General features: G+C 68.9%; 48 protein-coding genes (2 of these 48 only partly in view). 24 read left to right on the plus strand and 24 right to left on the minus strand.

Features of this window, described 5'->3' with window-relative positions:
• A protein-coding gene (locus SZ55_RS00405; protein WP_044399576.1) for a GGDEF domain-containing protein crosses the window boundary here: on the plus strand, positions 1 to 219 show its final stretch. The gene continues 969 nt to the left of window position 1, outside the view; only the last 219 of its 1,188 coding nucleotides appear in the window; the start codon falls outside the window, past its left edge; the stop codon is at positions 217 to 219.
• 13 nt (positions 220 to 232) lie between these two features.
• Here the strand turns inward: SZ55_RS00405 and SZ55_RS00410 are convergent, their stop codons facing one another.
• Genes SZ55_RS00410 through SZ55_RS00430 form a run of 5 tightly spaced genes read right to left on the minus strand, consistent with a single transcriptional unit; the run spans position 233 to position 4,644 of the window.
• Positions 233 to 982, minus strand: coding sequence for an ABC transporter permease (locus SZ55_RS00410; RefSeq protein ID WP_044399579.1), 750 nt, complete (start codon positions 980 to 982; stop codon positions 233 to 235).
• Positions 979 to 2,178, minus strand: a complete 1,200-nt coding sequence (locus SZ55_RS00415) for an ABC transporter substrate-binding protein (protein WP_044399583.1) — start codon at positions 2,176 to 2,178, stop codon at positions 979 to 981. The genes SZ55_RS00410 and SZ55_RS00415 overlap by 4 nt, the downstream gene beginning before the upstream one ends.
• Entirely contained in the window at positions 2,144 to 2,980 is an 837-nt protein-coding gene (locus tag SZ55_RS00420) for an ABC transporter ATP-binding protein (protein WP_044399587.1), read from the minus strand. The genes SZ55_RS00415 and SZ55_RS00420 overlap by 35 nt, the downstream gene beginning before the upstream one ends.
• Positions 2,977 to 4,053 (minus strand): acyl-CoA dehydrogenase family protein, encoded by a 1,077-nt coding sequence (locus SZ55_RS00425; RefSeq protein ID WP_044399590.1) that lies wholly within the window; start codon positions 4,051 to 4,053, stop codon positions 2,977 to 2,979. Before SZ55_RS00425 ends, SZ55_RS00420 begins: the two co-directional genes overlap by 4 nt.
• 30 nt (positions 4,054 to 4,083) lie before the next feature.
• The gene (locus tag SZ55_RS00430; RefSeq protein WP_044399592.1) at positions 4,084 to 4,644 is read right to left on the minus strand and encodes a carboxymuconolactone decarboxylase family protein; all 561 of its coding nucleotides are present in this window, start codon (positions 4,642 to 4,644) and stop codon (positions 4,084 to 4,086) included.
• A gap of 106 nt (positions 4,645 to 4,750) precedes the next feature.
• Between SZ55_RS00430 and SZ55_RS00435 the strand changes: the two genes are divergently transcribed.
• Entirely contained in the window at positions 4,751 to 5,665 is a 915-nt protein-coding gene (locus SZ55_RS00435) for an AraC family transcriptional regulator (protein ID WP_044399595.1), read from the plus strand.
• 84 nt (positions 5,666 to 5,749) lie between these two features.
• Positions 5,750 to 6,133, plus strand: coding sequence for a hypothetical protein (locus tag SZ55_RS00440; RefSeq protein ID WP_044399598.1), 384 nt, complete (start codon positions 5,750 to 5,752; stop codon positions 6,131 to 6,133).
• Positions 6,134 to 6,145: 12 nt separating this feature from the next.
• Here SZ55_RS00440 and SZ55_RS00445 read toward each other — a convergent pair whose 3' ends face one another.
• Positions 6,146 to 8,611: a glycogen/starch/alpha-glucan phosphorylase gene (locus tag SZ55_RS00445; RefSeq protein ID WP_044399601.1), complete on the minus strand. Its 2,466-nt coding sequence runs from the start codon at positions 8,609 to 8,611 to the stop codon at positions 6,146 to 6,148.
• 15 nt (positions 8,612 to 8,626) lie between these two features.
• On the minus strand, positions 8,627 to 9,019 hold the full coding sequence (locus SZ55_RS27215) for a DUF2513 domain-containing protein (protein WP_082078088.1): 393 nt from the start codon (positions 9,017 to 9,019) through the stop codon (positions 8,627 to 8,629).
• A gap of 205 nt (positions 9,020 to 9,224) precedes the next feature.
• Here SZ55_RS27215 and SZ55_RS00455 point away from each other — a divergent pair, with 205 nt between their 5' ends.
• Positions 9,225 to 9,599, plus strand: a complete 375-nt coding sequence (locus SZ55_RS00455) for a Rho termination factor N-terminal domain-containing protein (protein ID WP_044399604.1) — start codon at positions 9,225 to 9,227, stop codon at positions 9,597 to 9,599.
• Complete coding sequence (locus SZ55_RS27015) at positions 9,589 to 10,089, plus strand: DUF3203 family protein (RefSeq protein ID WP_052807492.1); 501 nt, start codon at positions 9,589 to 9,591, stop codon at positions 10,087 to 10,089. The genes SZ55_RS00455 and SZ55_RS27015 overlap by 11 nt, the downstream gene beginning before the upstream one ends.
• A gap of 48 nt (positions 10,090 to 10,137) precedes the next feature.
• Here SZ55_RS27015 and glgB read toward each other — a convergent pair whose 3' ends face one another.
• The 3 genes from glgB to SZ55_RS00475 are packed head-to-tail and all read right to left on the minus strand — an operon-like array spanning position 10,138 to position 15,929.
• Complete coding sequence (glgB, locus tag SZ55_RS00465) at positions 10,138 to 12,324, minus strand: 1,4-alpha-glucan branching protein GlgB (RefSeq protein ID WP_044399607.1); 2,187 nt, start codon at positions 12,322 to 12,324, stop codon at positions 10,138 to 10,140.
• Complete coding sequence (locus SZ55_RS00470) at positions 12,317 to 13,918, minus strand: putative maltokinase (protein WP_052807493.1); 1,602 nt, start codon at positions 13,916 to 13,918, stop codon at positions 12,317 to 12,319. The genes glgB and SZ55_RS00470 overlap by 8 nt, the downstream gene beginning before the upstream one ends.
• Before the next feature lie 10 nt (positions 13,919 to 13,928).
• Complete coding sequence (locus SZ55_RS00475) at positions 13,929 to 15,929, minus strand: alpha-1,4-glucan--maltose-1-phosphate maltosyltransferase (protein WP_044399980.1); 2,001 nt, start codon at positions 15,927 to 15,929, stop codon at positions 13,929 to 13,931.
• Between the two features lie 198 nt (positions 15,930 to 16,127).
• On the opposite strand from SZ55_RS00475, the gene SZ55_RS00480 reads away from it, so the two are divergent.
• From SZ55_RS00480 to SZ55_RS00505, 6 genes are all read left to right on the plus strand, one after another.
• On the plus strand, positions 16,128 to 17,651 hold the full coding sequence (locus SZ55_RS00480; RefSeq protein ID WP_044399610.1) for a sigma-54-dependent transcriptional regulator: 1,524 nt from the start codon (positions 16,128 to 16,130) through the stop codon (positions 17,649 to 17,651).
• Between the two features lie 508 nt (positions 17,652 to 18,159).
• Positions 18,160 to 18,534 (plus strand): glycine cleavage system protein GcvH, encoded by a 375-nt coding sequence (gene gcvH / locus SZ55_RS00485; protein ID WP_044399613.1) that lies wholly within the window; start codon positions 18,160 to 18,162, stop codon positions 18,532 to 18,534.
• 12 nt (positions 18,535 to 18,546) lie between these two features.
• On the plus strand, positions 18,547 to 21,414 hold the full coding sequence (gene gcvP / locus SZ55_RS00490; protein ID WP_044399616.1) for an aminomethyl-transferring glycine dehydrogenase: 2,868 nt from the start codon (positions 18,547 to 18,549) through the stop codon (positions 21,412 to 21,414).
• A gap of 154 nt (positions 21,415 to 21,568) precedes the next feature.
• On the plus strand, positions 21,569 to 22,945 hold the full coding sequence (locus tag SZ55_RS00495; RefSeq protein ID WP_044399619.1) for an L-serine ammonia-lyase: 1,377 nt from the start codon (positions 21,569 to 21,571) through the stop codon (positions 22,943 to 22,945).
• Between the two features lie 73 nt (positions 22,946 to 23,018).
• The gene (gene gcvT / locus SZ55_RS00500) at positions 23,019 to 24,143 is read left to right on the plus strand and encodes a glycine cleavage system aminomethyltransferase GcvT (protein ID WP_044399623.1); all 1,125 of its coding nucleotides are present in this window, start codon (positions 23,019 to 23,021) and stop codon (positions 24,141 to 24,143) included.
• 196 nt (positions 24,144 to 24,339) lie between these two features.
• On the plus strand, positions 24,340 to 25,236 hold the full coding sequence (locus tag SZ55_RS00505) for a hypothetical protein (protein ID WP_044399626.1): 897 nt from the start codon (positions 24,340 to 24,342) through the stop codon (positions 25,234 to 25,236).
• Between the two features lie 15 nt (positions 25,237 to 25,251).
• Here SZ55_RS00505 and SZ55_RS00510 read toward each other — a convergent pair whose 3' ends face one another.
• The 7 genes from SZ55_RS00510 to SZ55_RS27030 all read right to left on the minus strand — a co-directional run bounded on the left by SZ55_RS00510 (position 25,252) and on the right by SZ55_RS27030 (position 34,561).
• Complete coding sequence (locus SZ55_RS00510) at positions 25,252 to 25,863, minus strand: LysE family translocator (protein WP_044399629.1); 612 nt, start codon at positions 25,861 to 25,863, stop codon at positions 25,252 to 25,254.
• Between the two features lie 70 nt (positions 25,864 to 25,933).
• Positions 25,934 to 26,686 (minus strand): substrate-binding periplasmic protein, encoded by a 753-nt coding sequence (locus SZ55_RS00515; RefSeq protein WP_044399632.1) that lies wholly within the window; start codon positions 26,684 to 26,686, stop codon positions 25,934 to 25,936.
• A 12-nt stretch (positions 26,687 to 26,698) separates the two neighbouring features.
• Positions 26,699 to 28,363 (minus strand): ATP-binding protein, encoded by a 1,665-nt coding sequence (locus SZ55_RS27020; RefSeq protein WP_052807494.1) that lies wholly within the window; start codon positions 28,361 to 28,363, stop codon positions 26,699 to 26,701.
• Positions 28,360 to 29,910 (minus strand): DUF3369 domain-containing protein, encoded by a 1,551-nt coding sequence (locus SZ55_RS00525; protein WP_044399635.1) that lies wholly within the window; start codon positions 29,908 to 29,910, stop codon positions 28,360 to 28,362. The genes SZ55_RS27020 and SZ55_RS00525 overlap by 4 nt, the downstream gene beginning before the upstream one ends.
• Before the next feature lie 136 nt (positions 29,911 to 30,046).
• Positions 30,047 to 31,855, minus strand: coding sequence for an ABC transporter ATP-binding protein/permease (locus SZ55_RS00530; protein ID WP_044399638.1), 1,809 nt, complete (start codon positions 31,853 to 31,855; stop codon positions 30,047 to 30,049).
• Between the two features lie 178 nt (positions 31,856 to 32,033).
• Complete coding sequence (locus tag SZ55_RS27025; RefSeq protein WP_052807495.1) at positions 32,034 to 33,242, minus strand: hypothetical protein; 1,209 nt, start codon at positions 33,240 to 33,242, stop codon at positions 32,034 to 32,036.
• 269 nt (positions 33,243 to 33,511) lie between these two features.
• Complete coding sequence (locus SZ55_RS27030) at positions 33,512 to 34,561, minus strand: hypothetical protein (RefSeq protein ID WP_152644407.1); 1,050 nt, start codon at positions 34,559 to 34,561, stop codon at positions 33,512 to 33,514.
• Positions 34,562 to 34,670: 109 nt separating this feature from the next.
• Between SZ55_RS27030 and SZ55_RS00545 the strand changes: the two genes are divergently transcribed.
• On the plus strand, positions 34,671 to 35,237 hold the full coding sequence (locus SZ55_RS00545; protein WP_044399640.1) for a hypothetical protein: 567 nt from the start codon (positions 34,671 to 34,673) through the stop codon (positions 35,235 to 35,237).
• 50 nt (positions 35,238 to 35,287) lie between these two features.
• Entirely contained in the window at positions 35,288 to 35,998 is a 711-nt protein-coding gene (locus tag SZ55_RS27035; protein ID WP_052807497.1) for a hypothetical protein, read from the plus strand.
• 13 nt (positions 35,999 to 36,011) lie between these two features.
• Here the strand turns inward: SZ55_RS27035 and SZ55_RS00555 are convergent, their stop codons facing one another.
• Entirely contained in the window at positions 36,012 to 36,830 is an 819-nt protein-coding gene (locus SZ55_RS00555; RefSeq protein ID WP_044399642.1) for a protein phosphatase 2C domain-containing protein, read from the minus strand.
• Positions 36,831 to 37,075: 245 nt separating this feature from the next.
• On the opposite strand from SZ55_RS00555, the gene SZ55_RS00560 reads away from it, so the two are divergent.
• Entirely contained in the window at positions 37,076 to 38,026 is a 951-nt protein-coding gene (locus SZ55_RS00560; protein WP_044399643.1) for a bifunctional helix-turn-helix transcriptional regulator/GNAT family N-acetyltransferase, read from the plus strand.
• A gap of 30 nt (positions 38,027 to 38,056) precedes the next feature.
• Here the strand turns inward: SZ55_RS00560 and qhpG are convergent, their stop codons facing one another.
• From qhpG to SZ55_RS00580, 4 genes are all read right to left on the minus strand, one after another.
• On the minus strand, positions 38,057 to 39,352 hold the full coding sequence (qhpG, locus tag SZ55_RS00565; protein ID WP_044399645.1) for a flavin-dependent monooxygenase QhpG: 1,296 nt from the start codon (positions 39,350 to 39,352) through the stop codon (positions 38,057 to 38,059).
• Positions 39,345 to 40,019 carry a subtilisin-like serine protease QhpE gene (qhpE, locus tag SZ55_RS00570; protein WP_044399647.1) on the minus strand — a complete coding sequence of 225 codons (675 nt, stop codon included), beginning with the start codon at positions 40,017 to 40,019 and terminating at the stop codon, positions 39,345 to 39,347. Before qhpE ends, qhpG begins: the two co-directional genes overlap by 8 nt.
• Positions 40,009 to 41,742: an ABC transporter ATP-binding protein gene (locus SZ55_RS00575; RefSeq protein ID WP_044399649.1), complete on the minus strand. Its 1,734-nt coding sequence runs from the start codon at positions 41,740 to 41,742 to the stop codon at positions 40,009 to 40,011. Before SZ55_RS00575 ends, qhpE begins: the two co-directional genes overlap by 11 nt.
• A 118-nt stretch (positions 41,743 to 41,860) precedes the next feature.
• Entirely contained in the window at positions 41,861 to 43,768 is a 1,908-nt protein-coding gene (locus tag SZ55_RS00580) for a sigma-54-dependent Fis family transcriptional regulator (RefSeq protein ID WP_044399650.1), read from the minus strand.
• A 218-nt stretch (positions 43,769 to 43,986) separates the two neighbouring features.
• On the opposite strand from SZ55_RS00580, the gene SZ55_RS00585 reads away from it, so the two are divergent.
• The 6 genes from SZ55_RS00585 (at position 43,987) to SZ55_RS00610 (ending at position 51,118) form a co-directional block, all read left to right on the plus strand.
• On the plus strand, positions 43,987 to 44,385 hold the full coding sequence (locus SZ55_RS00585) for a MerR family transcriptional regulator (protein ID WP_044399652.1): 399 nt from the start codon (positions 43,987 to 43,989) through the stop codon (positions 44,383 to 44,385).
• Positions 44,386 to 44,428: 43 nt separating this feature from the next.
• Complete coding sequence (locus SZ55_RS00590) at positions 44,429 to 45,592, plus strand: isovaleryl-CoA dehydrogenase (RefSeq protein WP_044399656.1); 1,164 nt, start codon at positions 44,429 to 44,431, stop codon at positions 45,590 to 45,592.
• 62 nt (positions 45,593 to 45,654) lie between these two features.
• A complete protein-coding gene (locus SZ55_RS00595; protein WP_044399659.1) occupies positions 45,655 to 47,262 on the plus strand; it encodes a carboxyl transferase domain-containing protein in 1,608 nt (535 codons plus the stop codon).
• Positions 47,263 to 47,280: 18 nt separating this feature from the next.
• Positions 47,281 to 48,075, plus strand: coding sequence for a gamma-carboxygeranoyl-CoA hydratase (locus SZ55_RS00600; protein ID WP_044399661.1), 795 nt, complete (start codon positions 47,281 to 47,283; stop codon positions 48,073 to 48,075).
• Complete coding sequence (locus SZ55_RS00605) at positions 48,072 to 50,021, plus strand: acetyl/propionyl/methylcrotonyl-CoA carboxylase subunit alpha (protein ID WP_152644408.1); 1,950 nt, start codon at positions 48,072 to 48,074, stop codon at positions 50,019 to 50,021. The genes SZ55_RS00600 and SZ55_RS00605 overlap by 4 nt, the downstream gene beginning before the upstream one ends.
• 191 nt (positions 50,022 to 50,212) lie before the next feature.
• Positions 50,213 to 51,118: a hydroxymethylglutaryl-CoA lyase gene (locus SZ55_RS00610; protein ID WP_044399663.1), complete on the plus strand. Its 906-nt coding sequence runs from the start codon at positions 50,213 to 50,215 to the stop codon at positions 51,116 to 51,118.
• A gap of 76 nt (positions 51,119 to 51,194) precedes the next feature.
• On the opposite strand, the gene SZ55_RS00615 is transcribed toward SZ55_RS00610, so the two are convergent.
• The gene (locus tag SZ55_RS00615) at positions 51,195 to 51,521 is read right to left on the minus strand and encodes a YegP family protein (protein ID WP_044399664.1); all 327 of its coding nucleotides are present in this window, start codon (positions 51,519 to 51,521) and stop codon (positions 51,195 to 51,197) included.
• A gap of 267 nt (positions 51,522 to 51,788) precedes the next feature.
• Here SZ55_RS00615 and SZ55_RS00620 point away from each other — a divergent pair, with 267 nt between their 5' ends.
• The 4 genes from SZ55_RS00620 to SZ55_RS00635 all read left to right on the plus strand — a co-directional run bounded on the left by SZ55_RS00620 (position 51,789) and on the right by SZ55_RS00635 (position 55,566).
• On the plus strand, positions 51,789 to 53,162 hold the full coding sequence (locus SZ55_RS00620) for a substrate-binding domain-containing protein (protein ID WP_044399665.1): 1,374 nt from the start codon (positions 51,789 to 51,791) through the stop codon (positions 53,160 to 53,162).
• 101 nt (positions 53,163 to 53,263) lie between these two features.
• The gene (locus SZ55_RS00625) at positions 53,264 to 54,268 is read left to right on the plus strand and encodes a TerC family protein (protein WP_044399667.1); all 1,005 of its coding nucleotides are present in this window, start codon (positions 53,264 to 53,266) and stop codon (positions 54,266 to 54,268) included.
• Positions 54,265 to 54,468: a hypothetical protein gene (locus SZ55_RS00630; protein WP_044399668.1), complete on the plus strand. Its 204-nt coding sequence runs from the start codon at positions 54,265 to 54,267 to the stop codon at positions 54,466 to 54,468. The genes SZ55_RS00625 and SZ55_RS00630 overlap by 4 nt, the downstream gene beginning before the upstream one ends.
• Positions 54,469 to 54,537: 69 nt before the next feature.
• Positions 54,538 to 55,566: a MerR family transcriptional regulator gene (locus tag SZ55_RS00635; RefSeq protein ID WP_044399669.1), complete on the plus strand. Its 1,029-nt coding sequence runs from the start codon at positions 54,538 to 54,540 to the stop codon at positions 55,564 to 55,566.
• A 72-nt stretch (positions 55,567 to 55,638) separates the two neighbouring features.
• Here SZ55_RS00635 and SZ55_RS00640 read toward each other — a convergent pair whose 3' ends face one another.
• On the minus strand, positions 55,639 to 56,772 hold the 3' portion of the coding sequence (locus SZ55_RS00640; protein WP_044399671.1) for an acyl-CoA dehydrogenase. The gene runs 96 nt beyond the window's last position; only the last 1,134 of its 1,230 coding nucleotides appear in the window; its start codon lies off the right edge, out of view; it ends in the stop codon at positions 55,639 to 55,641.

Raw genomic sequence — 56,772 nt, forward strand, 5'->3', positions numbered from 1 at the left:
GCCATCGCCGAGCGCCTGCGCCGCGAGGTGGCGGACCTGGGGATCGACCATGCCCACCGCCCGGACGGCCTGGACCACCTCACCATCAGCCTCGGCGGCGGCCTCTCCAGCGCGCCAGGGCTGGCCCATCCCCAGGACCTGCTGGCGCGCTGCGACCAGCTGCTCTACCAGGCCAAGCAGGCCGGTCGCAACCAGGCCCGCCTCGCCTCCCACGCCTGAAGCGCCCGGCGCCTCAGGTGTGCGACCAGCGCTGGTAGAGCCCCCGCGCGGCGGCATCCAGGGCAAAGCCCAGCACGCCGATCAGCAGCACCATGGCCATCAGCTCCGAATAGGCCAGGCGGTCGCGGGTGTCGAGGATGTAGTAGCCGAGCCCGGCACTGACCCCGAGCATTTCGCAGGGCACCAGCACGATCCAGAGGATGCCGATGGCCAGGCGCACGCCGGTCAGCACGTGGCCGAGCACGCCGGGCACGATCACCTTCAGCAGCATTTCCCGGCGGGTGGCGCTCAGGCTGCGGGCCAGCTGCAGCCAGCGCGGGTCCAACTGGCGCACCCCGGCCGCGGTGTTGAGCAGGATCGGCCAGACGGCGGCGAAGGCCAGCAGGAAGTAGATGGGCTGGTCGCCCACCCCCATCAGCATCACCGCGATGGGCATCCAGGACAGCGGCGAGATCATCCGCAGGAACTGGAAGGCCGGCGTGGTGGCGGCCTCCAGGTTGCGCGAGCTGCCCACCAGCAGCCCCAGGGGCACGCCCACCAGCAGCGCCAGGGACAGCCCGACGAGGATGCGCTTGAGGCTCACCCACACGTGCTCGTACAGCTCGCCACGGTGCAGCAGCTCCTGCAGGCTGGCCAGGGTCTGCTGGGGCGAGAAGCGCGCGGCCAGGCCGTCGTCCCCGCCCCCGGCCGCCACGCCGAGCCACCACAGCAGGCCCAGGGCGGCCAGGCCGCCGAGACCAAGGAACAGGCGGTTCAGGTTCAAACGGCGATCTCCTCGGTGCGCTCGAAGCCGCCGCCCAGGCCGAACGCCTCCAGCCCGCCGACGCCGGCCAGGGCCGCCCGCACGAAGCGGTCGTCCACCAGGTCGGCGGCGGTGGCCTTGGGGTCGAGCCCGGCGAGGAAGGACTTGTCGCCCTGGATCAGGGTGTCCTTCAGGCGGCTGACCAGCTCCTCGGTGTAGCTGGGGAAGGGATAGGGCTGGAAATCGATGCGCTGCTCGTCCCACGCGGCATGGCGGATGGCACCGCTCTTCACGTAGCCGTCGCGCTCGCCGGCCGCCGGGGCCAGCACCTTGCCCAGCACCTCGGGGGCGTGGGGGGTGTAGCGGTTGGCGCCGTCCTTGGACAGCAGCTTCGCCGCCTCGGCACGGTTCTCGCGGGTCCAGAGCTGCGCCTTGACGATGGCGTTGACCACCTTCTGCGACCACTCGGGGCGGTTGTTCAGGTCGTGCTCGTGCATGAACACCACGCAGCAGGCGTGGTTGCGCCAGACGTCCCCGGTGAAGCGCTGCACCCGGCCGACCTTGAGGTTCTCCGCCAGGGCGTTGAACGGCTCGGCGACGATGTAGCCGTCGATGCGCTTGCTGGCCAGGGCCGGCGGCATGTCCGAGGGCGGCAGCACCACCAGGTTGACTTCGTTGGCGGCCAGGGCCGCGCCCACCGGCTTGCTCACCGGCACCAGGCCACTGTCGCGCAGCAACTGCTGCACCACCACGTTGTGGATGGAGTACCAGAAGGGAATCGCCACGGTGCGCCCGCCCAGCTGGGCCACCTGCTCGATGCCCGGCGCCACGGTGAGGCCGGAGCCGCCGACGTGGTTCCAGGCCACCACCTTGGCCGGCACCTTGCTGCCGTAGCGGGCCCAGACGGTCATCGGCGACAGCAGGTGGATGACGTTCACCTGGCCGGAGATGAAGGCCTCGATCACCTGCGCCCAGCTGCGCAGCAGCACCGGGCGCTCGGCCTTGATGCCCTCGGCCTCGAACAGGCCGTTGGCGTGGGCCACCAGCAGCGGCGTGGCGTCTGTGATCGGCAGGTAGCCGATGCGCACCGGCGCGTCCGGCTCGGCGGCCGCGCGGGCCTGCAGGCTGGTGAGCAGCGGCAGCGCGCCGGCGGCGGTCAGCAGCGCGCCGAGCTTGAGGATGTCACGTCGGGAATGAGAGGGATCGTCCAGGCACATCGTGGGCCTCCGTATCAGGGGTTGGGGTTCCGTTTCCGCGGCTGGCCCGCCGTAGGGTCTTGAGGATGTCGACGCGCAAGGCCCCCAGTTCCTCCACCCGCTCCGCCCGTGGCTGGGGCAGGTCCGGGGTCCACTCGCCGAGGATCCGCGCCGGGGTGTCGCCCAGTAGCAGGATGCGGTCGGAGAGCAGCAGGGCCTCGTCGATGTCATGGGTGATCAGCACGGCGGCGGTGCGCTGCTCGTGGATCAGTCGCAGCAGCAGTTGCTGCATGTCGGCGCGGGTCACCTCGTCCAGCGCGCCGAAGGGTTCGTCCAGCAGCAGCACCTCGGGGCGCCGCGCCAGGCAGCGGGCCAGCGCGGTGCGCTGGGCCATGCCGCCGGAGAGCTGCGCTGGGAAGTGGCCACGGGCGTGGGCCAGGCCCACGGCGGCGATGGCCTGCTCCACCCGCGCCTTGCGTTCGGCGGCAGCCAGCTTGGGCTGGCGGGCGAAATCCAGGCCGAAGGCCACGTTCTTCTCCAGGTTCAGCCAGGGCAGCAGGCTCGGGTCCTGGAAGGCCACCGCCACGCGCGGGTGGGGGCCGTCCAGCGGCTCGCCGTGGAGCCGCACCTGCCCGCCGCAGGGCTGCTGCAGGCCCGCCAGCACCCGCAGCAGGCTGGATTTGCCGACGCCGCTGGGGCCGAGGATGGACACCACCTCCCCCGGCGCCAGCTGCAAGTCGAAGCGCGCCAGCACCTCCTGGCGCTGGTTGCCGCGCAGGTAGCCGAGGCGGATGCCCTCGGCCGTCAGCAACCCGTCGCTCACGCCACCACCTCGCGGGCCTGGCGGTTCAGTTCGGTACGCAGCTGCACCAGGCTGGGGGTGACGATGGGCACGAAGGCCGACTCCCGCCAGCGCCGCGCGAAGCCCGCACCGTGCTCGCTCAGGTAGGCCTTGCCACCGCTGGCCTGCAGCTCAAGCTGGATGGCGTCGGCGACGCTCTCCGCCAGGCCGATGCGCAGGCGGAACTGCGCAGCCGGCTGGGCGAGGAAGCGGCCTTCGTCCAGCCCCTGGTGCAGTTCGCCGGCCAGGGCCTCCAGGCGGGTGCGCTGCGTGCCCAGCTCGGCCTCCAGCAGGGCCCGGCCACCGCCGTCGCCGAGGTGCGCCTGCACCTCGTCCAGGCAGCGCCGCGCCAGGCCGAGGGCCATGCCGCACTGCAGGCCGAGGAAGGCCGGGCGTACCCCGGGGAGGAAACGCCGGGCGTCTTCGTGCAGCAGCCAGGCGCGGTCGAGCGCCACCCCGGCCAGGTCGAGGGCGGCGGTGTTGCTGCTCTGCAGGCCGAGCAGGTCGAGGTCGGCGGAGCGCGCCAGGCCCGCCAGCCCGTCGGGGATCGCCAGCACCAGCGGCGGCTGGCCCTCCCCGGCCTCCACGGCGGCGGCCACCAGGAAGCCCTGGCGGCGCAGGTTGGTCACCCAGGGCAGGCGCCCGTCCAGGCGCCAGCCGCTCTCGGTGGCCTGGCTGCGCACCTGCAGCGCCTCGACGCCGCTGAGGAACTTCATGGCGTTGGACAGGCCCGTGGCACCGGCCACGCGGCCAGCCAGCAGGTCGCCCAGCAGGCGCTCGCGCAGGGCCTCGTTGGGGGTGTGCAGCACGTACTCGATGAAGGCGCGCTGCCCCCACAGCACGAAGGCGGCGGTGAGCGAGTGGCCAGCCACGGCGGCGACCGTCTCGATGGCGTCGTGCAGGGTGCCGCCATCGCCGCCCAGGGCGCGGTCCACGCCGACCTTGGGCAGGCCGGCCTGGCTGAGCGCGTGCAGCAGGGTGTCGGGGTCGCAGGCGCCGGTGTCGAGCGCCTCGGCCTGGCTGTCGAGCCAGTGGCTCAGGTTGGGGTCCAGCATGTCGATCTCCTGATCATCGGCGTCCGGGGCTCAGGCCCCCGGACGTTGCCAGCGGTACCTGGCCAGCTCGTCATTGAGCGGCGTACGGGCGAAGACGTTGGCGAAGTTGCAAAGCGTAGCCAGGCTCACGCCGAGGATCACCTCCAGGGCGTTGCCGTCGGTGAAGCCGGCTGCGCGGAAGGCGGCGAAGTCAGCGTCGCTGACATCGCCCCGTGTAGCGATCACGGCCTGGGTGAAGGCCGCCAGGGCCTCCAGGCGCGCCTCGGGCAGGGGCGCCATTTCCCGCAGGGCACTGACCACCTCGGCCGGCAGTTTGGCCTTGTTGGTGGCGACGGCAGTGTGCCCGGCTACGCAGAAATCGCAGCCGTGGCGAGTTGCCGCAACCAGTTGCACCACTTCCCTTTCGGCCAGGTTCAGCTCAGCCTTGCCGTTCAGCGCCGAGACGGTGACGTAGGTTTCCAGGGCCGCCGGCGCATTGGCCAGCACCCCCAGCAGGTTGGGGATGAAGCCGGAGTTCTTCAGGGCGTTTTCGAGGAACGGGCGCGCCGCTTCGGGGGCGCTGTCTAGGGTCTGTACGGGCACACGGGACATGGAGTCTTCTCCTGGGTCGGTTCGGGTGCCGAAAAGTCTGTTGGTAATAAGAAACCCGTTCAATATTCTAAAGTCGCTATCACTTGCTCCTGAGTCTTTCCCTTAGATGAATTCATCCAGCCCCCTGGTCGATTGGTTATTAGAGAACCTCGAACTCGACACCAGCCTCTTCCACGTCGGCCGTTACTGCGGCGGCTGGCACGCCAGCACCCAGGGCCTGGCCCGTGCCAGCTTCCACCTGGTGGTGCAGGGGCATTGCTGGCTGCACCTGGACGACGGCAGCGAGGCCCTGCGCCTGGAGAGCGGCGACGCGGTGTTCCTGCTGCGCGACCTGGCCTACCGGCTTTCCGGCGAGGCGACGGCGGAGGCCGCCCGCGCCCAGCCGAAGGGCACCATGCAGGCCCTGGAGCCGGCCGCCGGGGATGGCGTGGGGCTGGTGTGCGGATTCTTCCACTTCCGCCAGGGCTTGTCGGCGCTGATCGTCGAGTCGCTGCCGCCGTGGATCGTGCTGCGCAGGGGCGACCCCTCCCTGGCTGCTGCGCGCAGCCTGTTCGAGCTGATCCTGCAGGAGTGCGCGCGCCTTCCGGCGCCCTCGCCGGCCCTGCTGGAGCGCCTCAGCCACCTGCTGTTCCTCTACGTGCTGCGCCAGCAGGTGACGGACAACACCCGCCTCGGCGGGCTTGCCGCGCTGGCGCGCCAGCCGGCCTTCGCCGGGCTGCTGGAACAGCTGATCGCCCAGCCCGGCCGGGCCTGGAGCCTGGAGGAGATGGCGGCCTGCACCGGGCTGTCGCGCTCGGCGTTCTTCAAGCGCTTCCAGGAGCTGGCGGGGGAATCACCGGGCCACGTGCTGCTGGCATTGCGCATGCGCCAGGCGTGCCGCCTGCTGGACAGCGGGCGGATGGTGGCCGAGGTGGCGGATGCCGTCGGCTACCAGTCGGTGGCGGCCTTCACCCGCGCCTTTCACAAGGTCACCGGGGTGCAGCCGGGGGCGTACCGCAAATCGTCGGGGCAGCGCGGCTAGGCGACCACCCGGCGGCCGGCTGAAACCTCGCGCCAGCCCGGCGGCTCTACCGTTCGGACCCGCCACGCCGAGAGGAGCCGCCCCATGGATCAGCCCCCGCACGACCTGCATGCCCTACTGCAACAGATCGCCCGCCCGCTGTTCGAAGACGCCGCGCGCCACGCCCGCCAGGCGGGGCTGGAAGCGGTGGTGCGCGACGAAGCCAACAGCGTGGGGCCCGCCCTGTGCCTGGAGGTGGCACGCCCCGGCGAGCGGCCCAGCCGCTACCGCCTGCTGGGCGACACGGCGGCCGCACGGGTACGCCATGAGTGCTTCTTCACCGACACAGGGGAAACCCGGCGCCTGGAAGCGGCGCCGGCCTCGGTCAACGAGACGGTGCTGGATACCCGCCTGGCGGCCTTCTTCCGCGAGGCCTTCGGGCTGTCCCTGGACTACACGGCCGAGCGGCGCCAGGCGGGCTTCTGGTAACACCCGCAGGAATCAATCCCGCCGGGTCGGCACCTGCCAGATGTCCGCTGCGTACTCACCGATGGCGCGATCGGAGGAGAACCACCCGGCACGCGCGGTGTTCAGCACCGCCGAGCGCCACCAGCGGTCCGGGTCCTGCCAGGCGGCGTCGACCCGGCGCTGGGCGTGCCAGTAGGCGCTGAAGTCCGCGCAGAGCATGAAGCGGTCGTGGTGCACCAGGCCGTCCACCAGGCCCTGGTAGCGGCTCGGGTCGTCCGGTGAGAAGACCCCGCTGCGGATCGCCTCCAGGGCAGCGGCGAGGCGGTCGTCGGCGGCGACCACGGCCTGCATGTCCAGGTCGCCCGCGCGCACCCGCTGCTCCACCTGGCTGGCAGTGAGGCCGAAGATGAACATGTGCTCGGCGCCGATCAGCTGGCTCATCTCCACGTTGGCGCCGTCCAGGGTACCGATGGTGAGCGCGCCGTTGAGGGCGAACTTCATGTTGCTGGTGCCGGAGGCTTCCAGCCCGGCGGTGGAGATCTGCTCCGACAGGTCGGCGGCGGGGATGATGGTCTCCGCCAGGCTGACGTTGTAGTTGGGCAGGAACACCACCTTCAGCAGGCCACGCACCGTGGGGTCGGCGTTGACCGTGCGGGCGATGTCGTTGGCCAGCTTGATGATCAGCTTGGCCTGCTGGTAGCTGGCGGCGGCCTTACCGGCGAACACCTTGACCCGGGGCACCCAGTCGGTGGCCGGCTCGTTGCGGATGGCCTGGTACAGAGCCACGGTGTGCAGCAGGTTGAGCAGCTGGCGCTTGTACTCGTGGATGCGCTTGACCTGCACGTCGAACAGCGCGGTGGTGTCCAGGGTGATGCCCAGGCGCTCCTGCACCTGGGCCGCCAGCGCGGCCTTGCTCTGCTGCCGCTGGGCGGCGAAGCGCTTGCGCAGGCCCGGCTTGGCGGCCCAGGGCTCGAGGTTGCGCAATTGGTGCTCGGGCTGGTCAAGGAGGGATTCGCCGAGGGTTTCCACCAGCAGCGCGGTGAGCCCGGGGTTCACCTGGTAGAGCCAGCGGCGGAAGGTGATGCCGTTGGTCTTGTTGCTGATGCGCTCGGGGTAGAGCCGGTGCAGGTCGCGGAACACCGTCTCGCGCATGAGGTCGGTGTGCAGCGCCGAAACGCCGTTGACGCTGTGGGAGCCGAGGAACGCCAGGTTGCCCATGCGCACCCGCCGGCCGTGCTCCTCGTCGATCAGCGAGACCGCGCGCAGCAGCGCGAAATCATGCTCGCCGGCGGCGCGCAGGGCGTCGATGTGGAAGGCGTTGACCAGGTAGATGATCTGCATGTGGCGCGGCAGCAGCCGCTCCATCAGCGACACGGGCCAGGTTTCCAGCGCTTCGGGCAACAGGGTGTGGTTGGTGTAGGACAACGTCGCCACCGTCATGCCCCAGGCCTCGTTCCAGGGCAGGCGGTGCTCGTCCACCAGCTGGCGCATCAGCTCGGCCACGGCGATGGCCGGGTGGGTGTCGTTGAGCTGGATCGCGGCCTTCTGCGGCAGGCTGCGGATCTCGCCGTGGGCCTGCATGTGGCGGTGCAGCAGGTCCTGCAGGGAGGCGGAGACGAAGAAGAACTCCTGGCGCAGGCGCAGCTCCTGGCCGGCCTCGGTGCTGTCGGCCGGGTACAGCACCCGCGAGATGCTCTCGGCGCGCACCACGTCGGCCACGGCGCCGAAGTGGTCGCCGGCATTGAAGCGTTCCAGCTGCAGGTCCTCCATGGCCCGGGCCCGCCACAGGCGCAGGGTGTTGACGCTGGCGCCGCGCCAGCCCACCACGGGGGTGTCGTAGGCGATGGCACGCAGGGTCTCGGCGGGCTGCCAGACCTGGCGGGTGGCGCCGCCCTCCTCTTCGAGGGTCGTCACGCTGCCGCCGAAACCGATGCCGTAACTCACCTCGGGCCGTTCGAACTCCCAGGGGTTGCCGAAGTCCAGCCAGGTCTCGGTCTGCTCCTGCTGCCAGCCGTCGGTGATGACCTGGCGGAACAGCCCGTGCTCGTAGCGGATGCCGTAGCCGTGGGCGGCCAGGCCGAGGGTGGCCATGCTCTCCATGAAGCACGCGGCCAGCCGGCCGAGGCCGCCGTTGCCCAGTGCGGCGTCGGGCTCCACCTGGCGCACTTCGTCGAAGGACACGCCGAGCCCGTCCAGGGCTTCGCGGGCGGTCTGCAGCAAGCCGAGGTTGCTCAGGCAGTCCACCAGCAGGCGGCCGATGAGGAACTCCAGGGAAAGGTAGTAGACGCGCTTGTGGTCCCGGCGCGCCTGCCCGGTGCCGGCTTCCTCCCAGTTGTCCACCAGGTGGTCGCGGGCGGCCAGGGCCAGGGCCTCGAACCAGTCGTGGCGGTAGGCGCTGCCGGGGTCCTTGCCCACGGCGTAGCGCAGCTTGTCGAGGATGCGTTGGCGAAAGGCGTCCACCTCCGGGCGGGTGGCCGGGGCGTCCTGTTCTGCACTCATGGGGGCTCTCCCGGGTCAGTCGATGCGGGCGTCGGCGTGGGCCACGCGCAGGCGGCGGGCCTCGGGGATACGGGGCGGCAAGCCCTGGGCCAGCAGGCCGTCGAGGGTGATGGCGCCTTCGCGGGCCAGCAGGTCGGCCTTGCGCGCCGCCCAGGTGGCGTCGTCACCCAGGCGGTCGAGCAGGTCGTGCCCGGCCAGGGTCAGGCCGGTGGCGATCATCACCGGCTCGCCATTCCAGGGGTGGTGCGTGGCGCATTCCACCAGCCCGCCCTGGGCCAGCAGGTGCAGGTGATGGGCCACCTGCGCGGCCGAGTGCCCGTCCCAGGCACGCGGCGCGAAGTGCCGCCCGCCCTCCAGCGCCTCGACGGCCATCAGCAGGCTGCGGATGAGGTCCCAGTCTCGTTTCATGGTGAAGTTCCTTCTGCCGAATCACGGGGTTTCGCGGCTCCCTTGGGTGAGTCCCCCTGCAGCGCCGGAAGGTTCAACCTGCTTTCAGGGCGGCGGGACCATCGGTCGAGCGGCGCCGCAGATCACCGGAACTCGCCCGCAGCGCCACCGCTCCCACCCTGTAGCGGGCCTCGCCCCGGAGGCCCGGAAACAGGAGGAGACCGCCATGCCACGCGGCAGCAAAGACGCCTACACCGACAAGCAGAAGCGCAAGGCCGAGCACATCGAGCAGAGCTACGAGGACAAGGGCGTGGCGCCCAGGGAGGCCGAGGCCCGCGCCTGGGCCACGGTGAACAAGCAGTCCGGCGGCGGCGAGAAGTCCGGCGCCGGCACCCGCAAACCGGCTACGGCCAAGCGCGCTGCGCGGCAATCCTCGGCCCGCCAGGCGGCCGCCACCCGCCAGGGCGCGCCGCGTCCGGGCCAGTCCCTGGAAGACAGCACCCGTGCGGACCTGATGATGCGCGCCCGGGACCTGGGCATCGCCGGGCGCTCGCGCATGCGCAAGGCCGAGCTGATCCAGGCGATCCGCCATGCGGCCTGAGCCGCGCCGCCCATCACCGGCTGGCCGCCTGGCGCTGTGCGGCGCCGGTGGCTGGCTGCTGCTGCGCGGCGCCCTGCGTGGCGGCCCGCTGGGGCTGCTGCAGGCCGTGCTGGGCGCCGCCGCGCTCTATCGGGCGGCCACCCCGCCAACCCGGCCGGCCCGGCCAGCGGGTGACCACCCCGTGCTGGACCCGCGCCAGGGCATCCGTACCCCGTTCCAGAGCCGCCCACAGCCGGTGCGGCTCCCAGGCCTGCTGAAGGAGGCTCCCATGAGCATCAGTTACGACGTCGACGCCGGTACCTGTTCCATCGAACTCAACGGCAACCATTGCGAACTGCCGATCCGCGACGTGGTGGTCACCACCGACGAAGGGCTGCGCGCCTCGGTGATCCACTGCACGGCGGGCACCGCCCTGCTCACCGAAGACCAGGCCCAGGCGCTGATCGGCGCCGGGGCCCGGGACGAGCGCTTCAACCTGCTGGCGGACTGACCCGCCCTGCCCCCGCCGGCACGCCGCCAGGGCGACGTGCCGGCAGGCTCAGGCCGGCTTGAGCACCAGGCTGCCCAGGGGCGGCAGGTCCAGCACCAGCGCATGGGCCTGGCCGTGGCTGCCGCCCTCCACGGTGGCGGCTTCGGCCAGGGTGCCGGCATGGGAGCCGGCGAAGGCATCCGCATCGCTGTTGAGCAGCACCCGCCAGCGCCCGCCCACGGGCACGCCGATCCGGTAGCCCGGGCGCGGCACCGGGGTGAAGTTGTGCACCACCAGCAGCGGGCCGCCCTCGCGGTCGCGGCGCAGCCAGGCGTACACGCTGTTGACCGAGTCGTCGCCGATCAGCCACTGGAAGCCTTCGGCCTGGCCGTCCAGCTGGTGCAGGGCCGGCTCCTCGCGGTGCAGGCGGTTGAGGGCGGCCACCAGGTCGCGCACGCCCTGGTGCTCGGCATAGCGCAGCAGGTACCAGTCCAGCTCGCCGTCGTGGCTCCATTCCCGCCACTGGCCGAACTCGCAGCCCATGAACAGCAGCTTCTTGCCCGGGTGGGTCCACATGAAGCTGAGGTACAGCCGCAGGTTGGCGAACTTCTGCCAGCGGTCGCCGGGCATCTTGTCCAGCAGCGAGCGTTTGCCGTGGACCACCTCGTCGTGGGAGATGGGCAGGATGAACTGCTCGGAGAAGGCGTAGAGCAGGCCGAAGGTGAGCTGGTGGTGATGGTGGCTGCGGTGCAGCGGGTCTTCGGCGATGTAGCGCAGGCTGTCGTGCATCCAGCCCATGTTCCACTTGTAGGCGAAGCCCAGGCCGCCTTCGCGCACCGGGCGGCTCACGCCCGGCCAGGCGGTGGACTCCTCGGCGATGACCAGCGCACCGGGCGCCTCGGTGGCGACCACGTCATTGAGGTGGCGGAGGAAGTCGATGGCCTCCAGGTTCTCCCGCCCGCCGTGGCGGTTGGGGATCCATTCGCCCTGCTTGCGCGAGTAGTCGCGGTAGAGCATGGAGGCCACCGCATCCACCCGCAGGCCGTCGATGTGGTAGACGCGCAGCCAGTGCAGCGCGGAGGCGATCATGAAGCCGTGCACCTCGTGGCGACCGAGGTTGTAGATGTAGGTATCCCAGTCCTGGTGGAAGCCCTCGAAGGGGTGCGCGTACTCGTAGAGCGCGGTGCCGTCGAAGCGCGCCAGGCCGTGCTCGTCGGTGGGGAAATGCGCCGGCACCCAGTCGAGGATCACCCCCAGGCCGGCCTGGTGGCAGGCGTCGACGAAGGCGGCGAAGTCCGCCGGGCTGCCGTGGCGGGCGGTGGGCGCGAACAGCGACAGCGGCTGGTAGCCCCAGGAACCGCCGAAGGGGTGCTCCATGATCGGCAGCAGTTCGAGGTGGGTGAAGCCCATCTTCAGGGCATAGGGGATCAGCTGCTCGGCCAGGGCCTGCCAGTGCAGCACCGGCCCTTCAGGCCCGCCCTCGCGGCGCCAGGAGCCGACGTGGACCTCGTAGATCGACAGCGGCCGGTCATGGGCCTGTGCGCGGCTGCGCTCGGCCATCCAGGCCTCGTCGTGCCAGTGGAAGGCCAGGGGCTCGGCCACCACCGAGCCGCTGGCGGGCGGGTGCTCGGTGGCCAGGGCCAGCGGGTCGGCCTTCAGCGGCAGCACGCCATGGCTGCCGAGGATCTCGTACTTGTAGACCTCCCCCGGTTGCAGGCGCGGCACGAACAGCTCCCACACGCCCGTGGGGTGACGCAGGCGCATGGGGTGGCGACGGCCATCCCAGCCGTTGAACCCGCCCACCACCGAGACGCGCCGGGCATTGGGCGCCCACACGGCGAAACGCACGCCCTCGACGCCTTCGTGCTCCACCCGCTGGGCGCCGAAGACCTGGCCGAGTTCGCGGTGGTTGCCTTCGGCGAACAGGTAGAGGTCCATCTCGCCCAGGCAGGGGCCGAAGCTGTAGGGGTCCTCGGTCTCCTGCACGCCGCCGGCCCAGTGGATGCGCAGGCGGTAGCGGCCCTGGCCGCTCCAGGGGGCGCTGAACAGGCCGGGGGTGGCGGCCGGCTGCATGGGCACGGCGCCCTGCTCGTCCAGCAGCTCCACCTGCAGGGCGCCGGGCAGGTAGGCCCGCACCCGCCAGCCATCGGCCACGGGGTGCGGGCCGAGCCAGGCGAAGGGGTCGCCCTGCTCGGCCCGCACCAGGGCCTGGATGGCGTTGCGTTCGGCATCCGCGCCGACAAGGGTCTCACTCATGGGTCACTCCGGGGTCTTGGGTCAGCGCCACCAGGCCGCGCAGCGGCACGGCGAGCCAGTGCGGGCGGTAATGGGCTTCGTAAAGGATTTCGTAGGCGGCCTTCTCGATGCCGAACAGCGCGAGGGCGGCCTGCTCGCCGTCCCGTTCGAACCAGGCGTGGGGCAGCCCGGCGGCGGCGATGCGGTAGGCCTCCAGGCAGGCGCGGCCGGCTTGCTGCCGGTAGCGCTCGGCCAGTTGCCGGCGCAGGGCTGCGGCCTGGGGCGCGTGGTCCGCCACCCCGTCACCCCGCACCAGCATGGCGGCGGCGTAGTCGAACGAGCGCAGCAGGCCGGCGACGTCCTTGAAGGGGCTGTGGCGGGCCCGGCGTTCGGCCAGGCTGCGGGTGGGTTCGCCTTCGAAATCGATGAAACAGGCGTCGCCGTCCTCCACCAGCACCTGGCCCAGGTGCAGGTCGCCATGGACGCGGATCAGCAGCCCGCCGGCGCTGCGCCGGGCGAGGGTCTCCACCTGCTGGCGCAGGGCATCGCGACGCTGCAACAGCCCTGCGGCCAGGGCCGCCGCCTCGGGATCGAGGGCGGCGCGGTGGTCCTCCAGCGCCGCCAGCGCGGCGTCCAGCTGGGCCACCACGCTGCGGGCCCAGGCCTCGGTGGTGGCGGCATCGCTTTCCAGCGGGCCGAAGTCGGCCTCGTCGGCGGGGCGTGCCAGCACACTGTGAAGCTCGCCCAAGCGCCGGCCGAGCACCCCGGCGAAGGCCTGCAGGGTGCGCAGTTCGGTTTCGGCGGCCTGCTCACCCCCGGCATCCGCCGCCAGGGCGTTGCGCAGGGCGCGGTCGAGGTGCTCCAGGGTCCATTGCCAGGCATCGCCCTGGTTCGGCCGGAAGGCCTGCAGCACGGCCAGGGTCCGAGCAGCGCCGTCAGCGTCCACCCGGCGCACCTGGCCCAGSAGCGCCGGGACGTGGGCGAAGCCCTGGGCGGTGAGGTAGGCACCCATCTCCGCCTCTGGGTGCAGGCCGGGCAGCACCCGGCGCAGCAGCTTGAACATGTAGCGCCCGTCGATCACCGCCGAGCTGTTGGACTGTTCCGCCGAGAGCACCTTGACCGGCGCCCCCTGCCAGCCGGGCAAGGCGCCGGCGGCGGCCACCGGCAGCCAGTGCAGCTCGCCGCTGGCCACGGCGCGCACGGGCTCGCGGGCCAGGTCATCGAGCCAGCGGGTGATGAACGCCGGCACGCCGAAGCCCTCCATCAGCACGCCGTCGCGCCCGTCCAGGCGCAGGCGGGCCACGGCGCCGCGCAGGGCATCGGAGGCGCCGGCGGCCTGTTCCAACGGCACGAAGACCAGGGGCACGGGGTAGCTGGCAGGGTCGCCGGGCACCTCCACTTCCGCCAGCACGGCCGGCAGCTCTGCGTCGCCACAGGGCAACAGGTACAGCAACCGGGCGGCATCGGCACGGGTACCGGGGTACCAGCGGCGGCTCGGCAGCCAGCCTTGCAGGGCCGCCTCCAGGGCAGCCGGTGGGAGGTCGGCCAGGCTGCCGTCCAGGGTCAGGGTGGGCAGGTCGGGCGGGGTCGCGGGAGCCGGTTCGGGCCTGGGCATGGCGGTGTCCTCAGTCCTGGGGGCGGATGCGCCAGATGCCGAATGGCAGGCGCCAGGGTTCGATGCGCATCCACTGGACCTTGCCGTGCCAGGTCCAGGTGTGGCCGTTCATCAGGTCTTCGCCCTGGGTCATGGCGTCGTCGGGCAGGCCCATCTCCCACAGCGGCAGCTCGAAGTGCGCCTCCTGGGCCTGGTGCGGGTCGAGGCTGATGGCCACCAGAACGAAGTTCTCGCCGTCGGCGCTGCGCTTGCCGAAGTAGAGGATCTGGTCGTTCCAGGCGTTGTAGACCTGCAGGCCGAGGTGGCTCTGCAGGGCCGGGTTCTCCCGGCGGATGCGGTTGAGCTGGGCGATCTCGGCGACGATGTTGCCGGGCGCCTGGTAGTCCCGGGCGCGCAGCTGGTACTTCTCCGAGTCGAGGTACTCCTCCTTGCCGGGCACGGGGGCGGACTCGCAGACCTCGAAGCCGGAATACAGCCCCCACAACCCCGAGCCCATGGCCGCCAGCGCGGCACGGATGAGGAACGCCGCACGCCCCTGGCCCTGCAGGTGGAAGGGGTTGATGTCCGGGGTGTTGACGAAGAAGTTGGGCCGGTAGCAGTCCCGCAGCGGCGGCTGGTTGAGTTCGAGCAGGTACTCGGCCAGCTCGGCCTTGGTGGTGCGCCAGGTGAAGTAGGTGTAGCTCTGGGAGAAGCCCAGCTTGCCCAGGCGCGCCATCATCGCCGGGCGGGTGAAGGCCTCGGCGAGGAAGATCACCTCCGGGTGGCGACCGCGCACTTCGGCAATCAGCCATTCCCAGAACGGCAGCGGCTTGGTGTGGGGGTTGTCGACGCGGAACAGCGTGACGCCCGCCTCCACCCAGCCCAGCACCACGTCGCGCAGGGCCAGCCAGAGGTCGGGCTGGGCCTCGCGGGCATAGAAGTCGACGTTGACGATGTCCTCGTACTTCTTCGGCGGGTTCTCGGCGTGGCGGATGGTGCCGTCGGGGCGCCAGCTGAACCAGCCGGGGTGCTGCGCCAGCCAGGGATGGTCGGGGGAGCACTGGATGGCGAAGTCGAGGGCGATCTCCAGGCCGTGTTCACGGGCCACCTGCACCAGCGCGAGGAAGTCGTCGCGGCTGCCGAGCTGGGGGTGGATGGCCTCGTGCCCGCCCTCGGCGCTGCCGATGGCATAGGGGCTGCCGGGGTCGTCCGGGCCGGCCTCCAGGGCGTTGTTCGGCCCTTTGCGGTGGGTGCGCCCGATGGGGTGGATGGGCGGGAAGTAGAGCACGTCGAAGCCCATGGCCTGGATCGCCGGCAGCCGCTCGATGACGTCGCGGAAGGTGCCGTGGCGCTGGCCGTCGTTGGCGGCGGAGCGCGGGAACAGCTCGTACCAGCTGGCGAACTCCGCCCGCTTGCGCTCCACCTCCAGGGGGAACAGCGGGCTGCACACCCGGTGCGGGTGGGCCTGGACCCGGTCCACGGCCGCGCGGGTTTCCGGTGCCAGCAGCAGCGCCACGCGCTCCTCCACCGACTGGGTGGCCTCCACCGCCTCGATCAGCGTGCGCAGCGCTTCCACCTGCTCCGGCGGGGCCTGGGCCACGACCCGCTCCAGGTGGGCCACTCCTTCGCGCAGCTCCAGCGCGATGGAGACGCCGGCGGCGTGCTTCTTCGCCAGTTCGTCGCAATAGCTGGCGTACAGGTCCCACCAGGCCTCTACGGCGAACACCACGCGGCCGACACCGGGCGGCACGAAGCGGGCCTGCCAGTGGTCGTTGCCCAGCGGCCGCATGGGCACCCGCTGCCATTGGGCCTCGCGGGACTCGCGCCACAGCAGGTGGGCCGCCAGCTTGTCGTGGCCATCGGCGAAGATCACCGCGCTCACCGTGCGCGGCTCGCCGGCGATGGCTTTTGCGGCAAAACGGCCACCATCCACCACCGGCTCCACCGCCTCGATGGCGATGCGTGGGCAGGCCAGGGCTTCTTCCAGGGACAGCGCGCCGGTCAGGCGCGCCACGGATTCGGCAGGGTGCATGGGAAACATGGACGGGCTCCTTGTGGCCGGCGCGCAGCGGGCCGACCCACGGCCGCGCCGGTTGGCGGGAATCTGCTAGTTCCGAGCCTGGGCCGTCGGCAAAGTTCGAACTGATTGCGCCACCCCGGCACCACCCGGGCATGGCTCCGGCCCGGCGGGAGCGGCATAATCCCCGCTCCTTCGTACGGCCCGGTTTCCATGCGCATTCACGTCACCTTCATCGATCGCGTCGGCATCACCCAGGAAGTGCTCGCCCTGCTCGGCGGACGCAACCTCAACCTGGATGCGGTGGAGATGGTGCCGCCGAACGTCTACATCGACGCGCCGACCCTGAGCCCCGAGGTGCTGGACGAGCTGCGCGAGGCCCTGCACAAGGTGCACGGCGTGCAGGACGTGACGGTGGTGGACATCCTCCCCGGCCAGCGCCACCGCCTGCAGCTGGATGCGCTGCTGGCGGCGATGACCGACCCGGTGCTGGCGGTGGACGGCAATGGCCGCGTGCTGCTGGCCAACCCGGCGCTGGTGGCGCTGTACGGCGAGGAACCGGCCGGCATCACCCTGGCCCAGCTGTTCGGCGACGAGAGCCTGCACGAGGTGCTGCGCGAGCAGGGCTTCCGCCTGCCGCTGCGGGAAATCCAGCTCAAGGGCCAGGCGCTGCTGCTGGACGCGGTGCCGATCAACGAGGGCGAGCGCCTCACCGGGGCGCTGCTGACGCTCTACCTGCCCAACCGCATCGGCGAGCGGCTCTCGGCCCTGCACCACGACCACGCCGAGGGCTTCGACTCGCTGTTGGGCGACTCCCAGCCCATCCGCACCCTCAAGGCCCGTGCCCTGCGGGTGGCGGCCCTGGATGCGCCCCTGCTGATCACCGGCGAGACCGGTACCGGCAAGGAGCTGGTGGCCCGGGCCTGCCACGCCGTCAGCGCCCGGCGCAACCAGCCGTTCCTGGCGCTGAACTGCGCGGCCCTGCCGGAGAACCTCGCCGAGAGCGAGCTGTTCGGCTATGCCCCGGGCGCCTTCACCGGTGCCCAGCGCGGCGGCAAGCCGGGCCTGCTGGAGCTGGCCAACCAGGGCACGGTGTTCCTCGACGAGATCGGCGAGATGTCACCCTACCTGCAGGCCAAGCTGCTGCGCTTCCTCAGCGATGGCTGCTTCCGCCGGGTGGGCGGCGACCGCGAGGTGAAGGTGGACGTGCGCATCCTCAGCGCCACCCACCGCAACCTGGAGAAGATGGTGGCCGAGGGCAGCTTCCGCGAGGACCTGTTCTACCGCCTCAACGTGCTCAGCCTGGACGTGCCGCCGCTGCGCGAGCGGGAGCAGGACATCCTCCTGCTGGCGCGCTTCTTCATGCAGCAGGCCTGCACCCAGATCCAGCGGCCGCCGTGCCGGCTGGCACCCGGCACCTACCCGGCACTGCTGGGCAACCGCTGGCCGGGCAACGTGCGCCAGCTGCAGAACGTGATCTTCCGTGCGGCCGCCATCTGCGAGAGCAACATCGTGGAGATCGGCGACCTGGACATCGCCGGCACCGCCGTGGCCCGGCAGAGCGATGGGGAAGTGAACAGCCTGGAAGAGGCCGTGGAGAACTTCGAGCGCGGCCTGCTGGAGAAGCTCTTCGCCAGCTACCCCTCCACCCGCCAGTTGGCCGCCCGCCTCAAGACCTCCCACACCGCCATTGCCCACCGACTGCGCAAGTACGGCATCCCGGGCAAGAACGCATGAGCGACCTTGCGAATCACTCGTAAGCGATTGATTTTCAAAAAATAAAACCGCCATTCAAGAGCGGCCTTCGCCTCCGCTGGCGGCCGCTGCCTGGGGCTGCGAGCGCGCGCCTGGCAGCCTCGGGGGGCTCGCAGCGCTCCAAACCAACAACTCACATCAGATAAACATTCTATCTAATTGTTTTTATTGGATTTTATTTAGGTTTTCGCGCGAACGTATCGATTTCGCTACAGCGTATCGAATTCGCAACAATTCCTTTGAAAGCCCCATCACACCTGGATTGCGCGCACATGGCCGGTCGGTCACCGCGAGAGCCGTAGCGATTTCGCTACACGCACAAAAAGATTTCACATCAATAAAACATTATATCTCTTTGTTTTTATTGAATTTTTATTCGATGGCATCCGCCTTGCTATGAGGCGCCCAGACAGCACGGGGTAACGCTCCGTGCCGGGGTCCCTAATCAGCGCCCGGCAAAGTACCGGGTTATCGCATCGAGGAGTTATCAATGAGCCAATTGCGCTTTACCGCTGATCACGAATGGCTGCGCCTGGACGCAGACGGCCTGGTCACCGTCGGCATCACCGACTTCGCCCAGGACGCCCTCGGCGACGTGGTCTTCGTTCAACTCCCCGAACTGCAACGCTACGCCAAGGGCGAGGAAGTCGCCGTGCTGGAGTCAGTCAAGGCCGCCAGCAACATCGTCATGCCGCTGGACGGCGAGGTGGTGGAAGTCAACGGCGAGCTGCCCGACACCCCCGAGCAGGTCAACGAGGACCCGCAAGGCAAGGCCTGGTTCTTCCGCATGCGCCTGGACGATGCCGGTGCACTGGATGGCCTGCTCGACCAGGCCGGCTACGATGCTTTGGTGAAGAACGCCTGAGGAACACCCGCCATGCCCATCCAGACCCGTTCCCTCGACACCGCCAACGAGTTCATCGCCCGCCACATCGGCCCGCGTGAGGCCGACATCCAGGCCATGCTGGACCTGCTCGGCCACAGCGACCTGGAAGCCCTGACCGCCAGCGTCATCCCCGAGTCCATCAAGGACAGCAGCGTGCTCGACCTGGCCCTGCCCGGCCAGGGCGAAGCCGAGGCCCTCGCGGCCATCAAGGCCATCGCCGCCAAGAACCAGCTGCTGCGCAACCACATCGGCCAGGGCTACTACCCCTGCCACACGCCGAGCCCGATCCTGCGCAACCTGCTGGAAAACCCGGCCTGGTACACCGCCTACACCCCCTACCAGCCGGAGATCTCCCAGGGCCGCCTGGAATCCCTGCTGAACTTCCAGACGCTGATCAGCGACCTCACCGGCCTGCCCATCGCCAACGCCTCCCTGCTGGACGAAGGCACCGCCGCCGCCGAGGCCATGACCTTCTGCAAGCGCCTGTCGAAGAACAAGGCCAGCAACGCCTTCTTCGCCTCCCGTCATTGCCACCCGCAGACCCTGGACGTGCTGCGCACCCGCGCCGAGCCCCTGGGCATCGAGGTGGTGGTGGGCGATGAGCGCGAGATCAGCGACGTTTCCGCCTACTTCGGCGCGCTGCTGCAGTACCCCGCCACCGACGGTGACATCCATGACTACCGCGATCTGGTGGAGCGCCTGCACGGCGCCAACGCCCTGGTGGCGGTCGCGGCCGACCTGCTGGCCCTGACCCTGCTGACCCCGCCCGGTGAGTTCGGTGCCGACGTGGCCCTGGGCAGCGCCCAGCGCTTCGGCGTGCCGCTGGGCTTCGGCGGCCCGCACGCGGCCTACTTCGCCACCCGCGATGCGTTCAAGCGCGACATGCCCGGCCGCCTGGTGGGCGTGTCCATCGACCGCCACGGCAAGCCGGCCCTGCGCCTGGCCATGCAGACCCGCGAGCAGCACATCCGCCGCGAGAAGGCCACCAGCAACATCTGCACCGCCCAGGTGCTGCTGGCCAACATCGCCAGCATGTACGCCGTCTACCACGGGCCCCAGGGCCTGACCCGCGTCGCCAAGCGCGTGCACCAGCTCACCGCCATCCTCGCCGAGGGCCTGGCCCAACTGGGCCACAGCGTCGAGCAGCAGCACTTCTTCGACACCCTGACCCTGGCCACCGGCGCCCGTACCGCCGAGCTGCACGCCAAGGCCCGCGCCCGGGGCATCAACCTGCGCGAGATCGATGACCAGCGCCTGGGCCTGTCCCTGGACGAAACCACCACCCAGGCCCATGTGGAAGAGCTCTGGGCGCTGTTCAGCGACAGCCAGGCCATACCGGCGTTCGACGCCCTGGCCGGCACCGCCGCCAGCCGCCTGCCCGCCGCCCTGCTGCGCCAGTCGCCGATCCTCAGCCACCCGGTGTTCAACCGCTACCACTCGGAAACCGAGCTGATGCGCTACATGCGCAAGCTGGCCGACAAGGACCTGGCCCTGGACCGCAGCATGATCCCGCTGGGCTCCTGCACCATGAAGCTGAACGCCGCCAGCGAGATGATCCCGATCACCTGGGCCGAGTTCGGCAACCTGCACCCCTTCGCCCCGGCCGAGCAGTCCCAGGGCTACCAGCAGTTGACCCAGGAGCTGGAAGCCATGCTCTGCGCCGCCACCGGCTATGACGCCGTGTCGCTGCAGCCCAACGCCGGCTCCCAGGGCGAGTACGCCGGCCTGCTGGCCATCCGCGCCTACCACCTGAGCCGTGGCGACGACCAGCGCGACATCTGCCTGATCCCGCAATCGGCCCACGGCACCAACCCGGCCACCGCCAACATGGCCGGCATGCGCGTGGTGGTCACCGCCTGCGACGCCCGTGGCAACGTCGACATCGCCGACCTCAAGGCCAAGGCCGAAGAGCACCGCGAGCGCCTCGCCGCGATCATGATCACCTACCCCTCCACCCACGGCGTGTTCGAGGAAGGCATCCGCGAGATCTGCGAGATCATCCACGCCAACGGCGGCCAGGTGTACATCGACGGTGCCAACATGAACGCCATGGTCGGCCTCTGCGCCCCGGGCCAGTTCGGCGGCGACGTGTCCCACCTGAACCTGCACAAGACCTTCTGCATCCCCCACGGCGGTGGCGGCCCGGGCGTCGGCCCGATCGGCGTCAAGGCCCACCTGGCTCCCTTCCTGCCCGGCCACGGCCATCTGGCGCGCAAGGAAGGCGCGGTCAGCGCCGCGCCCTTCGGCAGCGCCAGCATCCTGCCCATCACCTGGATGTACATCCGCATGATGGGTGGCGCCGGCCTGCGTCGTGCCTCGCAGCTGGCGATCCTCAACGCCAACTACATCGCCCGTCGCCTGGAAGAGCACTACCCGGTGCTCTACACCGGCACCAACGGCCTGGTGGCCCACGAGTGCATCCTCGACCTGCGCCCGCTCAAGGACAGCAGCGGCATCAGCGTCGATGACGTGGCCAAGCGCCTGATCGACTTCGGCTTCCACGCCCCCACCATGTCCTTCCCGGTGGCCGGCACGCTGATGATCGAGCCCACCGAGAGCGAGTCCAAGGAAGAGCTGGACCGCTTCTGCGACGCGATGATCCGCATCCGCAACGAGATCCGCGCGGTGGAGACCGGCGCGCTCGACGCCGAGGACAATCCGCTGAAGAACGCCCCGCACACCGCGGCGGAGCTGGTCGGCGAGTGGACCCACCCCTACAGCCGCGAACAGGCCGTGTACCCGACCGCCAGCCTGGTGGAAGGCAAGTACTGGCCGCCGGTGGGCCGGGTCGACAACGTCTATGGCGACCGCAACCTGGTCTGTGCCTGCCCGTCCATCGAGGCCTACCAGGACGCCTGACCGGCCCGTGAAGGTGGGAGCGAGTTCATTCGCGAATGAATTCGCTCCCACGCACCGCCTTGCGCTTCAACGGTCGGGCCGCACGGCCCGGCCACCCCGAGTGTCTACGCTGACCCAATAACAACGAGCACGAACCAGGCTCAGGAGCGACACCATGTCCCTCAGCGTCTTCGACCTGTTCAAGATCGGCATAGGCCCTTCCAGCTCCCACACCGTCGGCCCGATGCGGGCGGCCGCCCGCTTCGTCGAGGGCCTGCGGCGGGAGCACCTGCTGGCCAGCACCACCAGCCTCAAGGTGGAGCTGTACGGCTCCCTGGGCGCCACCGGCAAGGGCCACGGCAGCGACAAGGCCGTGCTGCTCGGCCTGGAGGGCGAGCAACCGGACAGCGTCGACACCGAAGCCGTGGAGGCCCGCCTGAAGGCCATCCGCGACAGCGGCGAGCTGCGCCTGGGTGGCGAGAAGCCCATCCGCTTCGTGGAGAAAGAGCACCTGGCGCTGATCCGCAAACCCCTCGACTTCCACCCCAACGGCATGATCTTCCGCGCCTTCGACGCGGCCGGCCTGCAGTTGCGTGCCCGCGAGTACTACTCGGTGGGCGGCGGTTTCGTGGTGGACGACGAGGCCGCCGGGCGCGACCGCATCGTCGAGGACCAGACGCCCCTCGCCTACCCCTTCAAGACCGGCAAGGAACTGCTCGCCCACTGCGCCGCCAGCGGCCACTCCATCAGCGCGCTGATGCGCGAGAACGAGAAAGCCTGGCGCAGCCCCGAGGAGACCAGCGCCGGGCTGCAGCGCATCTGGCAGGTGATGCAGGACTGCGTGAAGGCCGGCTGCCGCAAGGAGGGCATCATGCCCGGCGGGCTCAAGGTCAAGCGCCGCGCCGCCGCGCTGTTCCGCCAGCTCAGCGAGCGCCCGGAAGCCGCCCTGCGCGACAGCCTGACGGTACTGGACTGGGTCAACCTCTACGCCCTGGCGGTGAACGAGGAGAACGCCACCGGCGGGCGCGTGGTCACCGCACCCACCAATGGCGCGGCGGGCATCGTCCCGGCGGTGCTGCACTACTACACGCGCTTCGTCCCGGGCGCCAATGACGAGGGCGTGGAGCGCTTCCTGCTCACCGCCGCCGCCATCGGCATCCTCTACAAGGAGAACGCCTCCATCTCCGGCGCCGAAGTGGGCTGCCAGGGCGAAGTGGGCGTGGCCTGCTCCATGGCCGCCGGCGCGCTCTGCGAAGTCATGGGCGGCAGCGTGCAACAGGTGGAGAACGCTGCCGAGATCGGCATGGAACACAACCTGGGGCTGACCTGCGACCCGGTCGGCGGCCTGGTCCAGGTGCCCTGCATCGAACGCAACGCCATGGGCTCGGTGAAGGCCATCAACGCCGCACGCATGGCCCTGCGCGGCGACGGCCAGCACTTCATCTCCCTCGACAAGGTGATCCGCACCATGCGCCAGACCGGGGCCGACATGAAGAGCAAGTACAAGGAAACCGCTCGCGGCGGCCTCGCCGTGAACATCATCGAATGCTGAGTGCCGGTCCGTCGGGCGCCCAGCGCCCACGGACCCTCAATCGGTGCGCGCGGCGCACCTACAGGAAGACGGAATGACCACTGAAACCCTCGCCAAGACCCCGCTGCACGCACTGCACCTCGAACTCGGCGCGAAGATGGTGCCCTTCGCCGGCTACGACATGCCGGTGCAGTACCCCCTGGGCGTGCTCAAGGAGCACCTGCACACCCGCGACCAGGCCGGGCTGTTCGACGTCTCCCACATGGGTCAGATCCGCCTGCGCGGCAACCACGCCGGCCAGGCCCTGGAAACCCTGGTGCCGGTGGACATCATCGACCTGCCGGTGGGCCTGCAGCGCTACGCGGTGTTCATCGATGCCAACGGCGGCATCCTCGACGACCTGATGGTGGCGCGCCTGGCCCCGGATGAGCTGATGCTGGTGGTCAACGCCGCCTGCAAGGACCAGGACCTGGCCCACCTGCGCCAGCACATCGGTGACCAGTGCGAGATCGAACCGCTGTTCGAGGCCCGCGCCCTGCTGGCCCTCCAGGGCCCGGCTGCCGCCGACGTGCTGGGCCGCCTGGCCCCGGAAGTGAAGAAGATGACCTTCATGCAGTTCGGCAGCGTGCGCCTGGAAGGCGTGGAGTGCTACGTCAGCCGCTCCGGCTACACCGGCGAGGATGGCTACGAGATCTCCGTGCCCGCCGACAAGGCCGAGGCCCTCGCCCGTACCCTGCTGGCCCAGCCCGAAGTCCAGCCCATCGGCCTCGGCGCCCGCGATTCGCTGCGCCTGGAAGCCGGCCTGTGCCTGTACGGCCACGACATGAGCAGCGCCACCACCCCCATCGAAGCCAGCCTCGGCTGGGCCCTCTCCAAGGTGCGCCGTGCCGATGGCGCCCGCGCCGGCGGCTTCCCGGGCGCCGAGCGCATCTACGCCCAGCAGCGCGATGGCGTGGCGCAGAAGCGCGTCGGGCTGCTGCCCCAGGAACGCGTACCGGTGCGTGAAGGCGCGGAAATCGTCGATGCCGACGGCGCGGTGATCGGCCGCGTCACCAGCGGCGGCTTCGGCCCCAGCCTGGGCGGCCCCGTGGCCATGGGCTACCTGCCCGCCGACAAGGCCACGCTGGACACCGACGTCTGGGCCATGGTGCGCGGCAAGCGCGTGCCCATGAAGGTCGCCCGCACCCCCTTCGTGCCGCAGCGCTACTACCGCGGCTGACGCTTTACCCTCGATGCCCCACCGGCGGCCCCTCGCCGGCCCGGGGCCTTCAGGCGGCGGGTCTACCGCCGCCTTTTCTTGACCCTCTCCTTTCCCGTAAACACCCCTGAATCCGGTACGTGTGCCCAGCGACAATCGCCTGGCCTCTGGCATATCGTATGTGCCGGTCATCGCCCCGCCGTTCAAGGAGAGCCCTATGGGCAAGGAAAGAACCAAGAAGGACCGGATACGCTCCACGCCCCTGCTGGGCGGCACCCTCCAGAACGCCTCCGCCGACCATGCGTACGAGCGTATCCGCCACTGCTTCCTATTCTGCTTTTACGTGGAAATCACCTGCGACTACCTCAATACGCTTTATGGGACGACCCACGATCCCGCTACCGTCATCGCCGACAGCGCCACCCATCAGATCGATGAGGGCTACAAGAACCTGAAGGCGGACGAGTTCGACAAGTCCTCAAGTGCCCCTCAGGACCTGTCCATTACCGGCTACAGCAAGATGGATGCTGCGCACTTCAATAACCTGGGGCTTAACAGCGCATTCGTCGGCACGCTGGCCAAATACGCCAAGACAGACCCGATGGTGGCGCGCCTCAAGGAGTACTGCGAGACCACCTGCGGAAACACGCGACTGATGCCAAAGGCCATCAACATTGGCCCGGACAAGGCTGTGGACAGCGCCCAGACAGACTTCAAGAAGCTCCTGTTCGCCAGCAAGGTCATCGGCAGCCCCTGCGTCTCCATCAAGAGCATCAGCAGCTACATCCGCCTGGTCACCATCAGGCTGTCGATCTACAAGGCCCGCTACAAGCAAAAGAATCAACACGCACTGGTAGCCGCCATTCGGGGCTACAAACACGGTTTCGCGAGGGCGGAAGTCACTACGACCAGCACAGGCGCAAGCCAGCACGGTTCACTGCTGAGAACCCTGCGTGACGAAATCGAGTGGGTCGTGCGGGAGGTCAACGATCACCTCAGTCAGTTCACGTCACTGCCGAGCACGATCTCCAGGACTAAACGAATGCCCGGTAGCCCCCTGAAGGACCCTCAGGGTCTGTTCGACACCCGCTACTACCTGGACGACTCGCTCTAGCGGTCGGGGCCACCCTCAGCGCGTCAACGGCAACGCCAGCCCCGCCATCCCGAACAGCCCGCCGCACACCTGGTTGAAGCGCCGGCCGCTGCGCGCCAGCCAGGGGCGGACGCGGTGGGCCAGGCGGGCGAGCAGGTACTCCACCACGCATTCGATGATCACGAAGGTCAGGGTCATGACCACGCACTGCAGCCACAGGGGCCGTGCGGGATCGAGGAACTGGGAGACGAAGGCGCCGAAGAACAGGATCACCTTGGGGTTGGACAGAGCCGAGAACATGCCCTGGCGGAACAGGCTGAGGTTGCTGCGCCGGCCGACCTCGGTGCCGGCGTCCAGCTGGATGCCGGGCGAGCGCCAGAGCTGGATGCCGAGCCAGATCAGGTACAGGCCGCCGGCCACCTTGAGCAGGGTCAGTGCCTGGGCGGAGGCCTTGAGCAGCGCGCCGATGCCGAACATGGACAGCGCCATCAGCAGGGCGAAGCCGAGCGCGCCGCCGCTGATGGTGAACAGCGCCCGACGGTGCCCATGGAGGGCGCCATGGGACAGTGCCAGCAAGGCGTTGGGGCCGGGTGTGAGGGACAGGCCGAGGACGGCCAGCAGGTAGATCAGCCAGGTATGCAAGGCCATCGGGCGGGGCTCCAGGGCAGGCGCGAGGCGCCAGTCTAGCGAGCCGCCCCGGGCTGCGCGAGGCCGGCGTTCACTCCCGGTAGCGTTGCTGGAAGTCGGCGAGCATCTTCTGGTAGCGCCCCGTGCTGCGCAGGGCCTGCAGGCCCTTCTCGAACACTGCCGCGAGCCGCGCCCCATCCGGGTTGACCTTGGAGAAGGCCAGCCAGAAACCGTCCTCCTGCATCAACCCCACCTGTTTCACCCTGCCCCGAAATTCACCGCTCTGCTGGATGCGCATCAAGCCGGGCATGGTGTTCATCAGGATGTAGTCGACACGCCCCGCCGCCAGCATCTGCAGCAGCTGCGCATCGGAGTTGGCGGTGAAGCGCTCGATGGCCGGGTTCTCCATGAAGGCCGTCGGGTAGGTGTAGCCATTGGTGATGCCGACGCTGTGGCCGTCGAGGTCGGCGGTCTTCAGGTCCTGCCGGGGTTCGTCGGCGCGACCGAAGATGGCCAGGCCCTCCTTGAACAGCGGAGTCGGGTGCCAGACGTATTGGTCGCGGTTGGCGTCGGTGATGGTGACGTCGAAGCAGGCCACGGCCTGCTGGCCCACCTCTGCCAGCAGCAGGCAGCGGGAAAACGGCACGGTGAGGAACTGCACCTCCACGCCCTGGGTGGCAAACGCCTCGCGTACCAGCTCTGGTGCAAAGCCTTCGGGCTCGTTGCTGTCGAAACGCTTGGAAGAATAAGGTGCCCAGTCGTCCTCGGCGGCGATCACCACCGTTTCGGCCGCTACCGACCCAACACAGGCCGCCAGCACGACGGCCAGGAGCCATGCTTTCATCACGCCCCTCCTCTATTGGCGCGGGCCGGCGGGCCCGCCATTGGCCTCCACCAGTTGGCTCGGCAGCTCGCGGGGCATCCAGATCTGGAAGTGCACGCCGGCGCCGGGAGCGGACTCGAACTTCAACCGGCCATTGAGCTTGCGGGTGATCAGGTTGAAGACGATGTTCAGGCCCAGGCCGGTCCCACCCTCGCCGCGCTTGGTGGTGAAGAAGGGTTCGAAGATGCGCTCGTGCAGCTCCGCCGCTACGCCGCTGCCGTTGTCACGGTAGTCCAGCAGCACCTCGTCGCCCTCAGCCTTCAGGGACAGGACGATGCGCGCGGCCTGGGTCTCGGAGAAGGCGTGGCGCACGCTGTTCATGATGAGGTTGGCCACCACCTGGGTGAGCACGCCGGGCAGGCTCTGCATGGTCAGCTCGGCGTCGCAGTCCAGCACCGGCTCCACCGGCACCTTGCGGGTCTCGGGGTGCAGGCTGGTTATCAGGGCCTCCAGCACCTGGCGCACCTGGAACTGGCAGCGGGCTTCGGACACCTGGTCCACGGCGGTCTGCTTGAAGTTGGCGATCAGCCGCGCGGCGCGGCCGATGTTGTGGTCGAGCATGGTGCTGCTGTCCTGGGCGCGCTGCAGCAGGCTGCGGAAGGCGTCGCTGGTCAGGGTCTGGGCCTGGAACTGGCTCTGCAACTCGCCCAGCACCTCTCCCAGCACCGAGGAGGCGGTGACGGCGATGCCCAGCGGGGTGTTCACCTCATGGGCCACCCCTGCCACCAGGCCGCCCAGTGCCGCCAGCTTCTCGGACTGGATCAGCTGCCCCTGGGCTTCGCGCAGCTGGCACACGCTTTCAGTCAGCTCGCGGGTCCGCTCGGCGACGGTGGACTCCAGCTGGTCGGAGTAGGCCTTGAGCTTCTCCTCCCCTTCGCGCACCTGCCGCAGGTTGTCGCCCAGGGCCTGCAGGTGCTGGTTGGTGGCGCGCACCAGCACGCCGATCTCGTTCTCGGCGTGTCCGGCGGGCTCGCTGAGGCGGGCGTTCTCCGGGGCGGCGATGTCCACCCGGGCAATGGAGAAGATCAGCTGGCGCAACGGGCGGGTGACCCAGATATAGAAGATCAGCAGCAGGATCAGCGAGATGGCCAGGGCATAGACCAGGCCGCTGACCAGGGTCACCACGGCGCGGTGGAGGAACTCGCCGCCGTAGGGGAAGGTGTCCACTTCCACCAGCAGATCGCCCAGCCAACCGGCAGCGCCGATGCCGAGCTTCTCGGTGGACAGGCGCAGTTGGTAGTGGCGCGTCATGCCGAACAGCATGTCGTTGAGGGCGCGGCCTTCGGTCTGCGTCAGGCTGCGGGAACGGTCGGCGAACAGCTTGCCTTCCGGCAGCATGATCCGTGCGCCGACCACGCCGCGCTGCTCGAGCATGCCCTTGAGCAGGTCGTCGGCGGTGCTCTGGTCGAGGCTGAACACCACGGTGGTGGCCGGGTCGCGTACCAGGCCGAACAGGGCCTGCACGTCCGCGTCCGGCAGGTCACGGCTGCGCTCGTAGTCCAGCGCGATCTGCACCAGGCTGACCACCAGGCCCAGCGCCACCGCACAGACCAGGGTCAGGCGCAGCAGGCTGGCGGAAAGGCTGCGCCCGACAACGACCTGGCCTTGCTCGGGGCCGACAGGTGGCGCGGCGGTCATGAGTGGTGCTCGTCCGGGTCGTCGGGGTACTGGTCACGAATGGCGAAGAAGGCGTCCTGGTGCTCCAGCAGCAAATCCACCAGCTGCGGCTCGAAATGCCGGCCACGCTCGGAGCGGATCAGGTCCAGCACCTGCTCACGGGGCCAGGGCTCCTTGTAGGCGCGCCGCGAACAGAGGGCGTCGAAGACATCCGCCAGGGCGATGATCCGCCCCGACAGGGGAATGGCGTCCCCGGCCAGGCCCTGGGGGTAGCCGTTGCCGTCCCAGCGCTCGTGGTGGTTGCCGGCGATTTGCGCGCCCACCTGCATCAGCAACCGGCGGGAGCGCTGGAGGATGGCCACGCCGTAGTCGACGTGCTTCTTCATCACCACCCACTCGTCGGGGTCGAGCTTGCCGGGCTTGTGCAGGATGGCGTCGGGAATCGCCACCTTGCCGATGTCATGCAGCGGCGAGGCATGCTGGATCAGGTACACCTCGCGCTCCGGCAGGCCGTAGAGCCGCGCCAGCATTTCGCTGAACAGCGAGACCCGCTGCACGTGGGCGCCGGTCTCCTTGCTGCGCACCTCCACGGCATTGGCCAGGGTGTAGACCAGCTCCTTGGAGGTTTCCTGCAGGTCTTCCAGCAGGTTGATGTTCTCGAAGGTGATGGCCACGTTGCGCATGTAGATTTCCAGCAACTGCCGGTCCAGCTCGCTCAGCGGCTCCAGGTGGGTGACGTAGAGCAGGCTGGCACCACCGCGCTCGTTGCTGTGGTAGAGCACGTAGGCGTCGTCGTAGTGGCACGAAACCTTGGCCTCCAGCACCTGGCGGAAGCGCTCGGCGACATCACCAGGCAGGGTTTGCAGCGAGTCGTCGGCCTGGTAGCTGTGGAACTCGCCGGTGGCGGCCAGGGTGCGGGTCTGTTCGTGCCCTTCCCCGGGGCAGACCATGCAGTACAGCGCCGACTGCCCCAGGTGCAGCAGGGTGGTCAGTTGCTCCAGCACCGTGGAGGAGAACACCTTGAGGGTCGCGGCGTTCTGCACCTTGGCGCAGGCCTCCAGCACATGGCTCAGGCCCCGGCGCTGGGCCTCGATCACCCCCAGGTCGCGGTAGGAGCGCAGCATTGAATACAGCAGCGTGCGCAGCTTCTGGGTGGTGAGCTCGGTCTTTTCCTTGTAGTCATCCACCTCGTACTCGCGGATGACCCGGTCCTCCGGCGCCTGGCCGGCCTGCCCGGTGCGCAGCACCAGGCGCGTCATGCGGTTGTTGCAGGTTTCCCGCAGGTAGCGCACCAGGTCCAGCCCGGCGTGCTCGGTTTCCATCACCACGTCGATCAGCGCCAGGGCGATGTCGTCCCGTGACTTGAAAATGTCACGGGCCTGGGCGGCGGAATAGGCGGGAACCAGCTCCAGGGGTCGCCCCTGGAACTCGAAGCCGCTCAAGGCGAGCCGGGTGACGGCGTGTACCTCGGCATCATCGTCCACCACCAGCACGCACCACGGCGGGATCGACCGGGGGGCGGGCTGCGGCGAACTGGATGGGGAGGGGGAGTCGGCAAAAAAGTCCATAGCGCTCATCCTGGACAAGGCCCAATGCCAGCAGCATAGACGGCCCGGATGAAGCGACTGGATTTTTTGCGTGTAAGCCGCTGCGCGGCGGCCTTAGGACGCCCCGGAAGCCGCCTGGCTCCCGGGGCGCGAGGGGTCAGGCGAGGTCGCCGGCCTGCTCGCGCAGGGCCCAACCGCCCTGCCCGTCCACGTCCAGGCGGTGGGTATGGAACTGCGCCAGGGTGGCGCGGTGGCCGACGCTGACCAGCAGCGTCTCGTCCAGGTGCTCGCGCAGCAGCGAGTAGAGGGCGTGCTCCAGGCCTTCGTCCATGGCCGAGGTGGACTCGTCGAGGAACACCACACGGGGCCGGTTGAACAGCACCCGGGCGAAGGCCAGGCGCTGCTGCTCACCGATGGAGAGGATGCGCGTCCAGTCCTGGCTCAGCTCCAGCCGCTCGGCCAGGTGCGCGAGGTTGACCTGGCGCAGCGCCTGCTTCAGGCGTTCGTCATCCTCGGCCACGGCAGTGTTGGGGTAGGCGATGGCGGTGCGCAGGTCGCCCAGGGGCAGGTACGGGCGCTGGGAGAGGAACAGCGCCTGGTGCCCGCCGGGGCGGTACACGGTGCCTTCGGCATAGGGCCAGAGCCCCGCCAGCGCCCGCAGCAGGGTGGTCTTGCCGCTGCCCGAGGGCCCCTTGATCAGCAGCGCCTGGCCCGGCACCAGCTCCAACGCCAGGTCGGCCAGCAGGCGGTGCCCGTCGGGGCGCAGCACGTCGAGACTCTCGATGCGCAGGCCATCGGCGGCCTCGTGGGTGTCCACCTTGGGCAGCTCGCGGGCCTGCTGGTTGGCGTCGAGGAAGCCGGTGAGACGGTCCAGGGTCGCGCGGTACTGGGCGAAGGTGTCGTAGGAGGTGCGGAAGAACGACAACGAATCCTGCACCTGGCCGAAGGCCTGGGAGGTCTGCATCACGTCACCCAGCTTGATCGCCCCGCTGAAGAAGCGCGGCGCCTGGAGAATGAACGGGAAGACCACCGCCACCTGGCTCACCACCAGGTTGAAGCCGTCGAACTTCAGGCTCCGGTAGACCATGGCCCAGACGTTGCCGATCAGCGCACTGAAGCGCCCCAGCAATGTGCCGCGCTCGATGGCGGTGCCCTGGTAGAAGGCCACGTTCTCGGCGTACTCGCGCAGGCGCATCAGCGCATAACGGAAGTTCGCCGTGAGCTTTTCGTTGAGGAAGTTCAGCCGGATCAGCGGCCGGCCGAGGCGGAAGGCGATCCAGGTGGCGATGATCACGTAGATGTACACCGCGAAGACCATCGCCCGGGGGATCTCCACCCCGCCCACCGTCAGCGGTGCCGACAGGCCCCAGAGGATGCCGGTGAAGGCCACCAGCGACACCAGGGCACTCACCGCCCCCAGGGCCAGGGATACCGAGCCGGTAACGAAGGCGTTGACGTCCAGCTCGATGCGCTGGTCGGGGTTGTCCACCGGCTCGTCGAGGAACTGCCCGCGGTAGTAGGCATCGCCGTTCATCCAGTCGCCGGTCAGGCGCTCGGTGAGCCAGACCCGCCAGCGGATGTTGAAGGCCTGGGTGAGGTAGTAATTGAACAGCGCCCGCAGCACGTGGATGGCCGCCAGCACCGCGAAAATGCCGAGGAAGTACCAGAACGCCGTCTGGTCCAGGCCCTGCAACGCGCTGTAGAAGCCGTTGTACCAGAACGAGAACAGCACGTTCATGCGCACCGAGAACAGCGCCATCACCAGCAGCAGGGTGAAGACCAGCAGTGGCTTCCAGCTGCGCTTGGGGCTGAGGTAGGGGCCGGCGACCTGCCAGAACTGACTGCCCCAACGGGTGAATCGAACCGCCAGCGCAGCGGCGGCGGAGAACGCAACGATGGTGACCAGGGACGCGACAGCGAGCCAGCTCAGGCTCTCCTGCAGGGCCTTGCTCCAATCCATTTCCATGCTGGGTATCCGTGCTTCGGGGGAAGGGAACGACGCGGTCGGGCCGGAGCCCACCCCAGGCCACCGAAGCGAGGCGGTGGCGCTGTGTCGGCGCGCAGTATAAACAGCACCGGCCGCGTCGGAACATCCATCAGGGGCGGTGTCAGCCGGCGTTCAGCTGACCACCGCCCTGCCCGCCTCAGCCCTGGGCGGGCTGGCCGATGCAGGTGTAGCCGAAGGGGTTGTGGCGGATATCGCCCAGTTCGTAGCCGAAGTCCGGCCGCGCCAGGTACGGGCTCGACGGCTCGGCGGCGGGCTCGACCCCGAACGCGGCCAGGAAGGCCTGCTCGAAGCGCGCCACCGCCGCCTCCTGGGCCTCCAGGTCGACGGCTTCGTCCTCGGCGAAGCGGATCACGAAGTCCGGCAGGCCCAGGTGCTGCATGCCACAGGTGTAGAGCAGGTTCTCGTGGCCGATGGGCTTGCGCACGAACAGGCGGTACAGCGTCAGCAGCATGCGCCGCTGGTCACGGGTCTCCACCGACGCCTCCAGCGCGTCGATCAGCTCCTTCCAGCGCGCCAGGCCATGGGCCAGGCCCGCCGTCTCGACCTTGGCGGCCGTGACCAGCCCCTGCTCGATCAGGCGCCCCAGGGCCCGCGCCGCCGCCATCGCCGCAACGATGCGGGTGCGCTCGTGGTGAATGCGCGGCATCACGAAATAGGCGGTGGCGGTATGCGCCTCGATGGCCGCCTCGTCCTCCTCGGTCATGGAGGGCTCCGTGCGGTCGGCACAGATGCGGTAGGAGCGCGGCATGCGGTCGTCGTGCTCCAGCTCGCTGAAGGCCTCGTCCAGGCGGAAGGTCTCCAGCCCCATGGAGGCCGTCATCGACTCGAAGGTCTCGCGCAGCGCGTCGAAGCGTTCGAAGGTGCCCAGCACATTGAGAATGATGTCCGGCGGCAGGTCGGCCTTCAGCTCGGCCAGGCGCTGGTCCGCCGCACGGATGTAGGCCTCCAGCATCCCCAGGTAACGCACCGCGCTGGCCTGGACGGCCGGCGCCTGTTCCGCGAGCGGGAAGGTATCCAGGCAGTCCGCCCCCTCGCCATCCACCTCCATGGGCTGGAAGAGCAGCTCGTGGCGCTGCGCCTCGGCATCCGCCAGTTTGAAGATGAAATGCCGGTGGTCATCGAAGCCGTTGTCCGGCCCGGGGCCCGACTCGTTGGCCACCGCGATGCGGAATCGGTCCGGGAGGAATTCGACGTACAGCTCGACACTGTCGCCCTCCCCGTCCTCCAGCTCCAGCCAGTCATAGCTGTCGCCACCGGCCTCGTAGCGCAGGTAGTGCTCCTGCACGTAGTCGGTCTCCAGCAGCGCCTGGATACGGGCGTAATCGATTGCACTCAAGGGGTTCATGGCGGCCTCTGGCGGTCCTGGGATGGGGGCCGGGATCGACACGGCCCAAAGCCCGGCATCCTAAGGCAAAGCTGCCGCCGCGCCTGAGAAGCAAGTCGCGGCGGTTGAATGCGGTGGGAGGTCAGTGCTGGGGAAGCAGGATGGCGGGCCGGAATACGGTCGCCGGATAGCACAGCGCAGCCACGAACCACCCAAGAGCAGCGCAGGATACGTCGAGAAAATCCCCTGTCAGTTGAATGCTGCAACGGGCAGGGGATCACCCATGACGCTCAATTCCGCCAGCAGCCGGCGTAGCGTTCGCATACGCCAAAGCGGCGATCCAGTTCAGCCATTCGGCTCAAATGCGCGGCCAGCCCTTCCTTGCGAGCGACCGTGCGCCAGTTGTAGTAGCGCTTGAGCATCAAGGCGTTCAAAGCAGCCGCCTTGGAACGGTCCAGCTCCGGACCGTCCGGGACATAGGTGCGCAACTCGTCGGTTTCCAACGAGCTCAAGCGGGCACTGTAGTCGTCCTTGTACTTCTTCAATACGGTTTCGCCCATCGCCAAGGTGTCCTGCAGGAAGCTCATCAAGGCGGCCTGGTACTGCACCCAATACTCGTCAGGCAACGTCAGCCCCATCAACGTCTTGCGCTCCGCCACCATTCCTTCGGTCACTTTGAGCTGATCGGCCTTTGATAGGGGTTGGACGCTTCGCTGCATTTCAGGCGTGAGGCTGTCGGCGATGATCTGGTCGATCATCACCGTTCGTTCAAGTGTGGCCGGTAGGGCGGCCGGCGCCTCGGGGAAAATCGCGTTGCTTCCAGTGCAACCGGGAAGCCCCTTTCTCAGCAGCACCAGCGGATGACGCATGACTCGCCCACCGTCCTGACTGAGGCGGGCCATCGACGAGATGCACTGCCGCCCGTTGGAAGAAAAGGTCAGTTCGTATTCGGCACCCGCCTCAGGCGTGAAGTTGAAGCCGGTGGAGCACGCGTAGGAACTGCCGGTGGAGCTGTTCCATAGGAAAACTTCCTTGCCGGGTTTCAAGCGTATTTCCAGGTATGCATCCGATTCCTTCGCAGGAGCGATGGCCATGCCTGCCCGACGATGGGTGTTACCCGTGAGCAGATTATTGAGGATTCCCGTCGTCAGCCCGTCGCAATGAGCCTCATCGAAGACGCCCAGGGTCGCGTTCTCCATGCCGCTGACGAAGCGCAGCTTGGCTGCATCGGGCTGCGTGGCGTCAGGGTAAGTACCGTTGATGCTGCAGCCCGTGAGCAGAAGCGCGAACGAAGTCAGCGCCATCAATGAACGAAATGAGGGAAAATCTGGCGAAATCACGGTTCATCCTTGAGGCAAGCGCAAAGGCGGCGATCCTAATGAAGCCCCCTCCCAGCGTCCAGCCACTCGACTGCCAATCACTTCACCTATTGATCACCTGAGGCTCTCAATGTTCGTTTTCCGCTCGCTCACCATTGGAGGGCTTCTCGCCCTGCTGGTCGGTTGCGCCCCCATGCCAGCAGAGATGTCCCTGGACAGCAGCCCTCGCTCCGCCCGGTACGCGGGCCTGATTGTCGGCTCCCTGGTCGACGGCGGCCCCTACGGCACCTGGATCGGCTTCCGTCACCTGCAGACAGGCCAGGTCATGGGGTGGGGAGCCAAGGATCTCTATTCAGCCTGGCTGCCGGCTGGCGACTACGAAGTGCAGGAAATGGGCTCTCGCCGAGGCACGATGGGCCCGTTTGGCGCGCCCCTGCGTTTCACCGTGAAGCAGGGTGAAATCAACTACCTGGGAGAGCTGCTCTACAACTGCCCGGAGCCCATCGAATCGGCAGCACGTTACGGCGTCATGCAGTGCGGCCTCTTTGCCTTGGGCACTTGCAAAGTCACTTACGCCTCAGCGCGCATCTGCATCGTGAACCGTCAGGAATCGGCTCTACGCAGCTTCCTCAAAGAGCATCCTGAACACTCGGCCCTACCGGTACGCTCGGCACTCATGTCCGGAGGCAATCGCTGACGCCGGGGCCGTTCCCCGGTACGTCGAGACAAACCCAGTACAAACAGCCCATGCACTACTGGAACCAGGACAACTTCCAGAGCCTCACGGCCATCGCCGAAGCCTACGCCGACAAGCCCGGCTACGAAGGCTTCGCCGCGTACTGCCAATTGCGCGAGCGCGGCTTGAAGAAGCCAGCCCTGCAGGCCCTGGCCAGCTTCATTGCCGCCTGCCGCCACGCGCCCCTGGACGTGCAGCGCGAGCGTGCCTGCGAGCTGGCGGCGCTGCACTACCACACGCCTGCCGCCCACCAGCTCCTGGCGCAGCCGCTGCGGGTGTACCTCGGTCAGATACTGGAAGCCTGGTGCCAGGAAGCGCCGCCCTCACCCGTGCCCTATCGCTGGGCCGCGGTGATCAAGGAAGACACCGCCTACTTCCACCAGGCGCTGGCACAGGACCCCAACGACGCCATCGCCCTCTACCGGCTGGCGGTCGCCTACCTGGGCCAGGTGGACTACCAGACCCACCACCTCGGCGAATCGTTCTTCATCGGTGACGAGGCCCATGCCGAAACCGCCCTCGCCCAGGCCGGCGAGCTGATCGCCCGGCTCGCCCCCGAGCAGACGCCGAAATGGCTGGAAGAGGAGCAACGCCACTGCCGCGCCCTGCTGGACGCCTGGAACCGCTACCGCTCAGCCGACGCGGCAGCGTCCTTCCCGGAGTGGTGCGAGGCGCAAGGGCTGGTGTTCGGTTTCAGCCAGGCGTTCTATTACCGCCGCTGAGCAACCGTCCAGCCTACTCAGCCACCCGCAACCAGATCACCGAGGCATCGTCGCTGGCCTTGAAGCGCGGGTAGCGCAGGCAGGCCGCGTCCTCGCGCTCGATGCGGCGCAGCTCCTCCGCCAGCGGCAGCAGGCCGCTTTCCAGTACCTGGGCCATCAGGGTCGCGGCATCGTAGTGGTGGTAGGTGTCGATCAATGCGGCGAAGCCGTCGCTCATCAGCAGCAGGTCGTCGCCGGCGGCCAGGGGCGCCTGGGCGTATTGCAGGGCGGCCCTCGCCTGCTCGGCGTCGACGCTCAGCACCGCCTTGGGCCGCTCGCGGGCGGCACGGCGGTCGGCCAGGACATGGGCGCTGCGGACGTTGTCGGCGCCAATGCCGGGGCCCAGGGCCTCGGCTTCGGCCTGCTCCTGCCGGCGATCCGGCTGCGGCGTGAGGAAGGCCACGCCCTGGGCGCCGCGGTGGATCACGGTGCAGTCACCGAGAAAGCCGCAGGCCAGCCGGTCGCCTTCCAGGGCGATGGCGGCGAGGGAGGCACGGGGCAATTCCCAGGCCGCGACGGGCTCGCGCTGGCGATCACGCCGGTAGTCGGCAGCAACGGCCTGGAACACCTGCTCGCACAGCGAGGCCAGGGGGCCCGAGGCGGCCATGAAGCCGCGATGGGCCGCATCGGCCAGCCAGGCCGCGCCACCCCGCTGCCCCATCAGGCCCGGCTCACCCAGGTCGGTGGCACCGTCGATGACCCAGGCATGCCGCCCGGCGCAGCCGACGCGGTCATCGTTGGGAACGGCGGCCTTGCCGGCGAGGCTGAGTGTCTGGATCAGGTCGAGGTGCATGGCGGTTCCTTCGTGTGCGTAGTACGGGCGGCGCCCATTCTAGTCCGGGCAGTGAATCCTGAATCAGAAATGCTTATCCCTGCGTCCGAGCAAATACAGCACCTGCCCGCCGTGAGTGTTCTTGGCCAACAGAGCGATCCCGTCAGCACCGGAAAAGGCCTTCAACAAACTCCTCCCTGCTTCCCTGGCACTTTTACCCCGGCAAATGGTTGCATCAAACAACCATTTGGCTAGGGAGTACAAACATGGAGCACCAGTCCGCATTGGTAGAAAGGGTTCGCCACGCCTCGCGGGCGATTGTCCGTGAGCTTGGCTTCATGGACTCGACGCTGGCTCAAACGCGCTACCCGGCTTTGTCCGTGCATGCCCTGCTGGAAGTCGGAGTGCAAGGCCAAAGCACAGCCGCACAGATCGCCCAAAGATTGAACCTGGACAAATCCAGCGTCAGCCGGCTGCTGAAGAAGCTGATAGCGGCAGGAGAGCTACAGGAAGCAGATTGTCAGCGGGATGCCCGAATCAAATTACTGTCATTGACAGCCAAGGGACGCCACACCCTTGAGGCCATCAACCGCCATGCCGAGGCACAGGTCGGATCAGCATTGGAGCGCCTTCCCAGCCATGACCGAGGCACCGTGGCCGCAGGGCTCGCCCTGTATGCACGGGCCCTCGGTTCAATGCGGGATGAGCACGCAGGTGCAACCCTTCCCTCGCCGCAGCTCTACCCAGGCTACAGACCGGGGGTGATCGGCCGAATCACCCAGATGCATGCAGACTTCTACGCCCGTAACTCAGGCTTCGGGCAGTTCTTCGAAAGCCAGGTTGCCAGCGGCCTCGCCGACTTCTGCGAACGACTGGTGCACCCCAGCAATCAACTCTGGACCGCCGTCGCCGGGGAGCACATCGTGGGCTCGATCGCCATCGACGGCCAGTCCATGGGCGATAACGAAGCCCATCTGCGCTGGTTCATGCTTGAGGAGGCGTATCACGGACATGGCCTGGGACGGCGCCTGTTGGAGACCGCATTGGAATTCTGCGATACGAATGGCTTTGACGCGGTCCATCTATGGACATTCAGCGGACTGGACGCCGCCCGCCACCTCTACGAAAAGCAGGGGTTTGTGTTGAGGCAAGCGCAGGAGGGAAGTCAATGGGGCACTTCCGTCATTGAGCAGCACTTCATTCGCACCCGCAGTTGAAGAAACACTCTCAACCAGCGGTCAGCAAACTCAGGGCCGGTAGCCCTGCGCCAGCAGCCACCCCTGCACCTTGCGCCGTGGTTCGGGCGCCAGCGCGGCCAGGGCCGCGTCCAGCCGACCGGCCTGCAGGGCGCGAACGATGGGCGCCAGCTCGGTGCCGTCCAGGTGCCAGACACCCAGGGGCTGGTCGGCGGTGATGACCACCTCCCGGGCCTCGATCAGCTCGCCCTGGATCACCGGTGCCGACTCCACCCGCACCTGGTGGATGTCCGCCTCGGCATGCAGCGGCGCGGCATCGGGCCAGGTGCGGCGATCATGCCAGAACGGCTGCTCCGGCCAGCGCTGCTCCAGGGCATAGAAGTCACGGCCGGTACGGGCGAAACGCTGGAACAGGTGCTCGACCCGGCGCTGGTGGAAGGTTCGGGCCAGGGCGGCGCGCTCCGGGTGACGCAACAGGGTGTTGATCACCGCCGGGGCCTGCAGCGCGGAGGACAGGGACTGGAAGATGCCGTTGCCGGACAGCGGGTCCACCGCCATCGCCGCATCCCCGACCCGCAGCCAGTCGGGGCCGCTGGCCTCGTGGAAGAGGATCGCGGTGCTGCTGCGGGCATGCAGGCTGGCGGGTTGCAGTGCAGCCTCGCCAAACAGCTCGCGCACCCGAGCGGACTGCCGACGACGTTCGGCGCACCAGGTCGGCAGCCGGTCCCGGGGCGGCAGGTCGCTGGCGGTGGCGTCGAGGGTGATCTGCCAATAGCAGCGGCCGTCGGCCAGCCGCGCCATCCAGGCCCAGCCGTCGGCCAGGCTTTCAACCGCCGAGCCGGCCAGGCCGGGGGCGTCGTGCCACTGGTTGAGCAGGCTGAGGGTCTCCGGCCCGCGCAGCCGTCCGCCGGCCAGGGGGGCAGAGCGTCCGCGTGCTTCCACCAGGAAGCCAGCCCGCAGCACCTCGCCGCCTTCCAGGTGCACGGCGTGGCCGTCGGGGCCGTGCGCCACCTTGAGCACCCGCGCTTCCAGCACCTCGATACCGGCAGCCTGCAGGTCGTCACGCAGGGCGGCGTCGAAGACCGGGCGATCCAGCAGGCATTCCTGGTTGATGGATTGCCCCTCGCCGTTCCACTGCACCCGACGCGGCGAGGGTGCCGCTGCAGTGGCCAGCGCCCGGTGCAACCCGGCCTGGCGCAGCCCCTCCAGCACCCGCTGGGAGACGCCTTCAACCGCCGCGAAACGACGCCACTCGCTGACCACCCGCACCGGGTAACCCAGGCGCGTGAGGCCCAGGGCGACGGCGGCACCGGCCGGGCCGGCGCCGAGGATGAGGATTTCAGTCATGGCCGCGCCGCTCCGGCCCGTGGTAGGCGGCGCCCTGGCGCAGCGCCTGCAGCAGTGCGTCCCGGCTGATGCCCGGCTGGCGCGCCAGGTGCGCAGCCAGGGTGCCGGCCAGGGCCGCGCAGGCGACGCTGGCACCGGCGACGCCGTTGTGGGCTGCCACATGGGCACCGAAGTCGGCCTGGCGGGTGCCGAGCCAGGACCACTGCCCCGGCGCGCAACGGGCATCGCCGGTGATGCGGATGACGCCCGGGTAGCTGGCCGGGTACACCGGCTCGCCCTGGGCCGGACTGGAGGCACAGAGCAGCACGCCAGCGGCCTGGAGCCGGGCGCAGGCGTCACGCAATACCGGCCGGTCCGTGCGCAGGCCCAGGCTCATGCTCACCAGGCTCACCTCCTGCTCCAGCAGCCAGCAGAGGGCGGCGGCAATCTGCAGCGGGCTGGTCTGTCCCCGCTCGCCAAATACCTGGGCCATGCAGACGCCCACCGGGCCGGCCTGGCGGCGGAAGGTGTCGAGCACCACCTGGCCGTGGCCGAGGCTGTCGGGCTGGACGTCGCCTTCGCGCAGTTCGCCGTCCTCCAGCCAGAAGCGCCGGGACACTTTGACACCGTCGGCCTGCGCCGGAGCGAAGCCGCTGTCGATCAGGCCGATGCGCACGTCAGCGGCCATCGAGGGCGACCTCGGCTGCCAGCGGACGCAGGCGCCCCTGCTCCAGGCGCAGGTGCAGGTCCGCCTCGGCGAGGGTGGACGGTCGGTGGCTGATGAGGATGCGCGTGCGCCCGGCGAACAACTGGTCGATGGCGGCGATCACCTCGCGCTCGGTGGCTTCGTCCACTGCCGAGGTAGCTTCGTCCAACACCAGGATCAGCGGGGCCTGCAGCAGCGCGCGGGCGATGGCGATGCGCTGTTTCTGCCCGCCGGAGAGCTGCTGCCCCCGCTCGCCCAGGGGGTTGTCCAACCCCAGCGGCAGGGAGGCCACCAGGCCGTCCAGCCGGGCCAGGCGCACCCCCCGTTCCAGGGCCTCGCGGCTGGCGTCGGGGGCGCTGTAGGCGAGGTTCTCCGCCAGGGTGCCGCGGAACAGGACGATGTCCTGGCTGACCACGGCAATGCGCCGGCGCAGGGCCAGCAAGTCCAGCTCACGCAGGTCGACACCGTCCAGCAGGATGCGCCCCTGGTCGGGGTCGTAGAAGCGCTGCAGCAGGTCGATCAGGGTGGACTTGCCGACGCCCGAGGCGCCGCTGATGGCCACCTTGAGCCCGGCGGGAATCTCCGCGTCCACGCCTTCCAGCACGGCGCCGGCACGCTGTTCGTGGGCGAAGTGCACGCCCTCCAGGCGCAGGGTGCCGGGACCGTCCGGCAGGGGCACGGGCGTGACGGGCGGGCGCACCGGCACCGGCTCCTGCTGCAGCTCCATGACCCGCCCGAGGCTGACCGTCATGCGCTGCAGTGCGACGTAGAGGCCTAGCAGGCTCTGCACCGGCCCTACGGCCATACCGAGGTAGGTGGAGAAGGCGATCAGCGCGCCCAGTTGCCAGGTGCCCTGGATGACCCAGTAGCCGCCGATGAGAAAGGCGCAGGCGCGGGACAACGAGGTGAGCGTGCCCGGCACCGCGTGGGTGAAGAACTCGGTGACCTGCACCCGCAGCAGCTGGCGCATGTAGCCCTGCCCCAGGCCCTCCAGGCGGCGGGCTTCGCGGGCCTGCTGGCCAGCAGCCTGGATGAACTTCATCGCCGGCAGGGTTTCCACCAGGAAGGACGACACATCCGCCGAACGTTCCCGCAGGCTGCGCACCTCGCGCTCGACCTTGCGGCGCATCCAGCGCAGCCAGAGCACTTCCACGGGGATCAGCAGCGCCAGCAGCAGGGACAGCTGCCAGGACAGCAGCAGCATCAGGCTCACCGCGCCGATCAGCCCGATGAGACTGGAGACGGCGGAAAACAGCGAATCCACGGCGAAACGCTGGATTTCCGCCACGTCGCCATCCAGGCGCGACAGGATGTCGCCGATGCGCTTGCGCCCGTAGAAGGCCGGCGAGAGCTGCTGCAGGTGGCGGTAGAGGTCGTCGCGCAGGGCGAAGAGGATGCGCCCGGAAAGCCGGGTGTGCAGGTAGCGGTTGATGCCCGACAGCGCGGTGCCGATCAGGCCGACGGCGATCATCGCCACCGCCACCTGCACCAGCAGGCCGAAGTCCTTGGCCAGCAGGCCCTCGTCGATCAGCGTCTTGGTCAGCCAGGGCTGGGCCAGCACCAGCAGCGATGCCCCGAGGGACAACCCCAGCAACACGGCGATGGCGCGCAGCTGCGGGCGCACGAAGCCGTAGAGCCAGGCCAGGGCGCGGCGCAGCAGCTCGGGGTCGTGGGCGTCGACGAGCTTGAGCAGGAGGCGGATCATGCCGTCACCCGGGCATACCGGAACGTTGTAGGTGCAGCCGTAGCCCGGGCTTCAGCCCGGGTCTGCCCAGGCACACGGCATCGCGAATGAATTCGCTCCCACAGCGCCTTCAAGGGCGTCATCCCCTGAGCTGCTTGAGCTTGCGGTACAGGGTGGCGCGGCTGATGCCCAGGGCATCGGCGGCAGCGGAGACATTGCCCTGGTGCCGCTCCAGGGCGGCGCGGATCAGCTCCAGTTCGTTCTCGCGGATGCTGCCGGGCTGGCGGGTGGTGGCGGTGAGGTCGTCCAGCAGGCTGTCGGTGAGGTGGTCCAGCCCCAGCACGGTCTCCCCCGGTTCGCGCATGGCCAGGGCCGCGCGCAGGACCATTTCCAGCTGGCGGATGTTGCCCGGCCAGTCGTAGCCGCTGAACAGCTCGGCGAGGTCCTTGTCCAGGCTGACGTCGCAGGCACCGAAGCGGGCCAGCACGCTGGCGATCATCCCGGCCAGGTCGTCCCGCTCACGCAGGGCCGGCAGGCGCAGGCTGACGCCGTTGATGCGGTAGTAGAGGTCTTCGCGGAAATGCTGGTCCTGCACCAGCCGGCGCAGGTCGCGGTGGGTGGCGCAGATCACCGCCACGTCGATGGCCTGCTCCTCGGCGGCGCCGAGGGGGGCCACCCGGCGCTCCTGCAGCACCCGCAGCAGGCGGGCCTGGAGCGCGAGGGGCATGTCGCCGATCTCGTCGAGGAACAGGGTGCCGCCGTGGGCCTGCATCAACCGACCGACCATGCCGCCACGGCGGGAGCCGGTGAAGGCGCCTTCGCGATAACCGAACAGCTCGGACTCGATCAGCCCCTCGGGAATAGCCGCGCAGTTCACCGCCACGAAGGGCTTCTCGGCACGCGGGCTGGCCTGGTGCAGGGCGCGGGCAACCACCTCCTTGCCGGTGCCGGTTTCCCCCAGCAGCAGCACGGGCAGGTCGCTGGCCAGGGCCTGGCGGGCCATGCGCAAGGCGCGGGCGAAGCGGCCATCGTGGCCGGCCAGGGCATCCAGGGCCTGGGATGTTGCATGGCTGGGCACCTTGGCCGCCGCCGGGGCGGTGTGGCCGAGGGGGCTGTGGCGGGGCACCTGGAGCGCGCGGAAGAAGAACTCGCCCTGGGCGGTCTGCACGCTGCTGACGCCGCCCTTGAGCATGCGGGCAATGAATGGAGCGGCGCGCTCGCCGATGAGGTCACTGCCACGGCGGCCCACCAGGGCATCCCGCCCGACCCGCAGCAGTTCGCAGGCCCGCTCGTTGGCGGCGACCACCTCGCCCTCCAGGCTCAGGGCCAGCAGCCCGTGCCAGGCGCTGCCCAGGTACTGCGGACGGTTGTGGAAGGCCACCACCAGGTGATCGCCGTAGGTCAGGGCGAACAGGCGGCTCTCGATGTTGCCGGCGGCCAGCATCAGGGTGGCGAGGTTGTCCTCGGGCTGGGCCATGACGCCTTGCCGGGTCAGGTCCAGCACGCCCACCACCTGCCCCTGGGGATCGCGCAGCGGCACCGAGGTGCAGGAGAACGGGCTGAGTCGGTCGAGATAATGCTCGCCGCAGTTGATCAGGGTCGGCCGGCCTTCCACCACCGCCGTGCCGATGGCATTGGTGCCCCGGCTCGATTCGCTCCAGCAGCTGCCGGGGCGCAGGTCACGCAGGCCGGAGCCCTTGAGGAATTCGGTCTGGCCTTCGATGGCCAGCAGGTTGGCCTGGGCGTCGCCGAGGATGATCAACCCGCCCTTGCCCTGCTGGCTGACCAGGTACTCCAGCTCGGGGGTGGCGGCATCGATCAGCAGGCGGTTGCCTTCCAGCAACAGGCCGAGGTCGTGATGACGGAGTTCGGGCTGCTCGCCTTCGAGGCAGTTGAGCCCGTGACCAAGGCTGCGCCGCCATGAGGCATCGATCTCCTCGCGGAGCACGCCACGGGGCAGTTCGCCTTCGTTGAGCAGCTTCAGCCGTGCCTGGTACGACTGGTGAAGTGGATCGGTCGCCATTTTTATTCGAATGTCCTGCGCCATCTCTCGCTCCAGCAACCGCCCGGTCTGGCCGTGGCGGACTGCACGCCCTGACTGTCTACACCCCCCGGCCGATGCCGTAAAGAGCGCCGGTTCCGCAGGCTGGAAGCCAGCAAGTATCGGGCCACAGGGGCGAATTCCCGCTGCCTGGCGCCGAGTTGACAGCGAGTTTACCCAGGTTTACGTTAACGTAAAGGTAAACAAGCCGAGCCCCCTCCCCCATGTCCAAGACCTACAGCATTTCCGACCTGGCCCGCGAACTGGATGTGACCACCCGCGCCATCCGCTTCTACGAGGAGCAGGAGATGCTCTTCCCCGAGCGCCGGGGCCAGGAGCGCATCTACAGCCCCAAGGACCTGGTGGCCCTCAAGCTCATCCTGCGTGGCAAGCGCATCGGCTTTTCCCTGGCCGAGTGCAAGGAGCTGATCGACCTCTACGACCCCAGCAGCGGCAACCGCAAGCAGCTGGAAACCTTCATGGAGAAGATCGCCGCCCGCCGCGCACAACTCGAACAGCAGTTGCTGGACATCCAGCAGATGCAGCTGGAACTGGATACGGCCGAGGAACGCTGCCTGGCGGCCCTGGCCGAGACCGAACGCAAGCAGGCCGCCAAGGCCTGATCCCCTACACGACTCACCGACAATCACAAGCACAGGTGGAACCATGACCTACTCGAGCCTGAACTTCGCCCTCGGCGACACCCTCGACATGCTGCGCGAACAGGTGCAAGCCTTCGTCGCAGCCGAACTGGCACCCCGCGCCGCCGAGATCGACCGCGACAACGCCTTCCCCATGGACCTGTGGAAGAAGTTCGGCGACATGGGCCTGCTGGGCGTGACCGTCGGCGAGGAATACGGCGGCGCTGGCCTGGGCTACATGGCCCACGTCATCGCCATGGAGGAGATCAGCCGCGGCTCGGCCTCGGTGGCCCTCTCCTACGGCGCCCACTCCAACCTGTGCGTCAACCAGATCAAGCGCAACGGCACCCACGAGCAGAAGCAGAAGTACCTGCCCAGGCTGATCAGCGGCGAGCACGTCGGCGCCCTGGCCATGAGCGAGCCCAACGCCGGCTCCGACGTGGTTTCCATGAAGCTGCGCGCCGACCGCAAGGGCGACCGCTTCGTCCTCAATGGCAGCAAGACCTGGATCACCAACGGCCCCGACGCCAACACCTACGTGATCTACGCCAAGACCGACCTGGACAAGGGCCCCCACGGCATCACCGCCTTCATCGTCGAGCGCGACTGGAAGGGTTTCTCCCGTGGCAGCAAGTTCGACAAGCTCGGCATGCGCGGCTCCAACACCTGCGAGCTGTTCTTCGACGACGTGGAAGTGCCGGAGGAGAACGTCCTCGGCGCGGTCAACGGCGGCGTCAAGGTGCTGATGAGCGGCCTGGACTACGAGCGCGTGGTGCTGGCCGGCGGCCCGGTGGGCATCATGCAGGCCTGCCTGGACGTGGTGGTGCCCTACATCCACGACCGCAAGCAGTTCGGCCAAAGCATCGGCGAGTTCCAGTTCATCCAGGGCAAGGTGGCCGACATGTACACCCAGCTGGCCGCCAGCCGCGCCTACCTGTACGCCGTGGCCCAGGCCTGCGACCGTGGCGAGACCACCCGCAAGGACGCTGCCGGGGTGATCCTCTACACCGCCGAACGCGCCACCCAGATGGCCCTGGAGGCGATCCAGATCCTCGGCGGCAACGGTTACATCAACGAGTTCCCCACCGGGCGCCTGCTGCGCGACGCCAAGCTCTACGAGATCGGCGCCGGCACCAGCGAGATCCGCCGCATGCTGATCGGCCGCGAGCTGTTCAACGAAACCCGCTGATCCTCGACCGACGCCCCTCCCCTCAGGGAGGGGCGCGAAACGCACGACTCGGAGCGCCCCAGATGGCCATCCTGCATACCCAGATCAACACCCGCACCCCGGAATTCGCCCGCAACCGCGAGGCCATGCAGGCCCAGGTGGACGACCTGCACCGCCTGCTCGGCCGCATCCACGAAGGCGGCGGCGCCAAGGCCCAGGAACGCCACACCTCGCGGGGCAAGCTGCTGCCGCGCGAACGCATCAATCGCCTGCTGGACCCGGGCTCGCCCTTCCTCGAGATCGGCCAGCTGGCGGCCCATGAGGTCTACGGCGAAGAGGTCCCCGCCGCCGGCGTGGTGGCCGGCATCGGCCGCGTCGAAGGCGTGGAATGCATGATCGTGGCCAACGACGCCACGGTGAAGGGCGGCTCCTACTACCCGCTGACGGTGAAGAAGCACCTGCGGGCCCAGGCCATCGCCCAGGAGAACCGCCTGCCCTGCATCTACCTGGTGGACTCCGGCGGCGCCAACCTGCCGCGCCAGGAAGAGGTCTTCCCGGACCGCGAGCACTTCGGCCGCATCTTCTTCAACCAGGCCAACATGAGCGCCCAGGGCATCCCGCAGATCGCCGTGGTGATGGGCTCCTGCACCGCCGGCGGCGCCTACGTGCCGGCCATGAGCGACGAGACCATCATGGTGCGCAACCAGGCCACCATCTTCCTCGCCGGTCCGCCGCTGGTGAAGGCCGCCACCGGCGAGGTGGTGACCGCCGAGGAACTGGGCGGCGCCGACGTGCACTGCAAGACCTCCGGCGTGGCCGACCACTACGCCGAGAACGACGAGCACGCCCTGGCCCTGGCCCGCCGCAGTGTCGCCAACCTCAACTGGCGCAAGGCCGGCGAGCTGAACCTGCGCACCCCCATCGCCCCGCGCTACGCCAGCGAGGAGCTGTACGGGGTGATTCCGGCGGACGCCAAGCAACCCTTCGACGTGCGCGAAGTGATCGCACGCCTGGTGGACGACTCCGCCTTCGACGAGTTCAAGGCCCTGTTCGGGACCACCCTGGTGTGTGGCTTCGCCCACCTGCACGGCTACCCCATCGCCATCCTCGCCAACAACGGCATCCTCTTCGCCGAGGCTGCGCAGAAAGGCGCGCACTTCATCGAGCTGGCCTGCCAGCGCGGCATCCCGCTGCTGTTCCTGCAGAACATCACCGGCTTCATGGTGGGCAAGAAGTACGAGGAAGGCGGCATCGCCAAGCACGGCGCCAAGCTGGTCACCGCCGTGGCCTGCGCGCGGGTGCCGAAGTTCACCGTGATCATCGGCGGCAGCTTCGGCGCCGGTAACTACGGCATGTGCGGCCGGGCCTACGACCCGCGCTTCCTGTGGATGTGGCCCAACGCGCGGATCGGCGTGATGGGCGCCGAGCAGGCCGCTGGCGTGCTCACCCAGGTCAAGCGCGAGCAGAGCGAACGCGTCGGCCACAGCCTGAGCGCCGAGGAAGAGGCGCGCATCAAGCAGCCCATCCTCGAACAGTACGAGCGCCAGGCCCACGCCTATTACTCCAGCGCGCGGCTCTGGGACGACGGCGTCATCGACCCGGCACAGACCCGCGAGGTGCTTGGCCTTGCGCTCTCGGCCAGCCTCAACGCGCCGATCGAAGCGACCCGCTTCGGCGTGTTCCGCATGTAGCCCTCTCCCGGAGCCCATATGACCGACTTCAATACGCTGCAACTGGACATCGCCGCCAACGGCGTCGCCACCCTATGGCTGAACCGTCCGGACAAGAACAATGCCTTCAACGCCGGGATGATCCGCGAGCTGATCCTCGCCCTGGATGCCGTCAAGGAGCACGGCCAGGTGCGCTTCCTCATCCTCCGCGGCCGGGGCCGGCACTTCTCCGCCGGGGCGGACCTGGCCTGGATGCAGGAGTCCGCCCGCCTGGACTACAACGCCAACCTGGACGACGCCCGCGAGCTGGCCGAACTGATGTACGCCCTCTACCAGCTCAAGGTGCCGACCCTGGCGGTGGTCCAGGGCGCGGCCTTCGGCGGTGCCCTGGGCCTGATCAGCTGCTGCGACATGGCCATCGGCGCCATCGACGCGCAGTTCTCCCTCTCGGAGGTGCGCATCGGCCTGGCGCCGGCGGTGATCAGCCCCTTCGTGGTCCAGGCCATCGGCGAGCGCGCCGCGCGCCGCTACGCCCTCACCGCCGAGCGTTTCAACGGCGAGCGGGCCCGTGAGCTGGGCCTGCTGGCCGAGTGCTACCCGGCCGATGAACTGGACCAGGCAGTGGAGAACTGGACCGCCAACCTGCTGCTCAACAGCCCCCAGGCCATGCGCGCCAGCAAGGACCTGCTGCGGGAAGTGGGCAGCGGGGTGCTCAGCCCCAACCTGCGCCGCTACACCGAGAACGCCATCGCCCGCATCCGCGTGAGCGCCGAAGGCCAGGAAGGGCTCAATGCCTTCCTGGAGAAACGCAAACCCTCCTGGCAGGAGCAATGACCATGATCACCACCTTGCTGATCGCCAACCGTGGCGAGATCGCCTGCCGGGTGATGCGCACCGCCAAGGCGCTGGGCATTCGCACCGTAGCCGTCCACAGCGAGATCGACCGCAATGCCCGCCACGTGCGCGAGGCGGACATGGCCATCAACCTCGGCGGCGCCAAGCCGGCGGAGAGCTACCTGCGGGTGGACGCGCTGATCGCCGCCGCCCAGGCCAGCGGCGCCCAGGCCATCCACCCCGGCTACGGCTTCCTCTCGGAGAACGCCGGCTTCGCCCGTGCCATCGAGGCCGCCGGGCTGGTGTTCCTCGGCCCGCCGGCCAGCGCCATCGACGCCATGGGCAGCAAGTCCGCCGCCAAGGCGCTGATGGAAGAAGCCGGCGTGCCACTGGTGCCCGGCTACCACGGCGAGGACCAGGCCCTGGAGACCTTCCGCGCCGCCGCCGAGCGCATCGGCTACCCGGTACTGCTGAAGGCCGCCGCCGGTGGTGGCGGCAAGGGTATGAAGGTGGTGGAGCGCGAGGCCGACCTGGCCGAGGCGCTCTCCTCCGCCCAGCGCGAGGCCCAGGCCGCCTTCGGCGATGCCCGCATGCTGGTGGAGAAGTACGTGCTCAAGCCGCGCCATGTGGAGATCCAGGTCTTCGCCGACCGCCACGGCAACTGCCTGTACCTCAACGAACGCGACTGCTCCATCCAGCGCCGCCACCAGAAGGTGGTGGAGGAAGCCCCCGCCCCCGGCCTCTCGGCCGAGCAGCGTCGCGCCATGGGCGAGGCCGCCGTGCGCGCGGCCCAGGCCATCGGCTACGTCGGTGCCGGCACCGTGGAGTTCCTGCTGGATGCGCGGGGTGACTTCTTCTTCATGGAGATGAACACCCGCCTGCAGGTGGAGCACCCGGTCACCGAGGCCATCACCGGCCTCGACCTGGTGGCCTGGCAGATCCGCGTCGCCCGTGGCGAAGCCCTGCCCATCACCCAGGCGCAGGTGCCGCTGATGGGCCATGCCATCGAAGTGCGCCTGTACGCCGAAGACCCGGAAGGCGGCTTCCTGCCCGCCAGCGGCCACCTGGACCTGTACCGCGAGCCCGCGCCCGGCGAGGGCCGCCGGGTGGACAGTGGCGTGGCCGAGGGTGACGACGTATCGCCCTTCTACGACCCCATGCTGGCCAAGCTGATCGCCTGGGGCGAGAACCGCGAGGAGGCGCGCCAACGCCTGCTGGCCATGCTGGAAGACACCGCCGTGGGCGGTTTCCGCACCAACCTGACCTTCCTCCGTCGCGTGCTCGGCCACCCCGCCTTCGCCGCGGCCGAACTGGACACCGGCTTCATCGAGCGCCACCAGGCACAGCTGCTTCCCGCCCCTGCCGCCCTGCCCGAGCAGGTCTGGCAGCTGGCTGCCGAAGCCTTCCGCCAGGGTGATGCCGCGCGGATACGCCAGGACGACCCGTATTCGCCCTGGAGCGGCAACAGCGGCTGGCGTGCCGGCCTGCCCAGCGAAACCGACCTGCACCTGGCCTGTGGCGAGGAACGCCAGGTGGTGCGCCTGCGAGGCCGGGTCGACAGCCCGGTCCGCCTGGAAGGCGAGCGGCTGGCCCTGGAGCTGGACGGCGTGCGCCGCACGCTGCTGGCCATCCGCCGGGGCGAAACCCTCTACCTGGAGTGGGACGGCACGCTGCACACCATTACCCGCGTCGACCCCATCGCCGAGGCCGAGGCCAGCCACACCCACCAGGGCGGGCTGACGGCGCCAATGAACGGCAGTATCGTGCGCGTGCTGGTGGAAGCCGGCCAGACCGTGGAAGCCGGCACCGCCCTGGTGGTGCTGGAGGCGATGAAGATGGAGCACAGCATCCGCGCGCCCCACGCCGGCACCGTCAAGGCGCTGTACTGCAGCGAAGGCGAACTGGTCGCCGAAGGCACCGCGCTGGTGGAGCTGGAAGAGGCCTGAGAGGGCGCTGCCCGTAGGGTGGATGCCGCTCCTTACATCCACCAACCTGGCCCGGCCCAGCACCGCCGGTGGACATGAAAAGCGATGTCCACCCTGCGCAGAAACAACCCGCAGGATGGGTCGGACGGCGTTCCGCGAGCGAAGCGAAACCCATCGGGCACCGAACGCCGATGAATGAGAGAGATGACGCAATGACGATCCCCAAGAAGGTCCGCCTGGTCGAAGTCGGCCCCCGTGACGGCCTGCAGAACGAGAAGCAGCCCATCAGCGTCGCCGACAAGGTGCGCCTGGTGGACGATCTCACCGCCGCCGGCCTCGCCTATGTGGAGGTGGGCAGCTTCGTATCGCCCAAGTGGGTGCCGCAGATGGCCGGCTCCGCCGAGGTGTTCGCGCAGATCCAGCGCAAGCCGGGCGTCACCTACGCCGCCCTGGCACCGAACATGAAGGGCTTCGAAGCCGCCCTGGAGGCCGGGGTAAAGGAGGTGGCGGTGTTCGCTGCCGCGTCCGAGGCCTTCTCGCAGAAGAACATCAACTGCTCCATCGCCGAGAGCCTGGCGCGCTTCGTGCCGGTGGTGGAAGCCGCCCGCGCCCAGGGCGTCAGCGTGCGTGGCTATGTGTCCTGTGTGCTGGGCTGCCCCTACGAGGGTGAAGTGGCCCCCGAGCAGGTGGCAGCGGTGGCCGCCGAGCTGCATGCCATGGGCTGCTACGAGGTCTCCCTGGGCGACACCATCGGCACCGGCAACGCCGGCAGCACCCGCCGGATGTTCGAGGTGGTCGGGGCGCGCATCCCCCGGGAGCAACTGGCCGGCCACTTCCACGACACCTACGGCCAGGCCGTGGCGAACATCTACGCCAGCCTGCTGGAAGGCATCTGCGTGTTCGACAGCTCGGTCGCCGGGCTCGGCGGTTGCCCCTACGCCAAGGGCGCCACCGGCAACGTCGCCACCGAGGATGTGCTCTACCTGATGAACGGCCTGGGCATCGAGACCGGCATCGACCTCGACCGGCTAGCCGCTGCCGGGCAACGCATCTGCGCCGTGCTGGGCAAGGACAACGGCTCGCGGGTTGCCCGCGCCCTCCTCGCCCGCAACGCCTGATCCCCGGCAAACGCCGGGCATGAAAAAGCCCGCGCATCCTCACGGATGCGCGGGCTTCTTCATTTCACCCGGCGCGTCAGGCTTCTTCGAGGTGCGGGGTGACGCCCACGCGCATGATGGCCTCGATGGCTTCTTCGCGGGTCGGCTCGGAGTCGTACAGGTGGCTCTCGAGGATCACCTCGCCGGCGGCCTTGAGGCGGAAGTAGTTCTTGCCGCCCGAAGACATGCGACGCTCGAAGCGATCACTGTTGACGCAATGGGTGCGGAACAGCGCGATGGCTTTCTCGGCGCTGTCCCGGCAGGGGTAGCGCCCGCTCTCCACCATCACCTGGGCCTCCCGTGTCTTCAGGCGAAAACGGTATTCGCCACTGCCGTATTTCTTCAGCTCGAAAAAGCCTGGCATGTCTCTCACTCCTTGCAGCTTCATTGCCCCCGCGGGGCGACCTTGCTCGCCCCGGCGGGGCCTGGGCGAACGAAACGCGCACCATACCGGCGCCCCCGGGGCCCGTATGCCGGGGGAACCTGCACCCGGGGTAGGCGCCGGACGGGTGGGCCGGGCGAAACGTCCTAGGCCTTCGAAGAGGCCCACGCCAGAGCCGCTCTGTCACATCACCGTCACCTCGCTGACTTAATCTCGCGGCTCCTCCCGCCCAATAGAAGGCACCGCTGCATGACGCGCGACGTCACCGAACGAGAAATCTGGAGCCGTACCCTCAGCCTGTTGCTGCTCGGCTTCGTCTGCTACGCCCTGCCCTGGTCGGTGTTCGCCGCCCTGCCCATTCCGGCCGACCGCTCCCCGGCGCTGCGCATCCAGGGCTCCAACACCATTGGCGCCAAGCTGGGGCCGGCCCTGGTGCGTGGCCTGATGGAGGAGGAAGGCCTGGGCAACATCCGCCAGGAAGCCGGCAGCCAGGAGAACGAAGTGCAACTGATCGGCCGCGCCCCGAGCGGACGCGAGGTGCGGATCAACGTGGCCGCCCACGGTTCGGGCACCGGCTTCGTCGCCCTCAAGGACGGCAGCGCCGACCTGGCCGCCTCCTCCCGCCCGATCAAGGACGCCGAAGCGGCGGACCTGAAGACCTTCGGCGACCTGCGCAGCCAGTACAGCGAGAACGTCATCGCCATCGACGGCCTGGCGATCATCCTGCACCCGTCCAATCCGCTGGCGAGGCTGGACACCACCCAGCTGGCCCGCGTCTTCGCCGGCGAGGTGAAGACCTGGGAAGAGCTCGGTGGCAAGGGCGGTGCGATCCACCTCTACGCCCGCGACGACAAGTCCGGCACCTTCGACACCTTCAAGGAACTGGTGCTGGCCAGCCACGGCAAGGCCCTGGCCGCCGGCGCCAACCGCTTCGAATCCAACGACCGCCTGGCCGAGGCAGTGGCTGCCGACCCGCAGGGCATCGGCTTCGTCGGGCTGGCGTCGGTGGGCAAGGCGCACACCCTGGCGATTGCCGATGGCGACTCCCAGGCCATGGCACCGTCCACCACCCTGATCGCCACCGAGGACTACCCCCTCTCCCGCCGGTTGTTCTTCTATGTGAAGCCCGGCGAGAAGAACGCCTGGGCACAGGCGCTGGTGCGCTTCGCCCAGGGCCCGCGCGGCCAGGCCCTCGTCGCCCAGACCGGGTTCGTCGCGCAGACCGTGCAGGCGGTGAAGGTGACGCCCCAGGCCGGCATGCCCGAGGCCTATCGCCAACTGGCCGGCGAGGCGCAGCGCCTGTCGGTGAACTTCCGCTTCCAGGAGGGCAGCGCCAACCTCGACAACAAGGCACTGCGTGACGTGGAGCGGGTGCTGGCCTACCTGAAGGACAGCGGCAAGCTGGCCAACCAGGTGGTGCTGGTGGGCTTCGGCGACGCCAAGCCGGACCCGAACCGCGCGGCCCTGCTCTCCAAGCTGCGCGCCATGGCGGTACGCCGCGAGCTGGCCAAGGGCGGCGTGAGCTTCCGTGACATCGTCGGCCTTGGCGACGAGCTGCCGGTGGCGGCAGACAGCGACGAAGGCCGCATCCGCAACCGCCGCGTCGAAGTCTGGGTCTACTGACGCGCTGTTTTACCGCACCTCCGCCCCTTGCCCGGGTCCATAGTTATCCGTGCACAGTGCACCACGCGCTGTGCGTCGATTGCCCGGGACAAGGAGTACCGATGGAGGCCCTGCACGCATTCCTGTTCGCCGATTTCCTCGGCACCGCCACCTGGCTGTGGCTGAGCTTCCTGCTGGTCGTGGTGGCGCTGCTGGCGTTCGACCTGGGTGTGCTGCATCGCCACGAGCGTGAGATCGGCGTGCGCGAAAGCCTGCTGCTCTACAGCGGCTACTTCACCGCCGGGGTGGCCTTCGGCGGCTGGGTCTGGTGGGAGCTGGGGGCGCAGCCGGCGCTGGAGTTCTACACCGGCTTCCTGGTGGAACAGTCGCTGTCGATGGACAACGTGTTCGTCATGGCGATGATCTTCGGCTTCTTCGCCGTGCCCCGGCTCTACCAGCACCGCGTGCTGTTCTGGGGGATTCTCGGGGTGATCGTGCTGCGGGCGCTGATGATCGGCGTCGGCGCGGCGCTGGTGCAGCGCTTCGACTGGATGCTCTACCTGTTCGGCGGCTTCCTGCTGTTCACCGGCGTGAAGATGCTGCTCAGCCGCGACCAGGGCGAGCGCGACCTGTCGCGCAACCCGGTGCTGCGCTTCCTGCGGGGGCACCTGCGCCTCACCCGGGAGCTGCACGGCAAGCGCTTCTTCGTCCGGCTGCCCACCGCCAGCGGCGGCACCCTGCTGCATGCCACGCCGCTGTTCCTGACCCTGGTGCTGATCGAGCTGGCCGACCTGGTGTTCGCGGTGGACAGCGTCCCGGCGATCTTCGCCATCACCCAGGACCCGTTCATCGTCTACACCTCCAACATCTTCGCCATCCTCGGCCTGCGCTCGCTGTACTTCGCCCTGGCAGCGCTCATCCACCGCTTCGTCTACCTCAAGTACGCCCTGGCCCTGGTGCTGATCTTCATCGGCGGCAAGATTTTCCTGCAGAGCTTCATCGGCAAGATTCCCGCCCTGGTTTCCCTTGGCGTAACCTGTGGCCTGCTGGCCGGTGGCGTGCTGATCTCGCTGATCCGCACGCGCAAGCCGCAGCCGGTCCATCAGGAGGAGCGCGGGCAGCGATGAAGGACGTGCGGATCGATGTACTCGAACAACGGGGTCGGGTGATCTGGCAGGTGCGCATGGGCGCGCGGGCGGTGAGCTTCCATGAAGAACTGGCCGCACGCACCTTCGCCGCCCAGCTGCACCAGCGCCTGGAGTGGCTGCGCGCCCAGCGCGAGGCCGCCAGCAGCCCCTCGGAACCCTCCCAGCCCCATCAGGATTGACCCACCCCGTTGACCCTCACGCCACGTCAGGCCCGAAGATGCCAGCCGGCACGCGAGGAGACCCAGGACATGCCCTTGAAAGTCGGTGAACTGGCCAGGCGCTGTGGCCTGACCGTGCGCACCCTGCACCACTACGACCAGATCGGCCTGCTGCGGCCTTCCGCGCGCTCGGACTCCGGTTACCGCCTCTACGACCGCACCGACATCGCCCGTCTCCACCGGATCCAGGTCCTGCGCAAGCTGGGCCTGTCCCTGGCGGCCATCGGCGACTGGCTGGACGGCCCACCCGTGGCGCTGCCTCCGCTGATCGAGCAGCAGATCCGCCAGCTCGACCGGGAGATCGCCCACCGGCAGCGCCTGCGCGAACGCCTGGCCAGCCTCGGCCAGCAACTGCGCAGCGGCGAGGAACCGGAGCTCGCCGAATGGCTGACGACCCTGGAGCTGATGAACATGTACGACACCTATTTCACCCCCGAGGAACTGCAGGGGCTGCGCCTGCACGCCGACGAACAGCACCAGCGCGAATGGGCCGACCTGGTCGGCCAGGTGAAGGCGCTGATGGCGGTCGGCGTGCCGCCCCAGGCCGAGGCGGCGCAAGCCCTCTCACGGACCTGGATGCGCATGCTGGAGGACGACACCGGCGGCAACCCGGTGCTGTTCGCCAAGCTCAACGGCATGCACGAGGCGGAGCCGGCGCTGCGTGCGCAGACCAGGATCACGCCGGAGACCATGGCCTACGTGGTCCAGGCCTTCAGCGAGACCAAGCTGGCGATCTACCAGCGCTACCTGACGCCCGAGGAATTCGCCTTCCTCAAGGCCCACTACGGCACGCGCATGCACGAATGGCCACCGCTGATCGCCGAGGTGCACCAGCAGATGGAGTCCGGTGCCCCGGCGTCCGATCCGGCCACCCTGGCCCTCGCCCGCCGCTGGCTGGAGCTGTTCCGCTCCTACGCCGGTGACGATCCGGTGACCCAGCAGAAGATCCGCGAGGCGCTGGTGCGCGAGCCGGAACTGCGCCAGGGCTCCTGGGCCAGCGATGCGCTGCTGGACTACCTGCGCCAGGCCATGGGCCACCTGATGGCCGCGCGCCGCTGAGGCCCGCTGCCCCTTGAAACGCACGAGGCCCGCACGGTTTCCCGTGCGGGCCTCGCTGTTGCTGCGTGGCGATCAGTGGCCGCTGCGCATCATCTCGCGCGGTACGTACTTGCCGATCTCGTACTTGCCGATGGCGGCACGGTGCACTTCGTCCGGGCCGTCGGCCAGGCGCAGGGTGCGCTGCATGGCGTACATGTAGGCCAGCGGGAAGTCGTTGGAGACGCCGGCGCCGCCGTGGATCTGGATGGCGCGGTCGATCACCCGCAGGGCGACGTTGGGCGCCACCACCTTGATCTGGGCGATCTCGCTCTTGGCCACCTTGTTGCCGGCGGTGTCCATCATGTAGGCCGCCTTCAGGGTCAGCAGGCGGGCCATGTCGATCTCCATCCGCGAGTCGGCGATCTTGTCGATGTTGCCACCCAGGCGGGCCAGGGGCTTGCCGAAGGCGGTGCGGCTGACGGCGCGCTTGCACATCAGCTCCAGGGCGCGTTCGGCCATGCCGATGGAGCGCATGCAGTGGTGGATGCGGCCTGGGCCGAGGCGACCCTGGGCGATCTCGAAGCCACGGCCCTCACCCAGCAGCACGTTCTCGTAGGGCACGCGGACGTTCTCGAACAGCACCTCGGCGTGGCCGTGGGGGGCGTCGTCATAGCCGAACACCGGCAGCGGGCGGAGGATCTTCACGCCGGGGGCATCGGTGGGCACGAGGATCATGGAGTGCTGCTGGTGGCGCGGCGCATCCGGGTTGCTCAGGCCCATGAAGATCATCACCTTGCAGCGCGGGTCGCAGGCGCCGGAGGTCCACCACTTGCGGCCGTTGATGACCCACTCGTCACCCTGGCGCTCGGCGCGGGCTTCCATGTTGGTGGCATCGGACGAGGCCACGCCCGGCTCGGTCATGGCGAAGGCGGAACGGATCTCGCCACGCAGCAGCGGCTCCAGCCACTGCTTCTTCTGCGCTTCGTTGCCATAGCGCACCAGCACTTCCATGTTGCCGGTGTCCGGCGCGGAGCAGTTGAACGGCTCCGGGCCCAGCAGCGAGCGGCCCATGATCTCGGCCAGGGGCGCGTATTCCATGTTGGTCAGGCCGGCACCGTATTCGGACTCGGGCAGGAACAGGTTCCACAGGCCTTCGGCCTTCGCCTTGGCCTTGAGCTCTTCCATGATCGCGGTGGGCTGCCAGCGGTCCCCTTCGGCGACCTGCTT

This window comes from Pseudomonas sp. FeS53a, from assembly GCF_000931385.1.
Classification (GTDB): domain Bacteria; phylum Pseudomonadota; class Gammaproteobacteria; order Pseudomonadales; family Pseudomonadaceae; genus Metapseudomonas; species Metapseudomonas otitidis.

Coding starts and splice junctions, on each gene's coding strand:
- SZ55_RS00415 (WP_044399583.1), bottom strand. CDS start 2,178: ATGTGCCTGGACGATCCCTCTCATTCCCGACGTGACATCCTCAAGCTC.
- SZ55_RS00425 (WP_044399590.1), bottom strand. CDS start 4,053: ATGCTGGACCCCAACCTGAGCCACTGGCTCGACAGCCAGGCCGAGGCG.
- SZ55_RS00430 (WP_044399592.1), bottom strand. CDS start 4,644: ATGTCCCGTGTGCCCGTACAGACCCTAGACAGCGCCCCCGAAGCGGCG.
- SZ55_RS00435 (WP_044399595.1), top strand. CDS start 4,751: ATGAATTCATCCAGCCCCCTGGTCGATTGGTTATTAGAGAACCTCGAA.
- SZ55_RS00440 (WP_044399598.1), top strand. CDS start 5,750: ATGGATCAGCCCCCGCACGACCTGCATGCCCTACTGCAACAGATCGCC.
- SZ55_RS00445 (WP_044399601.1), bottom strand. CDS start 8,611: ATGAGTGCAGAACAGGACGCCCCGGCCACCCGCCCGGAGGTGGACGCC.
- SZ55_RS27215 (WP_082078088.1), bottom strand. CDS start 9,019: ATGAAACGAGACTGGGACCTCATCCGCAGCCTGCTGATGGCCGTCGAG.
- SZ55_RS00455 (WP_044399604.1), top strand. CDS start 9,225: ATGCCACGCGGCAGCAAAGACGCCTACACCGACAAGCAGAAGCGCAAG.
- SZ55_RS27015 (WP_052807492.1), top strand. CDS start 9,589: ATGCGGCCTGAGCCGCGCCGCCCATCACCGGCTGGCCGCCTGGCGCTG.
- glgB (WP_044399607.1), bottom strand. CDS start 12,324: ATGAGTGAGACCCTTGTCGGCGCGGATGCCGAACGCAACGCCATCCAG.
- SZ55_RS00475 (WP_044399980.1), bottom strand. CDS start 15,929: ATGCACCCTGCCGAATCCGTGGCGCGCCTGACCGGCGCGCTGTCCCTG.
- SZ55_RS00480 (WP_044399610.1), top strand. CDS start 16,128: ATGCGCATTCACGTCACCTTCATCGATCGCGTCGGCATCACCCAGGAA.
- gcvH (WP_044399613.1), top strand. CDS start 18,160: ATGAGCCAATTGCGCTTTACCGCTGATCACGAATGGCTGCGCCTGGAC.
- gcvP (WP_044399616.1), top strand. CDS start 18,547: ATGCCCATCCAGACCCGTTCCCTCGACACCGCCAACGAGTTCATCGCC.
- SZ55_RS00495 (WP_044399619.1), top strand. CDS start 21,569: ATGTCCCTCAGCGTCTTCGACCTGTTCAAGATCGGCATAGGCCCTTCC.
- gcvT (WP_044399623.1), top strand. CDS start 23,019: ATGACCACTGAAACCCTCGCCAAGACCCCGCTGCACGCACTGCACCTC.
- SZ55_RS00505 (WP_044399626.1), top strand. CDS start 24,340: ATGGGCAAGGAAAGAACCAAGAAGGACCGGATACGCTCCACGCCCCTG.
- SZ55_RS00510 (WP_044399629.1), bottom strand. CDS start 25,863: ATGGCCTTGCATACCTGGCTGATCTACCTGCTGGCCGTCCTCGGCCTG.
- SZ55_RS00515 (WP_044399632.1), bottom strand. CDS start 26,686: ATGAAAGCATGGCTCCTGGCCGTCGTGCTGGCGGCCTGTGTTGGGTCG.
- SZ55_RS27020 (WP_052807494.1), bottom strand. CDS start 28,363: ATGACCGCCGCGCCACCTGTCGGCCCCGAGCAAGGCCAGGTCGTTGTC.
- SZ55_RS00525 (WP_044399635.1), bottom strand. CDS start 29,910: ATGGACTTTTTTGCCGACTCCCCCTCCCCATCCAGTTCGCCGCAGCCC.
- SZ55_RS00530 (WP_044399638.1), bottom strand. CDS start 31,855: ATGGAAATGGATTGGAGCAAGGCCCTGCAGGAGAGCCTGAGCTGGCTC.
- SZ55_RS27025 (WP_052807495.1), bottom strand. CDS start 33,242: ATGAACCCCTTGAGTGCAATCGATTACGCCCGTATCCAGGCGCTGCTG.
- SZ55_RS00545 (WP_044399640.1), top strand. CDS start 34,671: ATGTTCGTTTTCCGCTCGCTCACCATTGGAGGGCTTCTCGCCCTGCTG.
- SZ55_RS27035 (WP_052807497.1), top strand. CDS start 35,288: ATGCACTACTGGAACCAGGACAACTTCCAGAGCCTCACGGCCATCGCC.
- SZ55_RS00555 (WP_044399642.1), bottom strand. CDS start 36,830: ATGCACCTCGACCTGATCCAGACACTCAGCCTCGCCGGCAAGGCCGCC.
- SZ55_RS00560 (WP_044399643.1), top strand. CDS start 37,076: ATGGAGCACCAGTCCGCATTGGTAGAAAGGGTTCGCCACGCCTCGCGG.
- qhpG (WP_044399645.1), bottom strand. CDS start 39,352: ATGACTGAAATCCTCATCCTCGGCGCCGGCCCGGCCGGTGCCGCCGTC.
- qhpE (WP_044399647.1), bottom strand. CDS start 40,019: ATGGCCGCTGACGTGCGCATCGGCCTGATCGACAGCGGCTTCGCTCCG.
- SZ55_RS00575 (WP_044399649.1), bottom strand. CDS start 41,742: ATGATCCGCCTCCTGCTCAAGCTCGTCGACGCCCACGACCCCGAGCTG.
- SZ55_RS00580 (WP_044399650.1), bottom strand. CDS start 43,768: ATGGCGCAGGACATTCGAATAAAAATGGCGACCGATCCACTTCACCAG.
- SZ55_RS00585 (WP_044399652.1), top strand. CDS start 43,987: ATGTCCAAGACCTACAGCATTTCCGACCTGGCCCGCGAACTGGATGTG.
- SZ55_RS00590 (WP_044399656.1), top strand. CDS start 44,429: ATGACCTACTCGAGCCTGAACTTCGCCCTCGGCGACACCCTCGACATG.
- SZ55_RS00595 (WP_044399659.1), top strand. CDS start 45,655: ATGGCCATCCTGCATACCCAGATCAACACCCGCACCCCGGAATTCGCC.
- SZ55_RS00600 (WP_044399661.1), top strand. CDS start 47,281: ATGACCGACTTCAATACGCTGCAACTGGACATCGCCGCCAACGGCGTC.
- SZ55_RS00605 (WP_152644408.1), top strand. CDS start 48,072: ATGACCATGATCACCACCTTGCTGATCGCCAACCGTGGCGAGATCGCC.
- SZ55_RS00610 (WP_044399663.1), top strand. CDS start 50,213: ATGACGATCCCCAAGAAGGTCCGCCTGGTCGAAGTCGGCCCCCGTGAC.
- SZ55_RS00615 (WP_044399664.1), bottom strand. CDS start 51,521: ATGCCAGGCTTTTTCGAGCTGAAGAAATACGGCAGTGGCGAATACCGT.
- SZ55_RS00620 (WP_044399665.1), top strand. CDS start 51,789: ATGACGCGCGACGTCACCGAACGAGAAATCTGGAGCCGTACCCTCAGC.
- SZ55_RS00625 (WP_044399667.1), top strand. CDS start 53,264: ATGGAGGCCCTGCACGCATTCCTGTTCGCCGATTTCCTCGGCACCGCC.
- SZ55_RS00630 (WP_044399668.1), top strand. CDS start 54,265: ATGAAGGACGTGCGGATCGATGTACTCGAACAACGGGGTCGGGTGATC.
- SZ55_RS00635 (WP_044399669.1), top strand. CDS start 54,538: ATGCCCTTGAAAGTCGGTGAACTGGCCAGGCGCTGTGGCCTGACCGTG.